The 57,540-nt window shown below is 50.9% G+C and carries 51 protein-coding genes, 1 tRNA gene and 1 pseudogene; 34 read left to right on the forward strand and 19 right to left on the reverse strand.

Annotation, left to right across the window (positions count from 1 at the left end; translation table 11 throughout):
* Positions 1–190: 190 nt before the first annotated feature.
* From AC1MKH_RS11875 to pcaH, 3 genes are all read right to left on the reverse strand, one after another.
* A complete protein-coding gene (locus AC1MKH_RS11875) occupies positions 191–1,114 on the reverse strand; it encodes a LysR substrate-binding domain-containing protein (RefSeq protein WP_276221405.1) in 924 nt (307 codons plus the stop codon).
* A gap of 178 nt (positions 1,115–1,292) precedes the next feature.
* Positions 1,293–1,913, reverse strand: coding sequence for a protocatechuate 3,4-dioxygenase subunit alpha (pcaG, locus tag AC1MKH_RS11880; protein WP_015964529.1), 621 nt, complete (start codon positions 1,911–1,913; stop codon positions 1,293–1,295).
* Positions 1,910–2,650, reverse strand: coding sequence for a protocatechuate 3,4-dioxygenase subunit beta (gene pcaH / locus AC1MKH_RS11885; protein WP_276221401.1), 741 nt, complete (start codon positions 2,648–2,650; stop codon positions 1,910–1,912). Before pcaH ends, pcaG begins: the two co-directional genes overlap by 4 nt.
* A 218-nt stretch (positions 2,651–2,868) precedes the next feature.
* Between pcaH and hglS the strand changes: the two genes are divergently transcribed.
* The 5 genes from hglS to rimL all read left to right on the forward strand — a co-directional run bounded on the left by hglS (position 2,869) and on the right by rimL (position 9,318).
* Complete coding sequence (gene hglS, locus AC1MKH_RS11890) at positions 2,869–4,212, forward strand: 2-oxoadipate dioxygenase/decarboxylase HglS (RefSeq protein WP_276221399.1); 1,344 nt, start codon at positions 2,869–2,871, stop codon at positions 4,210–4,212.
* 40 nt (positions 4,213–4,252) lie between these two features.
* Positions 4,253–5,761, forward strand: a complete 1,509-nt coding sequence (locus AC1MKH_RS11895) for a carboxylesterase/lipase family protein (protein ID WP_276221398.1) — start codon at positions 4,253–4,255, stop codon at positions 5,759–5,761.
* Between the two features lie 147 nt (positions 5,762–5,908).
* Positions 5,909–6,859, forward strand: coding sequence for a GlxA family transcriptional regulator (locus AC1MKH_RS11900; protein WP_327621878.1), 951 nt, complete (start codon positions 5,909–5,911; stop codon positions 6,857–6,859).
* Between the two features lie 183 nt (positions 6,860–7,042).
* Entirely contained in the window at positions 7,043–8,698 is a 1,656-nt protein-coding gene (locus AC1MKH_RS11905; RefSeq protein ID WP_276221394.1) for a glucan biosynthesis protein D, read from the forward strand.
* A 68-nt stretch (positions 8,699–8,766) separates the two neighbouring features.
* Positions 8,767–9,318 (forward strand): 50S ribosomal protein L7/L12-serine acetyltransferase, encoded by a 552-nt coding sequence (gene rimL / locus AC1MKH_RS11910; protein ID WP_276221392.1) that lies wholly within the window; start codon positions 8,767–8,769, stop codon positions 9,316–9,318.
* Here the strand turns inward: rimL and ydcK are convergent.
* Positions 9,310–10,290 carry a YdcK family protein gene (gene ydcK / locus AC1MKH_RS11915; protein WP_276221390.1) on the reverse strand — a complete coding sequence of 327 codons (981 nt, stop codon included), beginning with the start codon at positions 10,288–10,290 and terminating at the stop codon, positions 9,310–9,312. The genes rimL and ydcK overlap by 9 nt on opposite strands.
* 112 nt (positions 10,291–10,402) lie before the next feature.
* Here ydcK and tehA point away from each other — a divergent pair, with 112 nt between their 5' ends.
* From tehA to AC1MKH_RS11930, 3 genes are all read left to right on the forward strand, one after another.
* Positions 10,403–11,401 carry a dicarboxylate transporter/tellurite-resistance protein TehA gene (tehA, locus tag AC1MKH_RS11920; protein ID WP_276221388.1) on the forward strand — a complete coding sequence of 333 codons (999 nt, stop codon included), beginning with the start codon at positions 10,403–10,405 and terminating at the stop codon, positions 11,399–11,401.
* Between the two features lie 2 nt (positions 11,402–11,403).
* Entirely contained in the window at positions 11,404–12,000 is a 597-nt protein-coding gene (gene tehB / locus AC1MKH_RS11925; protein ID WP_276221556.1) for a tellurite resistance methyltransferase TehB, read from the forward strand.
* 195 nt (positions 12,001–12,195) lie between these two features.
* The gene (locus AC1MKH_RS11930) at positions 12,196–12,864 is read left to right on the forward strand and encodes a DUF3313 domain-containing protein (protein WP_276221386.1); all 669 of its coding nucleotides are present in this window, start codon (positions 12,196–12,198) and stop codon (positions 12,862–12,864) included.
* 33 nt (positions 12,865–12,897) lie between these two features.
* Here the strand turns inward: AC1MKH_RS11930 and AC1MKH_RS11935 are convergent, their stop codons facing one another.
* On the reverse strand, positions 12,898–13,806 hold the full coding sequence (locus AC1MKH_RS11935) for a DMT family transporter (protein WP_276221384.1): 909 nt from the start codon (positions 13,804–13,806) through the stop codon (positions 12,898–12,900).
* A 182-nt stretch (positions 13,807–13,988) separates the two neighbouring features.
* On the opposite strand from AC1MKH_RS11935, the gene AC1MKH_RS11940 reads away from it, so the two are divergent.
* Complete coding sequence (locus AC1MKH_RS11940) at positions 13,989–14,864, forward strand: helix-turn-helix domain-containing protein (RefSeq protein WP_276221382.1); 876 nt, start codon at positions 13,989–13,991, stop codon at positions 14,862–14,864.
* Here the strand turns inward: AC1MKH_RS11940 and AC1MKH_RS11945 are convergent.
* Positions 14,841–16,007 carry a benzoate/H(+) symporter BenE family transporter gene (locus tag AC1MKH_RS11945; RefSeq protein WP_276221380.1) on the reverse strand — a complete coding sequence of 389 codons (1,167 nt, stop codon included), beginning with the start codon at positions 16,005–16,007 and terminating at the stop codon, positions 14,841–14,843. The two genes, AC1MKH_RS11940 and AC1MKH_RS11945, sit on opposite strands and share 24 nt — an antisense overlap.
* Before the next feature lie 135 nt (positions 16,008–16,142).
* On the opposite strand from AC1MKH_RS11945, the gene AC1MKH_RS11950 reads away from it, so the two are divergent.
* Both AC1MKH_RS11950 and AC1MKH_RS11955 read left to right on the forward strand, forming a co-directional pair.
* Positions 16,143–16,724, forward strand: a complete 582-nt coding sequence (locus tag AC1MKH_RS11950) for a helix-turn-helix domain-containing protein (protein WP_276221378.1) — start codon at positions 16,143–16,145, stop codon at positions 16,722–16,724.
* Between the two features lie 189 nt (positions 16,725–16,913).
* Positions 16,914–18,872: a peptidase U32 family protein gene (locus AC1MKH_RS11955; protein WP_276221554.1), complete on the forward strand. Its 1,959-nt coding sequence runs from the start codon at positions 16,914–16,916 to the stop codon at positions 18,870–18,872.
* Between the two features lie 50 nt (positions 18,873–18,922).
* On the opposite strand, the gene AC1MKH_RS11960 is transcribed toward AC1MKH_RS11955, so the two are convergent.
* From AC1MKH_RS11960 to AC1MKH_RS11970, 3 genes are read right to left on the reverse strand one after another with little or no spacing between them, the layout of a single operon-like run.
* Positions 18,923–19,048, reverse strand: a complete 126-nt coding sequence (locus AC1MKH_RS11960) for a DUF2474 domain-containing protein (RefSeq protein WP_149465111.1) — start codon at positions 19,046–19,048, stop codon at positions 18,923–18,925.
* Entirely contained in the window at positions 19,048–20,058 is a 1,011-nt protein-coding gene (gene cydB, locus AC1MKH_RS11965; RefSeq protein ID WP_276221375.1) for a cytochrome d ubiquinol oxidase subunit II, read from the reverse strand. The genes AC1MKH_RS11960 and cydB overlap by 1 nt, the downstream gene beginning before the upstream one ends.
* Positions 20,058–21,455 (reverse strand): cytochrome ubiquinol oxidase subunit I, encoded by a 1,398-nt coding sequence (locus tag AC1MKH_RS11970; protein WP_276221373.1) that lies wholly within the window; start codon positions 21,453–21,455, stop codon positions 20,058–20,060. Before AC1MKH_RS11970 ends, cydB begins: the two co-directional genes overlap by 1 nt.
* Positions 21,456–21,704: 249 nt before the next feature.
* On the opposite strand from AC1MKH_RS11970, the gene AC1MKH_RS11975 reads away from it, so the two are divergent.
* Positions 21,705–21,780 (forward strand) — tRNA-Glu (locus tag AC1MKH_RS11975).
* A gap of 10 nt (positions 21,781–21,790) precedes the next feature.
* On the opposite strand, the gene rcnR is transcribed toward AC1MKH_RS11975, so the two are convergent.
* Positions 21,791–22,063: a Ni(II)/Co(II)-binding transcriptional repressor RcnR gene (gene rcnR, locus AC1MKH_RS11980; RefSeq protein WP_231827328.1), complete on the reverse strand. Its 273-nt coding sequence runs from the start codon at positions 22,061–22,063 to the stop codon at positions 21,791–21,793.
* A 123-nt stretch (positions 22,064–22,186) separates the two neighbouring features.
* Between rcnR and AC1MKH_RS11985 the strand changes: the two genes are divergently transcribed.
* A complete protein-coding gene (locus AC1MKH_RS11985; RefSeq protein ID WP_327621877.1) occupies positions 22,187–23,080 on the forward strand; it encodes a nickel/cobalt efflux protein RcnA in 894 nt (297 codons plus the stop codon).
* A gap of 458 nt (positions 23,081–23,538) precedes the next feature.
* Here the strand turns inward: AC1MKH_RS11985 and AC1MKH_RS11990 are convergent, their stop codons facing one another.
* Positions 23,539–23,736: an ECs_2282 family putative zinc-binding protein gene (locus AC1MKH_RS11990; RefSeq protein ID WP_276221367.1), complete on the reverse strand. Its 198-nt coding sequence runs from the start codon at positions 23,734–23,736 to the stop codon at positions 23,539–23,541.
* Positions 23,737–24,064: 328 nt separating this feature from the next.
* Between AC1MKH_RS11990 and AC1MKH_RS11995 the strand changes: the two genes are divergently transcribed.
* The 6 genes from AC1MKH_RS11995 to patD all read left to right on the forward strand — a co-directional run bounded on the left by AC1MKH_RS11995 (position 24,065) and on the right by patD (position 31,112).
* Positions 24,065–25,477 carry an aminotransferase-like domain-containing protein gene (locus AC1MKH_RS11995; protein ID WP_276221365.1) on the forward strand — a complete coding sequence of 471 codons (1,413 nt, stop codon included), beginning with the start codon at positions 24,065–24,067 and terminating at the stop codon, positions 25,475–25,477.
* 273 nt (positions 25,478–25,750) lie between these two features.
* Positions 25,751–26,896, forward strand: a complete 1,146-nt coding sequence (gene ydcS / locus AC1MKH_RS12000; RefSeq protein WP_276221364.1) for a putative ABC transporter substrate-binding protein YdcS — start codon at positions 25,751–25,753, stop codon at positions 26,894–26,896.
* A gap of 17 nt (positions 26,897–26,913) precedes the next feature.
* Positions 26,914–27,927: an ABC transporter ATP-binding protein gene (locus AC1MKH_RS12005; protein WP_276221362.1), complete on the forward strand. Its 1,014-nt coding sequence runs from the start codon at positions 26,914–26,916 to the stop codon at positions 27,925–27,927.
* A complete protein-coding gene (locus tag AC1MKH_RS12010; RefSeq protein ID WP_276221360.1) occupies positions 27,928–28,869 on the forward strand; it encodes an ABC transporter permease in 942 nt (313 codons plus the stop codon).
* Positions 28,859–29,665 carry an ABC transporter permease gene (locus AC1MKH_RS12015; protein ID WP_276221357.1) on the forward strand — a complete coding sequence of 269 codons (807 nt, stop codon included), beginning with the start codon at positions 28,859–28,861 and terminating at the stop codon, positions 29,663–29,665. Before AC1MKH_RS12010 ends, AC1MKH_RS12015 begins: the two co-directional genes overlap by 11 nt.
* A gap of 22 nt (positions 29,666–29,687) precedes the next feature.
* Entirely contained in the window at positions 29,688–31,112 is a 1,425-nt protein-coding gene (gene patD, locus AC1MKH_RS12020; protein ID WP_276221355.1) for an aminobutyraldehyde dehydrogenase, read from the forward strand.
* A 108-nt stretch (positions 31,113–31,220) separates the two neighbouring features.
* On the opposite strand, the gene AC1MKH_RS12025 is transcribed toward patD, so the two are convergent.
* Together AC1MKH_RS12025 and AC1MKH_RS12030 are read right to left on the reverse strand one after the other, a co-directional pair.
* Positions 31,221–31,454 (reverse strand): hypothetical protein, encoded by a 234-nt coding sequence (locus AC1MKH_RS12025; RefSeq protein WP_276221353.1) that lies wholly within the window; start codon positions 31,452–31,454, stop codon positions 31,221–31,223.
* Positions 31,455–31,643: 189 nt separating this feature from the next.
* The gene (locus AC1MKH_RS12030; RefSeq protein WP_276221351.1) at positions 31,644–32,003 is read right to left on the reverse strand and encodes a DUF4156 domain-containing protein; all 360 of its coding nucleotides are present in this window, start codon (positions 32,001–32,003) and stop codon (positions 31,644–31,646) included.
* Between the two features lie 208 nt (positions 32,004–32,211).
* Here AC1MKH_RS12030 and AC1MKH_RS12035 point away from each other — a divergent pair, with 208 nt between their 5' ends.
* Positions 32,212–32,424, forward strand: a complete 213-nt coding sequence (locus AC1MKH_RS12035; protein WP_149465146.1) for a hypothetical protein — start codon at positions 32,212–32,214, stop codon at positions 32,422–32,424.
* Between the two features lie 75 nt (positions 32,425–32,499).
* Here AC1MKH_RS12035 and AC1MKH_RS12040 read toward each other — a convergent pair whose 3' ends face one another.
* Positions 32,500–32,661 carry a hypothetical protein gene (locus AC1MKH_RS12040; RefSeq protein ID WP_276221348.1) on the reverse strand — a complete coding sequence of 54 codons (162 nt, stop codon included), beginning with the start codon at positions 32,659–32,661 and terminating at the stop codon, positions 32,500–32,502.
* 647 nt (positions 32,662–33,308) lie between these two features.
* Between AC1MKH_RS12040 and AC1MKH_RS12045 the strand changes: the two genes are divergently transcribed.
* Entirely contained in the window at positions 33,309–34,595 is a 1,287-nt protein-coding gene (locus AC1MKH_RS12045; RefSeq protein ID WP_276221346.1) for a citrate synthase, read from the forward strand.
* Between the two features lie 44 nt (positions 34,596–34,639).
* Here AC1MKH_RS12045 and AC1MKH_RS12050 read toward each other — a convergent pair whose 3' ends face one another.
* Positions 34,640–36,622 (reverse strand): alkyl/aryl-sulfatase, encoded by a 1,983-nt coding sequence (locus AC1MKH_RS12050; protein WP_276221344.1) that lies wholly within the window; start codon positions 36,620–36,622, stop codon positions 34,640–34,642.
* A 188-nt stretch (positions 36,623–36,810) separates the two neighbouring features.
* The gene (locus tag AC1MKH_RS12055; RefSeq protein ID WP_276221342.1) at positions 36,811–38,004 is read right to left on the reverse strand and encodes an OmpP1/FadL family transporter; all 1,194 of its coding nucleotides are present in this window, start codon (positions 38,002–38,004) and stop codon (positions 36,811–36,813) included.
* A gap of 235 nt (positions 38,005–38,239) precedes the next feature.
* Between AC1MKH_RS12055 and AC1MKH_RS12060 the strand changes: the two genes are divergently transcribed.
* A complete protein-coding gene (locus tag AC1MKH_RS12060) occupies positions 38,240–38,869 on the forward strand; it encodes a helix-turn-helix domain-containing protein (RefSeq protein ID WP_276221340.1) in 630 nt (209 codons plus the stop codon).
* 147 nt (positions 38,870–39,016) lie between these two features.
* Positions 39,017–40,060 (forward strand): porin OmpA, encoded by a 1,044-nt coding sequence (ompA, locus tag AC1MKH_RS12065; RefSeq protein WP_276221338.1) that lies wholly within the window; start codon positions 39,017–39,019, stop codon positions 40,058–40,060.
* Between the two features lie 71 nt (positions 40,061–40,131).
* Here ompA and AC1MKH_RS12070 read toward each other — a convergent pair whose 3' ends face one another.
* Positions 40,132–42,108, reverse strand: coding sequence for an alkyl/aryl-sulfatase (locus AC1MKH_RS12070; RefSeq protein WP_276221335.1), 1,977 nt, complete (start codon positions 42,106–42,108; stop codon positions 40,132–40,134).
* A gap of 325 nt (positions 42,109–42,433) precedes the next feature.
* Between AC1MKH_RS12070 and AC1MKH_RS12075 the strand changes: the two genes are divergently transcribed.
* From AC1MKH_RS12075 to AC1MKH_RS12120, 10 genes and pseudogenes are all read left to right on the forward strand, one after another.
* Positions 42,434–44,047, forward strand: a complete 1,614-nt coding sequence (locus AC1MKH_RS12075; RefSeq protein ID WP_276221333.1) for a mechanosensitive ion channel family protein — start codon at positions 42,434–42,436, stop codon at positions 44,045–44,047.
* A 118-nt stretch (positions 44,048–44,165) separates the two neighbouring features.
* On the forward strand, positions 44,166–44,582 hold the full coding sequence (gene umuD, locus AC1MKH_RS12080) for a translesion error-prone DNA polymerase V autoproteolytic subunit (RefSeq protein ID WP_276221331.1): 417 nt from the start codon (positions 44,166–44,168) through the stop codon (positions 44,580–44,582).
* A gap of 2 nt (positions 44,583–44,584) precedes the next feature.
* Positions 44,585–44,809, forward strand: a pseudogene (locus tag AC1MKH_RS12085) (Y-family DNA polymerase); the annotation flags it as partial.
* 80 nt (positions 44,810–44,889) lie between these two features.
* Positions 44,890–45,867: a tyrosine-type recombinase/integrase gene (locus tag AC1MKH_RS12090; RefSeq protein ID WP_232018053.1), complete on the forward strand. Its 978-nt coding sequence runs from the start codon at positions 44,890–44,892 to the stop codon at positions 45,865–45,867.
* Positions 45,868–45,885: 18 nt separating this feature from the next.
* A complete protein-coding gene (locus AC1MKH_RS12095; protein ID WP_126065258.1) occupies positions 45,886–48,018 on the forward strand; it encodes a tyrosine-type recombinase/integrase in 2,133 nt (710 codons plus the stop codon).
* Positions 48,019–48,157: 139 nt separating this feature from the next.
* Complete coding sequence (locus AC1MKH_RS12100; RefSeq protein ID WP_126065259.1) at positions 48,158–49,201, forward strand: nucleotidyltransferase domain-containing protein; 1,044 nt, start codon at positions 48,158–48,160, stop codon at positions 49,199–49,201.
* Positions 49,198–50,931 carry a ThiF family adenylyltransferase gene (locus AC1MKH_RS12105; protein ID WP_126065260.1) on the forward strand — a complete coding sequence of 578 codons (1,734 nt, stop codon included), beginning with the start codon at positions 49,198–49,200 and terminating at the stop codon, positions 50,929–50,931. Before AC1MKH_RS12100 ends, AC1MKH_RS12105 begins: the two co-directional genes overlap by 4 nt.
* Positions 50,924–51,394 (forward strand): Mov34/MPN/PAD-1 family protein, encoded by a 471-nt coding sequence (locus AC1MKH_RS12110; protein WP_126065261.1) that lies wholly within the window; start codon positions 50,924–50,926, stop codon positions 51,392–51,394. The genes AC1MKH_RS12105 and AC1MKH_RS12110 overlap by 8 nt, the downstream gene beginning before the upstream one ends.
* Before the next feature lie 9 nt (positions 51,395–51,403).
* Positions 51,404–52,471: an SAVED domain-containing protein gene (locus AC1MKH_RS12115; RefSeq protein ID WP_126065262.1), complete on the forward strand. Its 1,068-nt coding sequence runs from the start codon at positions 51,404–51,406 to the stop codon at positions 52,469–52,471.
* Positions 52,472–52,971: 500 nt separating this feature from the next.
* Positions 52,972–54,765, forward strand: coding sequence for an ATP-dependent nuclease (locus AC1MKH_RS12120; protein WP_126065263.1), 1,794 nt, complete (start codon positions 52,972–52,974; stop codon positions 54,763–54,765).
* Between the two features lie 203 nt (positions 54,766–54,968).
* On the opposite strand, the gene AC1MKH_RS12125 is transcribed toward AC1MKH_RS12120, so the two are convergent.
* Positions 54,969–55,157: a hypothetical protein gene (locus AC1MKH_RS12125; protein WP_126065264.1), complete on the reverse strand. Its 189-nt coding sequence runs from the start codon at positions 55,155–55,157 to the stop codon at positions 54,969–54,971.
* A gap of 277 nt (positions 55,158–55,434) precedes the next feature.
* Here AC1MKH_RS12125 and AC1MKH_RS12130 point away from each other — a divergent pair.
* Positions 55,435–56,603 (forward strand): IS3 family transposase gene (locus AC1MKH_RS12130; RefSeq protein ID WP_488451776.1). Its coding sequence is split into 2 segments (ribosomal slippage): positions 55,435–55,684 and positions 55,684–56,603, totalling 1,170 coding nucleotides; the frame shifts between segments, so codons are not numbered across the junction.
* A 149-nt stretch (positions 56,604–56,752) separates the two neighbouring features.
* Here the strand turns inward: AC1MKH_RS12130 and AC1MKH_RS12135 are convergent.
* Complete coding sequence (locus AC1MKH_RS12135; protein WP_126065266.1) at positions 56,753–57,442, reverse strand: Fic family protein; 690 nt, start codon at positions 57,440–57,442, stop codon at positions 56,753–56,755.
* Between the last annotated feature and the right edge of the window lie 98 nt (positions 57,443–57,540).

The following is a 57,540-nucleotide window of genomic DNA, read 5'->3' on the forward strand; positions in this document are numbered from 1 at the left end:
TTCGTGTTCATCCGATACTCATATGGATTACGAATGAACCATTTGGTTAATGTGTGGCTATAATAGATCTGTTAAATCGCATTGCGCAATTGTTAATAAATGATTTCGCATTAATTGATCTATGGTGACGGGATCTGAGGTGAAGCGGTAGCCACCCTCTCCATGACGGAGAGGGCCGGAATGCGGAAGGTTAACCTGGCATTGATTTGCGAATGGCTGCCAGCAGCGTCTGCGCGCCGCTGGAAATAGGACTGTCTACGCGCGTCAACACGCCAATAGGCTCGCCCTGACCCTGAGTCGCGATGGGAAGCGAGGTTAACGCACCGCGTCGCAGGTCGTCTCTGACCGCACCGGACGGCACAAACCAGACGTAGTTGTAATCCACGGTTAACTGGCGGGAGAGCGAAGCCGACAGTGTTTCAATGCAGCCCGCAGGCATTTTACAGCCCTGACTTTGCAGCAGCGTTTCCGCATTTTGTCGGGGAACGGTCCCTTTCGGAGAGACAACAACAGGCCACTCCATCACGCGGCTTAGTGTAATATTTTCATGCAGAAGAGGATGGTCCGGGCGCACCACTAGTTTGAGCGATTCCAGAAACAGCAGCTCATAGGTTAAGCCGGTCATCAGTTCCGGGTCTGACATGCGGCCAATACCAAAATCAATATCCCCGGATTTCAGCGCCGCCAGCAGCATGGTGTTATTCATGGTCGCGACCTGCAACGTGACATCATGCTGTTGCTGATGAAACTGACCCAGCACCATCGGTAGTATCCCCAGCGCAGCAGTAGGCAGCGCGCCGATTCGGACGACATCATGATGGCTGCCTTCTTTGCGGGTTAACGCCTGGCCGGCAGTATTTAGCGCATCCAGAACTTTCACCGCGTGGGTAAGAAACTGCTCGCCGACAAGCGTCAGCTGTGCGCCAAGACGCCCACGTTCGAATAAGCGGGTACCGGTCAGTTGCTCCAGTTCATTAAGCGTTTTGGATAACGCAGGCTGGCTGAGATTAAGGGTTTCAGCCGCACGCCCCAGAGTTCCTTGTTGGGCGACGGCAACGAAAGTGTGCAGGTGGCGCAGACGAATGCGCTGACTAAAGAGAGCATTTTTTTCCATACGCGATGTTAAGAACAGATCGATAAGAGTGACAAGTAATACTGTTTAAATTTGATAACCTGATAGCAAATTATTATTAACATTTGATCTAATTGAGTTACAAGAAATTTCTGACACAGCGCAGGGATTGATGGGAAAAGAAAGCCCGGCAAACGCAGCGATGCCGGGCACAGGGGGATTAAAGATCGAAAAAGACGGTTTCCTTATCACCCTGTAGATAGATATCAAAACGGTACACGGTCTCATTACCGCGCGTCTCTTTTTGGGCGATGAGCGTCTGGCGGCGAACTTCCCACTCAATCAGATTCAGTACCGGATCGGTCTGATTTGCGGCCTGTTCATCGGCAAAGTACATCCGCGTATTGAGGCCTATATTGATGCCGCGCGCGGCTATCCACAGATTAACGTGCGGTGCCATCATGCGACCATCGCGACCCACTACCGGGCCGGGTTTGATGGTTTCGAAGCGCCAGATGCCGCTATCAAAATCAGAGCAGGCGCGACCCCAGCCACGGAAATCGGCATCCAGCGCTTTGCCTTCCTGTCTGTCTGCCGGGTGGTTATAGCGCCCGTTGGCGTTCGCCTGCCAAATCTCCAGCAGGACATCGCGCACCGGCGTGCCTGAACCATCCAGTACACGCCCTTCAATGGTAATGCGCTCGCCCTGAGTATGGCTATTGACCAGTACCGGGCCGAAATTTTTTTCGAAAATATGGAACCCGGCGGCATCAGGCGCGAGGCCGATGTGAACATATGGGCCCGCCGTTTGTGAGGCAGTTTCCTGTAAATACTCTTTCATCGCGCAGCCCCCTGAGTGCGGTTTTCAAACAGTGTTGCACGTTGCCCGCGCAGTACCAGATCAAAGCGATATGCCAGACAATCCAGCGGAATCGCGGCATGTGTATCCAGCTCGGCGATCAGCGTGCGGATGGCATCATCGTTATTGATGGTTTTGACGATAGGGCACTGTTTGATCAGCGTGTCGCCTTCGAAATACATCTGCGTCACCAGACGTTGTGCAAAGGCATCGCCTGATAGCGAAAAGTGAATATGCGAAGGACGCCAGTCGCTCGCCTGATTGCGCCACGGATACGGGCCTGGCTTGATGGTACGGAAGAAGTAGTAGCCATTTTCATCCGTCAGCACGCGGCCGCAGCCGCCAAAATTGGGGTCGATGGGCGCCAGATACTGATCTTTTTTATGGCGATAGCGGCCGCCGGCGTTGGCCTGCCAGACTTCAACCAGCGTGTTTTTCATCGGGCGGCCAAACCCATCGCGCACATAACCGTGAACGATGATGCGTTCGCCAATCGGCAGGCCGTCTTTGGCATAGTTCAGGATCAAATCATTATCCTGAGGCCCCAGATCGTCGCTGGAAAAAACCGGGCCGGTGATTTCTGACAGTGAGTTTTGCAGGGAGATAAGCGCATTACGCGGCGAGCGCAGCACGCTGGTTTTGTAGCCCGGCGCAAACGCGGGCGGGTGACTGCTATAGTCGCGATGGATAACTTCTTGCGGTGACCATTTCGTGCTCATAAGGTGGCTCCGTGTAGGGTGTTGTTTTTGTCGCCACAATGAGTGTGTGTAAATTCAATGTTAATTTAAAGTGAATTTAAGGTGTTTATTTAATAACCTCAGGTTATACCTCTCCGTTTCGCTTACAGCGTCATGCCGATCACACTTTCCAAATTCTTGCCACGCAGTGTCACGAGCTTTTCTACACTCCAGAATATATTCACTGGAGGCATGACATCATGGCGCAAAGCATCACGGCAGATGAGATTCGGGAAGATTTTTCGCAGGCGATGTCGGCAATGTATCAGCAGGAAGTGCCGCAGTACGGCACATTGCTGGAGCTGGTTGCAGACGTGAATCTGGCGGTACTGGAAAATAACACGCGCCTGCATGAACAAATGGTGAATGCGGATGAACTGGCTCGGCTTAACGTTGAGCGTCATGGGGCGATTCGCGTCGGCACGGCTGAGGAGCTGTCGATGCTGCGGCGCATGTTCGCCATTATGGGGATGTACCCGGTTAGCTATTACGATCTCTCTCAGGCGGGCGTGCCGGTACACTCCACAGCCTTTCGTCCGGTAGATGATGCGGCGTTGTCGCGCAATCCATTTCGTGTGTTTACCTCGCTCTTACGCCTTGAATTAATTGACGATCCCGCGCTCAGGCAGCGTGCTGCTGAGATTTTACAGCAGCGTGATATTTTTACCCCGCGTTGCCGCGAACTGATTGCGCTCCATGAAGATCGGGGCGAGTTTACGGCGTCGCAGGCGCAGGATTTTGTCCAGCAAGCGCTGGAAACCTTTCGCTGGCATCAGTCGGCGACGGTCGATCGCGAAACCTATCAGGCGCTGCATCAGCAGCATCGGTTAATTGCCGATGTTGTCTGTTTCCCCGGTTGTCACATCAACCATCTCACGCCGCGCACGCTGGATATCGACCGTGTACAGGCGCTGATGGCGGAATACGGAATTGAACCAAAAGCGGTGATTGAAGGCCCGCCGCGCCGTGATGTTCCGTTGTTATTGCGTCAGACCAGTTTTAAGGCGCTGGAAGAGCCAGTGAAATTTGCCGGTGACGGGCAGGGAACGCATACCGCGCGGTTCGGTGAAATTGAGCAGCGGGGCATCGCGTTAACGCAAAAAGGGCGGGCGCTGTATGACAAATTGCTCAATGAGGCGGGTGTCGGTAGCGATAACCTGACCCATCAACTGCATTTACAGGATGTGTTCAAGGCGTTCCCGGATAGCGAATTTCTGCTCCGTCAGCAGGGGCTCGCCTGGTTTCGTTATCGTCTGACGCCCGCCGGGGAAGCACATCGTCAGGCATTTCATCCTGGCGACGATCCGCAGCCGTTAATTGAGCGCGGTTGGGTGATTGCGCAGCCAATTATTTATGAAGATTTCCTGCCGGTCAGCGCGGCGGGGATTTTTCAGTCCAACCTTGGAAACGGCAATTCGACGCGGCATCACGGAAACGCCAGCCGTGATGCCTTTGAACAGGCGCTGGGCTGCCCGGTGCTGGATGAATTTACGCTCTACGAGCAGGCGGAAGCGCGCAGCAAACGGCGTTGCGGTCTGCTCTGAAACAGGTAATCTTGAGGGAGATTGATAAAGGACGGAATCGATGCAAAACCCCTCAACGCCGCTGGCGGAAACCCGCCAGGGCACACTTCTTGGCCTCGTTGATGAGAATATCCACCTCTGGCGAGGCATTCCCTTCGCGCAACCGCCCGTCGGTGCTTTGCGCTGGCGTGCGCCGCAGCCCGTTCAACCGTGGAGTGGCGTGCGTCAGGCCGATACTTTCTCTGCTTCCTGCTGGCAGAATATCGACTACTGCCGTGAACTGGGCGGTGGCGATCCGGGGCGCTTCTCGGAAGATTGTCTCTATCTGAATGTCTGGTCGCCAGCCGCGCGTTCAGCTCCTTTACCCGTGATGGTGTGGCTGCACGGTGGCGGGTACACCATTGGTGCGGGCGGTCTGCCGCCGTACGACGGCAAAGCGCTGGCGCAGCGAGATGTGGTGGTGGTGACGGTTAACTATCGGCTCGGGCATTTGGGCTTTTTTGCTCATCCTGCCCTTGAAGGAGAAGACGACGAGCCGTTGAATAACTTTGCCCTGATGGATCAAATCGCCGCGCTACGCTGGGTTCAGCAGAACATCGCGGCATTTGGTGGTGACAGCGATAATGTCACGTTATTTGGCGAGTCTGCGGGCGCGCGCAGCGTGCTGTCACTCATGGCATCGCCGAAAGCGGCGGGGCTGTTTCACAAAGCGGTGATCCAGAGTGGCTATACGCTTCCCGATACCCCACGCGAAAAGGCGCTGGAGAAGGGCGTGCAGCTGGCGGCGCACTTTGGCCTGGAGAATGCCAGCGCGGACCAGCTACGTGCGATCCCGCCGGAAAAGTTCTGGCCGCTCGAAGCACCGCTCAATATTGGCCCAACGCCCATCGCCGGAGACGCGGTGCTACCACAGCCCATGCTGGACGTCTTTTTTGCCGGGAAACAGCATGCGATGCCGGTGTTGATTGGTTCGAACAGCGACGAAGCCAGCGTGATGGCGGTGTTTGGTGTTGATCTTGCCGGTGAGATAGAAAAACTCAGGCGAACCCGGCGTCTGGGGCTGGGGCTCATTAAACTGCTCTATCCGGGTGTGAAGGGCGATGAAGAACTCGGGCGTCAGGTGTGCCGGGATATGGCCTTTACCACGCTGGGCTATGTGGTGATGCAGGCTCAACAGCGGGTGAATCAACCCTGCTGGCGCTACTGGTTTGATTATGTGGCCGAAGCGGAACACGCGACTTACGCCAACGGCGCGTGGCATGGCAACGAAGTTCCTTACGTTTTTGATACTCTGACGCTGGCAGAACCTGCCCGATTTTACGTCAATGAGCGAGACAGAGCCTTTGCGGCACAGGTGGCCGCTTATTGGGTGAATTTTGCACATCATGCCAGTGCCACCTGCACTGTACTCAATGGCCCCACTCGCTGGCCCGCATCGGTCCAGGGCCGCGATCGGCTACTGCGAATTGGCCTGAATAAGCACGCAGGTTTTAAAGTGGAGAACCGTTTTATGCGTGCGCGGCTGGCGTTGTTTAAGCGGGTGATGAAGCATCATGTGACGCTGGATTGAGCGTTGTATTGACCTTACGGTCTGTAAGAGGCACTCTACATGTGTCTGGCATATAGAGGGCCTCGGGTTGATTGAAAAATCACTCGGGGCTTTTCTCTATCTGCCCTCCTGCAAATGCCAGGACAGATAGCCTTAAAGGAGTTGTTTATGTCAGCGCCGTTGGTGGCTGTAATCGCCACCGAAGGGTTCAGCCCGTTTCACCTCTCCGTACCGGAGATTATTTTTAGCCAAATCCTGCCGGGTGATGCGTTATTTCGTTATGTGGTTTGCGCCGAAAATCCGGGGATAATCCCCTCGAAATCGGGCATGTCAGTATCCGTTGAACACGGGCTCGACACCCTGAATGATGCCGACATTGTTATTATCCCATTCTGGGCACATCCCGAAGAAAAACCCTCCGTTGCGCTGCTCAACGCCTTGCTGGCAGCCCGCCTGCGAGGCGCGAATATTGTCGGGCTTTGTCTTGGGACGTATGTGCTTGCCTACGCCGGGCTTCTGGATAACCACCGGGCCGCGACTCACTGGGAGTTTGAAGCGGATTTTACGGCACGTTTCCCCTGCATACAGCTCGATACCAACTCGCTCTACGTGGATGACGACCATCTGATCACCTCCGCCGGCACGGCTGCCGGGATCGATTGCTGCCTCTATGTGCTGCGTAAATATTATGGCAGCGCCGTTGCCAATAAAGTCGCCCGCCGCATGGTGATCCCCCCGTATCGTGAGGGGGGTCAGGCCCAGTTTATTGAATGTGCCGTGCCGAAAAACACCAAAGATAGCCGAATTAATGCTTTGCTGGATTACCTGCGCGGCCATCTTGATAAACCACACGATGTTGACTCGCTGGCGAATTTCGTTTCGATGGCGCGGCGTACCTTTACCCGCAACTTCACCCGAGCAACGGGCGTATCGCCGGTGGAATGGTTGCAGGTTGAACGTCTGCGCTACAGCCAGACGTTGCTGGAATCAACGGACCATAGCGTGGAAATGATCGCCAGTTTGTCAGGGTTTAACTCGCCGGTTTCTTATCGTCAGGGATTTAAACAACGGTTTGGCGTGAGCCCGAGTGAGTGGCGCAAGATGTTTCGTGGTAAATAACGTTTTTTATACACAAATTTACACCTTATTCAGTCTCTTCCCCTCGACAGAATCTTTTTGCGCCAGTCAGAACAATTTATCGCGCCAACAATTGGATTATTAATCAATTTTGTCTAGAGTGGTCGGACTTAACGACGTAACCGTTTACCGCATTCTTCTCTTAAAAAGGACGCTTTCTCAGGCATGAACCGCAGACACTTTCTTAAATCATCAATGGCTGTTGCCGCCGTGTGCGGGACATCCGGTGTAGCCTCCCTTTTTTCTCAGGCTGCGTTAGCGCAGGAGTCGGATATTGCGGACGGCCAGACCCGTCGTTTCGACTTTTCCGTGCTGCAGTCTATGGCACACGATCTCTCCCGTCAGCCATGGGGCGGCGCGCCGCGTCCGTTGCCGGAGACGCTGGCGAACATGACGCCGCAGGCCTACAACAGCATTCAATATGATGCCGCACATTCTCTGTGGAACAACGTTGACGATCGCCAGTTAGACATCCAGTTCTTCCACGTGGGGATGGGGTTCCGCCGTCGCGTGCGGATGTTCTCCGTGGATGCCGCGACGCAGCAGGCGCGCGAAGTGCATTTCCGTCCGGAACTGTTTAAATACACCGACACGGGCGTTGATACCAAACAGCTGGAAGGGCAGACCGACCTCGGATTTGCCGGGTTCCGCGCGTTCAAAGCGCCGGAGCTGGCGCGTCGCGATATCGTTTCTTTCCTTGGCGCGAGCTACTTCCGCGCAGTCGACAGTACTTATCAGTACGGTTTGTCCGCCCGAGGGCTTGCGGTGGATACCTACACCGACAGTCTGGAAGAGTTCCCGGACTTCACCTCGTTCTGGTTTGAAACGGTGAAACCCGGGGCAACCGTCTTTACGGTTTACGCGCTGCTCGACAGCCCAAGCGTGACCGGCGCGTATAAGTTCATCATCAACTGTGCGGAAAGCCAGGTGATAATGGACGTCGAAAATCATATCTACGCGCGTAAAGACATCAAACAGCTGGGTATCGCCCCGATGACCAGTATGTTCAGCTGTGGCAATAATGAACGCCGCGTCTGCGACACCATCCACCCGCAAATTCATGACTCCGATCGTCTGGCAATGTGGCTGGGTAACGGTGAGTGGATTTGCCGTCCGCTGAATAACCCGCAGAAACTGCAATTCAACGCTTATCAGGACAAAAACCCGAAAGGCTTTGGCTTGTTGCAACTGGATCGCGATTTCACGCACTATCAGGACATCATGGGTTGGTACAACAAGCGCCCGAGCCTGTGGGTTGAGCCGCGTAATCAGTGGGGCAAAGGAGCCGTCAGCTTGATGGAAATCCCGACCACCGGTGAAACGCTGGATAACATTGTTTGCTTCTGGCAGCCGGAAAAACCGGTGAAAGCGGGCGATACGCTCAATTTCAGCTACCGTCTTTACTGGAGCGCGATGCCGCCGGTGCGTTCACCGCTGGCCCGCGTGATGGCGACCCGTACCGGTATGGGCAGTTTCCCGGAAGGCTGGGCACCGGGCGAGCATTACCCGGAAAAATGGTCACGTCGTTTTGCTATCGATTTCGTTGGCGGCGATTTGAAAGCGGCCGCACCGAAGGGTATCGAGCCGGTCATTACGCTCTCCAGCGGGGAAGCCAAACAAATTGAGATCCTCTACGTGGAACCGTTCGACGGCTACCGCATTCTCTTTGACTGGTATCCGACCTCCGATTCAACCGACCCGGTTGATATGCGTATGTTCCTGCGCTGTCAGGGTGATGCCATCAGTGAAACCTGGTTGTATCAGTATTTCCCGCCCGCGCCGGATAAACGTCAGTACGTTGATGACCGCGTGATGAAGTAATCGAGCAAACTGTAACCTGTAGGCCGGATAAGCGAAGCGCCATCCGGCTTTTTTATTGAGGAAACACCATGCCTTCGCAGGAGATTATCCCGGTTAGCCCTACGTTGAGCCTCCACGCGGTTGATGAAAGCCACGTACCGGCGCTGCACCAGTTGGTTATCAAAAACAGAGACTGGCTTTCTGCGTCAATGAACTGGCCGCTGTTGGTCACCCGCGAGCAGGACACGCGCCAGCATGTGCTGGGCAATATGATGCTGCATCAGCGCGGCATCGTGAAAATGTTCATGATTTTCGAGCGTGACACGCTGGTGGGGGTACTGTCGTTTAATCAGATTGAACCGACCAACAAGACCGGTTATATCGGTTACTGGCTGGATGAGTCTGAGCAAGGCAAAGGCATTCTTTCCGCCTCGTTGCAGGCGTTTATTGACTACTTTGTACAACGCGGCGAAGTCCGACGCTTCGTCATTAAATGCCGCGTGGATAACGCGCGCAGCAATCAGGTTGCCTTACGTAACGGGTTTAGCCTCGAAGGCTGTCTGAAGCAGGCGGAATTTCTCAACGGCGTTTATTACGATCAAAATATCTACGCACGGATTATCGACAACGCGTCAAAGTGATCCTAACAGCGGCGTGCGCGTAATACGCTGCTCGCCGCGGATCACCGCGCGTCCGCGCAAATGAATAACGTCATCACCAAAGGCTTCGACAACGGCATCACCTTCAATCTCAACATGATGCTCGATCACCACATCGCCGCGAATACGGGCATGCCCGTAAATCAATACGTTATCGTCGAGCAGAATTGGGCCGCCCTGAAGCCAGGCGTGACCGCCGACGCGCACGTGATGTTTCAACAGGCAATTGCCTTCAATGACCGCATTTTCAGCCACCTGCGAGCTGTATCGCAGGGTGGGGATGGCGTCTTCACCGGCCCCGGCTACCACCCGTGCGTTGCCATACACTTTCGCGCAGTCGCAGACCCAGACGTCATTTTCTTCGTTGCCTTCCAGCAGGGCACGTTCGAAAATCTCCGCCCGATGTTCAACAAAAGCATGATTCACAATCGCTTCACCATAAATTTGTGCCTGGTGAACAATTCGCGAGCGGCTCACCGTCGCGTGGTCGTAAATCTGAAGCACTTGATCGTTATCAGGCGTCAACCCCTGGGCGGCAATCACCTGGCTATGGTGTAAAACGCGCGCGTTGCCAAACAGGTGACAATATCCGCGAACGGTGGATGCCTGCACGGTGACGTTGTCACTTATCAGGGCGTAATGACTGATTTTACTGCAATCGATCCAGGCCTCTCCGCGGATATGCGCATGATGGCTGACTTCGCAAGGCTGCGTCAGGCGAGCGTTTCCTTCGATATGCGCGCCTGCAAATACCACGCTGTTTTCATCGTAGATCCAACAGTCGCCTTGCTGACTGAGCGCATTTTCGTCGTCTACCCAACCGCCCGCGCTGCCTGCGGTGACATCGGCAAAGTCACGCAGGGCGATGATTTGCCGCACCACAACGTTGCGTTTATCGCCATTTTGCGTAAACGAGTGTGTGCGGGTCTGTTCGCTAAGGCGGTATTTTTTCATCGGTTATTCTCATTGCTTCGCACTAAGATAAACGTAGCAAATATTGCAGGTAGCGGGCATTTAAAGATTACTTTAAAATGCATCTTCAAAATTAGTTGATAATATAAACAGAATGAAGAATTCGAAGTGTGAGAGCAAGGTGTTGAATTTACCCGCTGGCTATTTTGGCATGGTGTTGGGGACCATCGGGATGGGGTTTGCCTGGCGCTACGCCAGCACGATTTGGCCGGTGAGCCGGGCGATTGGCGACGGTCTGGTGATTCTGGCCATCGTTATGTGGAGCCTGCTGGCACTGGCGTTTATCAGCCGGGCGATACGCTTTCCGCATAGCGTCATTGACGAAATGCGGCATCCGATTGCCAGCAGCTTTGTCAGCCTGTTTCCGGCGACAACGATGCTGGTGTCAATTGGCGTTACGCCGTGGGACAGACCGATTGCGCTGGTGTTGTTTGCCGTGGGGGTCACGCTGCAACTGGGTTATGCCGCCTGGCAAACGGCGGGGCTGTGGCGCGGAGAACATCCCGAAGGCGCCACCACGCCGGGGCTCTATTTACCGACCGTGGCGAATAACTTTATCAGCACCATGGCCTGCGGCGCGCTGGGTTTTAACGACGCCGGGCTGGCGTTTCTGGGGGCGGGCGTAATTTCATGGATCACGCTCGAACCGGCAATCGTTCAGCGCTTGCGTAGCGGCGGCGAATTGCCGATGCCGCTGCGTACTTCACTGGGGATTCAACTTGCCCCGGCGCTGGTGGCCTGTAGCGCATGGCTGAGCGTCAACGGCGGGCATGCTGATGTCTTCGCCAAAATGCTGTTTGGTTATGGCCTGCTGCAACTGCTGTTTATGCTGCGCCTGATGCCCTGGTATCTGCGTCAGGCTTTTAATGCGTCGTTCTGGAGCTTCTCGTTTGGTATCTCCGCGCTTGCCACGACGGCGCTGCATTTGGGCCATGCCAGTGGCGTCGGTTTCTACCATCACCTGGCGTTGCCGATGTTTATCTTTACCAATTTTATTATTGGCCTGTTATTGATACGCACGCTGGTGTTACTGCTTCAGGGGAAACTGCTGGTCCGTGTTGACCGTTCTGTCTTAGAGAAAAGTAAGGATTGATGATGACGATTCGTGATGAAAACTACTTTAGCGAAAAATATGGCCTGACCCGCACGCATTCCGAGGTGCTGGAGGCGGCGAAAGTGATTACGCCTGGCAAAACGTTGGATCTCGGCTGCGGTAACGGGCGTAACGCGCTCTACCTTGCCGCAAACGGTTTTGACGTTACGGCATGGGATAAGAATCCGGCAAGCATCAATAACCTGGAATCCATCCGCCGTGAAGAAGGGCTGGAGAATTTACAATCGGCAATTAAGGATCTCAATGCACTGAGCTTTGAAGGGGAGTACGACTTTATTCTTTCGACCGTAGTGATGATGTTCCTGCAACCGGAAACGATTCCTGGTTTGATTGCGAATATGCAGCGTTGTACGCAGCCCGGCGGATATAACCTGATTGTCGCAGCGATGGATACTGAAGACTATCCTTGTACCGTAGGTTTCCCTTTTGCGTTTAAAACGGATGAGCTACGTCACTACTATGCAGGCTGGAACTTACTTAAATATAACGAGAATCCAGGTGAACTGCACCGTACTGATGCCAATGGCAATCGCATTAAACTGCGTTTTGCCACAATGCTGGCGCAAAAAACGGCATAACGGCTAAAAGTCCCACTATTCCCTTTTTCTTATCATAAATTACCGGCTAAAAATTACGCCGGTAATTTTTTATTCGCCTGCTAACTAATTATTTTTTTTCTATAAATTGCGAGCGACAACCATTTTTGCAACAACAGGCAGTTCATTCCTTTGCTACAACTCTTTTGAAATCGTACCTCTATCAGGATTAAACCCATGCGTACTCATACGTTCTTCAAAGTTGCGGCCCTTGCCGGTGTTATTGCTCTGTCTGGTTGTGCGTCGAAAGTCGCGGAACCTACGCAGTATTCCGGCTTTTTAAAAGATTATTCGAATCTGCAGGAAACTACCTCCGCAACGGGCAAACCGACCCTGCGTTGGGTGGATCCTAATTACAATCCTAAAAATTATGACAGCATTGTTTATAACCCTGTGGTCTATTATCCGACGCCGAAACCGAGCACCCAGATTGGCCAAAAAGCGCTGGATGATATTCGTACTTACACCGATCAACAGATTAAACAGGCTGTCTCACAGCATAAAAAAATCGTTGCCACCCCAGGGCCACGTAGCCTGATCTTCCGTGGTGCAATTACCGCCGTCGATTCGAGTAATGAAGGGCTCCAGTTCTACGAAGTGGTGCCAATTGCGTTAGTGGTTGCCGGTACCCAAATGGCGACCGGTCACCGTACGATGGATACCCATCTTTTCTTCGAGGGTGAGTTGATCGATGCGGCAACCAATAAACCGGTGGTGAAAGTAGTGCGTAAAGGCGAAGGGAAAGATCTCAACAATGAGAATACCCCGATGACGCTGCAAACCCTGAAAAAGACCATCGACGATATGGCGGTGGATGCCGTTAAATTCGACCCGGCAATGAAATAATCGAAAATCGGGTGGCCCAGGCCACCCGATTTTTTACGCCTGTTTCATTTTCAGCCGCGTCTTTAAAAGCCCCGCAGGCACCCGCGCAAACATCACCAGATTCCCGACTAAAATCAGCACCAGCCCGATAATGGCGTTGGCATGCCACTGATAGCCTTCGTACAACGTCGAGAGCGTCAGCGCGACCAGCGGAAACAGTAACGTGCTGTACGCCGCGTTGCTGGCACCGATTCTGCCTACCAGGGTGAAGTAGGCGCCAAAGGCAATCACCGAGCCAAAAATAGCCAGGTAGAACAGGGCACCCAGATAGCTCGTGGTCCACTGCGGCGTAAAGTTATCGCCGCGTAGCAGAGCGATTGCCCCAATGATCAGCGTGCCGTAGAGCATCGCCCAGCTATTGGTGGTCAGCGTTTCCAGCCCGCGTCGCTGGTGGCGGATACTGAGCATATTGCCCAGCGAGAAGCCGTAGGTGCCAAGGGCACTCAACAGGATCCCCGGTAGCATCGTGCTACTCAGCCCGGATACCTGAAGATCGTCCCAGAACAGGGTGATAATCCCGACCAGTCCCAGCAGTGCGGCAAGGTAAAAGCGTCCTGGCGGCGTCTGGCGAAAAAAAAGAAAACTGTTGATGGCGTTAAAGAGTACCGCCATCGAGAAAATCACCGATTCCAGCCCGGTGTTAATCCAGCTTGCGGCGGTGTAAAAACACCAGAAGTTAAAGCCGAACACACAACAACCCTGCAAGATGCAAAAAAGATGGTCGCGTAAGGCGAGGCGACGCAGACGGCGAGCCAGGAGCAGAATCGTCAGCATGGTGACGCTGGCAATTGCGAAGCGCCAGAAGATAGACACGGTAGCCGGTACCGGGCCTTGTTGTAAAAAAATGGCGATCCACGTCGTGCCCCAGATGGCGACAACCAGTATGTAGAGCAGTGCGTTCATGCGCGTTCCTCAATAACCCTGAAAAGCGCAGTTTGACGCGTCTTGCTGGGTGGCGCTTGCAGCGCCTTGCCACTGACTTGCAAATTCTTGCGGATTTTTTGTGAGCAAAGTCGAACAACTCTGGCAATCATGGGCGTCGCTACATAGACTAGCTCTATGAATCATCGTGATACAGACCGCTAATGACACATTCCTACGCTACTCTGGAACGCCTGCAAAGTCAGAACGCCGTGCTGCGTGATACGGTTGTGCTTAATTCAGGTATCCAGCTTGCGGCCTGGTATAATAATTGTGACACTGTCACCGTTGAAAGCGATCATCATACGCTGAGTCTTTATGTAGCGGATGGCTATGAAAGCTATCAGAAAACGCCGCACGGATGGAAAAATGGCGGCGGCCCGGACCGCTTCTGCCTGATGCCGCAGGCGTGTGAATCAACGTGGGATATTCGCGGCGACCTCTCTTTCGTGCATCTCTATTGCACTGACCATCATCTGAAACAGATTGGCGAGCAGATCTGGGACCGAAGCCCGACGGCTATTCAGCTTGAGGAAAAATCCTTTGCCGATGACGCTAAAATCACCGCGCTTTATCGTCAGTTTCTGCTGAGCTGCGACTGGCAGCAACCTGCAAGCCAGCTGACTTTGAGCAGCGCCAGTACACTGCTGCTGACACATCTTATCCAGAATTACGCCTCCGTTCAGTGGCGGCTGCCTGTTGTGACGGGCGGCCTCGCGCCAACCGTGCTGCGCAATGTGCTGGCGTGGATTGACGACAACCTGTCGCAACCGCTGACGCTTGCGGACCTGGCCGCACAGGCCGCACTCAGCGAATATCATTTTGCGCGTATGTTTCGTCAGTCAACCGGTCTTGCGCCGCACCAGTATGTGATGCAACGACGGATGGATCATGCCGAACAACTGGTGCGCACGACCGCGTTACCGCTGACCGACATCGCGCTGGCCTGCGGGTTTAGCTCGGCCAGCCACTTCAGTAATCGCTTTAAACGCGTGCAGGGCGTTACGCCATCGCAGCTACGCGCGGCGCACCTGCGATAGCAGCGCATAACTTGCGCCACCCAGTATTAACCCCCAGAAAGCCGAGCCGACTCCGGCGAGCGAAAGCCCGCTGGCGGTGACCAAAAAAGTGACCATTGCCGCGTCACGTTCATTCACCTGGTGCAGTGCCTGATACAGACTACCGCTTAGCGTTCCCAGCAACGCCAGCCCTGCCAGCATTTCAATCCAGGCGGCGGGAAGTGATGCCATCAACGCCGTGATTGACCCGCCAAATAGGCCGGCCAACAGATAAAATACGCCGGCAGCGGCAGCGGCACGCCAGCGTTGCGCGGCTTGTGGATGCGCGTCCGGGCTTTGGCAAATAGCCGCGGTAATCGCGGCGATACAGACGGAGTAAACGCCGAACGGCGCGAACAGCAACGCCAGCCCCCCGGTAAATACGATCAGCGGGGAGGCGGGAATGTGATAGCCCGAAGCCTGCAATGTGGCGAATCCCGGCGCGTTCTGTGAGGCCATGGTGACCAGAAAAAAGGGGACTCCGACGCTTAGCAGCAGCGCGGGAGAAAAATGTGGCGGGATAAATTCAGGCGCAACGAGGGTGAAAGTGAGCGTATTGCGCTGCACCTCGCCACCCAGCCAGGCCACCAGACTACCGACTATCAGGGCTGCCACTACTGCATAACGTGGCGCGAAGACTTTACAGAGAAGCCAGGCAAGCAGCATGCTACCGCAGAGGACAAGGTGATTTTGCAGGCTGGAAAACGCCTGTAACCCGAAGCGCAGTAAGATCCCCGCCAGCATTGCCGCCGCCAGCGAATGTGGAACCCATTTCATTAACCGGGCAAATAACCCGGTCACGCCGCACAATACAATCAGCGCGTTTGCGAAGATAAAAATCCCCACCGCCTCGTTGAGCGTTGCACCCTGTAAGCCACCCACCAGTAGCGCTGCGCCTGGCGTTGACCAGGCCGTTAAGATTGGCGCTTTTTTCCAGAGCGTCAGCGCCAGCGTGCTGCTCCCCATTGCCAGCCCTAACGCCGTCATCCAGCCGGCAATTTGCGTGGCGTTTGCCCCCGCAGCGGCAGCGGCCTGCCAGATGATTGCGGCTGAGCTGGCGTAGCCCACCAGCACCGCGACGAACCCCGCCATCAGCGTTGGGAAGGGGCAAAAACGAGTGAACATACTGACCTCTTGTGCGTTATAGCGTCCAAAAGAACTGTAGCATTGGGCGTTATAACGCACAAGCAGTGATGATTAGCACAGGCTGTTCAGTAAACCTTTGATATAATAAAGCCGTTTCTGCACTGGAGAGGTGATATGAATATTGCACAACATCTGTCAGCCACGCTGAGATCGCTGCGCCAGCAACGCGAGTGGAGTCTGTCGCGGCTGGCGGAAGAGACCGGCGTGTCCAAAGCGATGCTGGGGCAAATCGAGCGTAATGAATCCAGCCCGACGGTGGCGACGTTGTGGAAAATTGCCACTGGCTTGAATGTACCGTTTTCAGTTTTTATCACTCCACCGCAGGTTGAGGTGCCCGGCGCGTTTGATCCACAGCAGCAGGCGATGGTTGTTACGCCGGTTTTTCCGTGGGACCCGGAACTGTGCTTTGACCACTTTTCCATCGTGCTGGCCCCCGGCGCGTTAAGCGAATCGACGCCGCATGAAAAGGGCGTCATTGAGCACGTCGTGGCCATCAGCGGCACGCTCGATATGCGCGTGGCGGGTGTGTGGCGCAGCCTGACGCCAGGGGAAGGGTTACGTTTTGCCGGTGACGAAGCGCATGCTTATCGCAACAGCAGCGACCAGCCCGCGCATTTTCATTCGTTGATTCACTACCCAAAAGAAAAAACCGCAAGCGAGCTTGCGGTGCGTCATAGAGACAGTAATCATCAATAACGTGACGAGGAAATCCGGAATACGCACTCACTGTAATCGGCCCGGTGTGCGCGCGGAAATAGTTAATTCTTCAATACTTTGCCGGAAATGAGAAATTGACCGCGCAGACGTGGTGGAAAAGTGTTTGGTCTGCGCCAGGATCTGACTACAATAGCCGCCATTTTGACCCCAACGGATAACAACGACAGTATGCGCCTGCAAAACCATCATCTTGAATTACTGAGCCCGGCCCGAGATACGGCGATTGCCCGCGAAGCCATTCTTCACGGTGCGGACGCGGTTTATATCGGTGGACCTGGCTTTGGTGCTCGCCATAATGCCAGCAACAGCCTGAGTGATATTGCCGAACTGGTGCCTTTCGCCCACCGCTACGGTGCGAAGATTTTTATCACGCTTAATACCATTCTTCATGATGATGAGCTGGAGCCCGCGCAGAAGCTGATTACCGATCTCTACGAGACCGGCGTTGATGCATTGATTGTGCAGGATATGGGCATATTGCAGCTGGATATCCCGCCCATTGAGCTGCATGCCAGTACGCAGTGCGATATCCGCAGCGTTGAGAAAGCGAAATTCCTTTCTGACGTAGGCTTCAGTCAGATCGTGCTGGCGCGCGAGCTGAACCTGCAACAGATTCAGGCAATTCATGAAAGCACCGACGCGACCATCGAATTCTTTATTCATGGCGCGCTGTGTGTGGCCTATTCCGGCCAGTGCAATATTTCTCACGCCCAGACCGGGCGCAGCGCTAACCGTGGTGATTGCTCACAGGCCTGCCGTCTGCCTTATACCCTGAAGGACGATCAGGGGCGCGTAGTGGCGTTCGAAAAACATTTGCTGTCGATGAAAGATAACGATCAAACCGCCAACCTTGGCGCGTTGATTGATGCGGGTGTCCGCTCCTTCAAAATTGAAGGGCGATACAAAGACATGAGCTATGTGAAAAATATCACCGCCCATTATCGCCAGATGCTCGATGCGATTATTGAAGAACGCGGCGACCTGGCGCGCGCTTCTGCGGGGCGTACGGAACATTTCTTTATTCCGTCTACTGATAAAACATTCCATCGCGGCAGCACGGACTATTTCGTTAACGCGCGTAAAGGTGACATCGGTGCCTTTGATTCGCCGAAGTTCGTAGGTCTACCGGTCGGTGAAGTGCTGAAAGTCAGCAAAGATCACCTGGATGTAGAAGTGACCGAACCGTTAGCCAATGGCGATGGCCTGAACGTGCTGATTAAACGCGAAGTGGTGGGCTTCCGTGCGAATACGGTCGAGAAAACCGGTGAAAACCGTTATCGCGTTTGGCCAAATGAAATGCCTGCCGATCTGTATAAGGTGCGCCCAAATCACGTCCTTAACCGTAACCTTGACCATAACTGGCAGCAGGCGTTGCTGAAAACTTCCAGCGAACGCCGCATCGGCGTGGACGTTGAACTGTCGGGCTGGCAGGAGCAACTGGTGTTAACCATGACCAGCGAAGATGGCGTCAGCGTCACCCATACGCTGGATGGCGAATTTGCCCCGGCCAACAATGCGGAAAAAGCGCTGAGCCAGTTGCAGGACGGTATCGCTAAGCTGGGCCAGACCTGTTATTACCCGCGCCGCACCGACGTGCAGTTAGCGGAAGCGTTGTTTGTCCCAAACAGTGTGCTGAACCAGTTGCGTCGCGAAACCGTAGAAATGCTGGAAACGGCGCGTCTGGCGGCGTATCAACGCGGCAGCCGTAAACCGGTCAGTACGCCAGCGCCGGTCTATCCGGAAACGCATCTTAGTTTCCTGGCAAACGTCTACAACCACAAAGCGCGTGAATTCTATCAGACCTTTGGTGTGAAGCTTATCGATGCGGCGTATGAAGCGCATGAAGAGAAGGGCGATGTGCCGGTAATGATCACCAAACACTGCCTGCGTTTTGCCTTTAATCTGTGCCCGAAACAGGCCAAAGGGTCAATCAAGAGCTGGCGCGCTACGCCGATGCAACTGGTTCACGGTGATGAAGTGTTGACGCTGAAGTTTGATTGTCGCCCGTGTGAGATGCATGTCGTCGGGAAAATCAAGAATCACATCCTGAAGATGCCGCTGCCGGGAAGCGTGGTCGGATCGGTCAGCCCGGATGAACTGCTGAAGACGTTGCCTAAGCGTAAGTAAAAGCTAACCCCTCTCCGATATGGAGAGGGGACCGATAGTGTCTCGTATCGTCAGGATTTAAATCCGGCGGCGGTCATCATTAAACGAAATAAATATCCTACCACCGCCAGTGTTAACACGCTTCCGCCCCAGATTGCGACCAGCCAGAATAGCCGCTGAAGCCATGATTTTTGCATCAGTGATACCCCTCACCATGTTGGACTTTTCCGCGGAAGACGTAGTAGCTCCAGAAGGTATAAACCAGAATAATGGGAATAATCAACAGGGCACCAATCAGCATAAAGCCCTGACTTTGCGTCGGCGCAGCCGCCTGCCACAGGGTGATATCGGGCGGAATAATATGCGGCCAGATGCTGATCCCCAGTCCACTAAAACCGAGGAAAATCAGTACCAGCGTCAAGACAAACGGCTGTGCATGGCATTCCGGGTGGGCCAGCGCACGCCAGGTGACCAGGCTGACGGCCATCACCAACACGGGAACCGGTAACAGGAACCACAGATTTGGTAGCGTAAACCAGCGCTGCGCAATGGCTGGGTGCGCCAGCGGCGTCCACGCGCTAATCACCGCAATCACCGCCAACAGTGCCAGCAAAAGCCCACGCGCGTGGCGGCGCATAATACGTTGCAATGGATCTTCACTTTTCATGACCAGCCAGGTTGCGCCCAGCAAGGCGTAGGCCACGACCAGTCCCAATCCACAGAACAGCGTAAACGGCGTCAGCCAGTCGAACGGGCCACCGGCGAATGTCCGGTTAACCACCGGAAAACCGTTCAGCACCGCGCCGACCACCACGCCCTGGCTGAACGTCGCCACAATAGAGCCGCCCAGAAAGGCTTTATCCCAGAAAGGGCGATGTGATGGCGTCGCGTTAAAGCGAAATTCAAACGCCACGCCGCGAAAGATCAGGCCGATCAGCATCAACGATAATGGGATAGTCAGCGCGTCAATGATCACCGCATAGGCCAGCGGAAACGCACCAAACAGCGCCGCCCCGCCCAACACCAGCCAGGTTTCGTTGCCGTCCCACACCGGGGCGACGCTGTTTACCATCACGTCACGGTCGGCGGCGTTACGGGTGAACGGGAACAAAATACCGATCCCCAAATCAAAGCCATCCATCACGATATACATCAGGGTGGCGAAGACGATAATCACAAACCAGATAATAGAGAGGTCGACGCCCATCAGTGCTGCTCCTGTGAATGCGTAGGGGTAATTGCGGCGGAAAGAGGACGCGCAGGCGTACCCTCAGCGGGTGGGGTGAAATCCTGCGGCCCTTTGCGGATCAGGCGCACCATGTAGCTGTATCCGACGCCGAAGACCGAGCTGTAAACCACAAAAAAAGCCAGCAGACTGATACTCATATGCAAATCACCGTGCGCGGAAACCGCATCCGCCGTGCGCTGTAGACCATAAACGACCCACGGCTGACGCCCCACTTCAGTGGTAACCCATCCGGCCAGAATGGCGATTAAGCCAGATGGCCCCATCAGCAACGCAAACCATAAGAAGGGGCGCGAAACATAGAGTCGTTGTTTTTTCCGCAGCCACAGCGCGGCCACGCCTAACAGCAGCATCAGCATGCCAAGACCGGCCATAATGCGAAATGACCAGAAGACGATGGTGGAATTAGGGCGATCCTCTTTGGCAAACTCCTTCAGCGCCGGGACCTGTTTGTCGAGGCTATGGGTGAGGATCAGGCTTCCCAGCGCGGGGATCTCGAGGCCGTAGCGGGTGCGCTCCTGCTCCATATCGGGCCAGCCAAACAGCAACAGCGGCGTAGGCTCACCCGGCGGATTTTCCCAGTGACCTTCAATGGCGGCGATTTTTGCCGGCTGGTGTTTCAGCGTATTCAGACCGTGCATATCACCAATCATGGCCTGAATGGGCGCGACGATAAGCGTCATCCACAGGGCCATCGAAAACATGGTGCGGATAGCGGGGGTGTTATTACCGCGCAGCAGATGCCAGGCCGCAGATGCGCCGACAAACAGGGCGCTGCTCAGGAAAGCCGCCACCGTCATATGTAACAGGCGATAGGGGAATGAAGGGTTGAAGACCACCGCGAACCAGTCAACCGGTACGACCTGACCGTTGACGATCTCGAATCCCTGCGGTGTTTGCATCCAGCTGTTTGACGCGAGGATCCAGAATGTCGAGATAAGCGTACCCAGCGCCACCATACAGGTGGCGAAGAAGTGTAACCCCGGCCCGACTTTATTCCAGCCAAAGAGCATTACGCCGAGGAAGCCTGCTTCGAGGAAAAAGGCGGTCAATACTTCATAGGTCAGCAGCGGGCCGGTAATGCTGCCTGCAAATTGTGAGAATCCGCTCCAGTTGGTACCAAACTGATAGGCCATTACCAGCCCGGAAACGACGCCCATCCCAAAGTTAACGGCAAAAATCTTCGACCAGAAATGGTAGAGCGAACGCCAGACCGGCTGACGGGTTTTGAGCCATAACCCTTCGAGCACCGCCAGATAGCTGGCAAGCCCGATGGTGATGGCGGGAAAGATAATGTGAAAGGAGACGGTGAAGGCGAACTGTATTCGCGCCAGGTGAAACGCATCAAGACCAAACATGCAAAACTCCGCATCAATTTTTGTTCGGTCAAATTGTAAGGTGCGTAACAATCCTGTGACATGTACAGCAAAGCAATGTTTTTAGATAACAGTTGCGTTAACTGTTATACATCCGGGGGAGGATCGTCGTGCGAATGACTGAGCGAAATGTAAGGAAAGTTAAGCTTTTTCGGTTCCGGATTTTTGTTTAACTTTCATTGAAGTAGAGGGGATTACTCTGCCGCTCGTTGTCCAGCATGACAGTACAATCCGCCATTAGCTCAACTGGAAGAGCAGACGATTTTCGATTGGAAGGGACGGGGTTCGAGGCCTCGATGGCGGTCCACATTTCCGGGTTACTTGATATAGGAATCCAGTACCTTCAGCACCACTTCAAGATCTTCTTCACGCTTCAATTCTTCGCCCTGATGAACGATATGTTCCGTCAGATGGCCTTTAATGACTTCGCGCATTAAACCATTCACCGCACCACGGATCGCTGCGATTTGCTGTAACACGGCGGCACATTCATGAGGCTCATCGAGCATTTTTTTGAGCGCCACCACCTGCCCCTGAATCTTGCTGGCACGGGCTTTAAGCTTCTGTTTATCTCGAATAGTATGCGACATGCTGATATCTCTCTGACTTAAAATCGATGTTGATTATAGCATTAGCATTCTACTGGGGGGTAGTATTCGGTACTGGGGGGGAGTAGAATTCGACACGTCCATCTCTAGCCAATAATTATTATCATGAACGAATTCACAACACTTCTTCAGCAAGGAAATGCCTGGTTTTTCATTCCGAGTGCCATTTTGCTTGGCGCGCTTCACGGGCTGGAGCCGGGGCATTCGAAAACGATGATGGCGGCTTTTATCATCGCCATTAAAGGCACGGTAAGACAGGCGGCAATGTTGGGGCTGGCGGCGACGCTTTCCCATACCATGGTGGTCTGGTTGATTGCTTTTGGCGGGATGTATATCAGCAATAAGTTTACCGCAGAATCGGCGGAACCGTGGCTGCAACTGGCTTCTGCTGTCATTATTCTGTCGACTGCTTTCTGGATGTTCTGGCGGACCTGGCGCGGTGAGAAAAACTGGTTAGTGCAGATGCAAGAAGAGGGGCACCATCCTCACGACCACGACCACGACCACGACCACGACCACGACCACGACCACGACCACGACCACGACCACGACCATCATCACGACGACCACCACCACTCACATGCCGAGTTTGCCGGGCTGGATGTGAACTCCCGGGAGTATCAGGATGCTCATGCCCTGGCGCATGCCTCGGATATTAAGCGTCGGTTCAGCGGTAAAGAGGTGACTAACTGGCAAATTCTGCTGTTCGGTCTGACGGGTGGGTTGATTCCATGCCCGGCCGCAATCACCGTACTGCTTATTTGTATTCAGCTTAAGGCGGTGACGCTGGGGGCAACCCTGGTGGTTTGTTTCAGTATCGGGCTGGCGTTGACACTGGTCACCGTGGGGGTTGGGGCGGCAGTCAGCGTTCGACAGGTCGCCAAACGCTGGCGCGGTTTTGATACCCTGGCCCGCCGCGCGCCTTATTTCTCCAGCGCACTGATTGGCGCTGTTGGGTTATATATGGCGATACACGGCTACCTTGGTGTGATGAATTAACAAAATTGCTGCATTGCGGCGTCACGGGAAATGTACGATTGGGTTTTTACTTAACATTTTGCAATCTTTTTCCTGTGACGCATAGCGCGATTGCCAGAATTAGCAGTTCCGTTTTTACTGCATCCTGTCATATAATTTGCGCCGGTTAACCGACGTGCCATTTTCTTCGTCGGCTAATAAAACCCTTTTCTGATAATTACACATTTTCTTTTGCTGATTTTTTAACCACCCGCAGTGGGCAGTAAGAGTATAAAGAAGTCTGGCTGATATGATCGTTGAATATACATCTTTAATGCACCTAATGATCGCCGCAGGTCAGGGCGTTTTTTTAGGTTTTATTAGCTTTATGTGTGTGCTGCTTATGTTATTGACTCGCAGTAAGAAAACCGCTCCCTCGTTATTCCGTGGGCCAATCAAGAAAAGACATACATACTGGCGCTAAGCGTCGGCACTGACGTTCATCCGTGGCAGTGCAGGGCGTTGCGCAGCAGGTCTGCGGCGGCTTTACGCGCCTGGTTGATCACATCTTCAGGCGTGTACGCGCGGCCGCATTGTTGGCAGCAACAGTTGCTTATCTCTTCTGGCGTGTAAATGACCGTGCCCGGTTTAAATATGGGTTCTTCGCAACCCGGGCATAAATAGGTGTGATCCTGCATAACGCTCCTTAACGCCATATTACCGTCCTCTATAATTCATATCTCATCCGCGCAACTTTTCCAGTCAAGATTTCATTCTTTGCTGATTCTTAATACTTTTTACAAATCCGTACGCTTTAACACAGTGTTATTGTTACTGCGGTAATTGACCATTCCCCATGATGGGTAGTCGTCGAATACCCTCATGATTATTGTTCATTGCGTTTATGTCTAATACGTACTTCAGAAAAAACGCACTTTCGGACTATTCATAACAGTTACGCAAAAATGAAGTTTTTGTAAAACTGTTATAAGATGCAGGTTACTCAATCGTAAATCGGACAAAGCGATGAAAAAATACCAGCGGCTTGCGCAACAGATGACGGATCAGATAGAGAACGGCGTCTGGCAACCCGGCGACAAGCTACCGTCGCTGCGTGAGCAGGTGGTGAACAGTGGCATGAGTTTTATGACCGTGAGCCACGCTTATCAGTTGCTGGAAAGCCAGGGGCGAATCATCGCCCGCCCGCAGTCGGGCTATTACGTTGCGCCGCGTGCGGTGGTGCAACGTCCCAGCCGCCCGCCCGCGCAGGTGATGCGTGATGAAGCCGTTGATATCAACACCTACATTTTTGAAGTACTACAGGCCAGTCGCGATGCGTCTGTGTTGCCGTTTGCCTCGGCGTTTCCTGACCCACGGCTGTTTCCACTGCCGCAGTTAAACCGCTCGCTGGCGCAGGTAAGCAAAACCGCGACGGCGATGAGCGTGATTGAAAACCTGCCGCCGGGCAATGATGAACTGCGTCACGCTATCGCCCGGCGTTACGCGTTGCAGGGCATAACGGTTTCTCCCGATGAGATAGTGATCACCGCCGGAGCGCTCGAAGCGCTGAATCTGAGCCTGCAGGCGGTGACCGAGCCGGGTGATTGGGTGATCGTTGAAAACCCCTGTTTCTACGGTGCGTTGCAGGCGCTGGAGCGATTGAAACTGAAAGCGCTCTCAGTGGCGACGGATGTGAAAGAAGGTATCGATCTCGACGCGCTGGCGCAGGCGCTGCAAAATTATCCGGTGAAAGCCTGCTGGCTGATGACCAATAGCCAGAATCCGCTGGGTTTCACGCTGTCTCCGGAGAAGAAAGCGCAGCTTGTGGTGTTGCTGACGGCGCACAATGTGACGCTGATAGAAGATGATGTGTACAGCGAGCTCTACTTTGGCCGCGATAAACCCCTTCCTGCGAAGGCGTGGGATCGCGACGATATGACGCTGCACTGTAGCTCTTTTTCCAAGTGTCTGGTGCCGGGCTTCCGGATTGGCTGGGTGGCCGCAGGCAAGCACGCCCGGCGGATTCAGCATTTGCAGTTGATGAGCACGCTCTCAACCAGTTCGCCGATGCAGATGGCGCTGGTGGATTATCTTGCCACCAAACGTTACGACGCGCATTTGCGGCGTCTGCGCCGCCAACTGGCTGAGCGTAAGCAGCTGGCGTGGCAGGCATTGCTGCGTCATCTGCCGCCGGAAGTCAAAATTCATCATAACGACAGTGGCTATTTCCTATGGCTGGAGTTGCCCGCCGGAGTTGATGCCGGCGTGCTCAGCGCGATGGCGCTTGAACATCACATCAGCATTGCACCGGGCAAAATGTTTTCCACCACCGATAACTGGGCGTCTTTTTTCCGTTTTAATACCGCGTGGGGCTGGGGAGAGCGGGAAGATCGCGCAGTGGAAATACTCGGTAAACTCATTCGCCAGCTTCTGAATTAATTTTCGTTATGTTTGAACAATGACCGTGGGTTATTTTATTCCGCTGCGGTCATAGGAAATTCGCATAGCCACACCACGCCCTAACTCCTTGTCTATAATCCATATTCTAAGCAGGTCATCCTTTCAGATACGCGGAATGCGTACTTTGTCACAACCTGCACAAATTTCTTCGCGTGCCCGCGAGGCCTTGAGTTACGCCATCTATTTTTAGTGAGGGAGATATTTTTACGGCACGGCTGCCGCTCAATTTCATTGTGACAGGAGTAAATCTTTATGAGCAAGAAATTTGCCTGCAGCAGCCTGTGCGCGCTCGGGATGACTATCGCTATGGCGCACGCCGCCGAACCGCCTAAATCACTCGATAAAGGAGAAGGGCGTTTGGATATTATCGCCTGGCCGGGTTACATCGAACGGGGCGAAACGGATAAACAGTACGATTGGGTGAGCCAGTTTGAAAAAGAGAGCGGCTGCAAAATTAACGTTAAAACCGCCGCGACGTCAGATGAAATGGTGAGCCTGATGGCGAAGGGCGGCTATGACCTTGTCACCGCGTCCGGTGACGCCTCGCTGCGCCTGATTATGGGCAAGCGCGTGCAGCCGATTAATCCTGAACTGATCGCTAACTGGAAAACCCTCGACCCGCGTCTGGAAAAAGGCGCCTGGTTTAACGTCGGTGGCAAAGTATACGGTACGCCGTATCAGTGGGGGCCAAACCTGCTGATGTATAACACCAAAATATTCCCGACGCCGCCGGATTCCTGGAACGTTGTCTTTGTGAAACAGAATCTGTCGGATGGCAAATCCAACCAGGGCCGCGTTCAGGCCTACGATGGCCCGATTTATATCGCCGATGCCGCGTTGTTCGTGAAAGCCACGCAACCGGCGCTGGGTATTGACGATCCTTATCAACTGACCGAAGAACAGTATCAAGCGGTGCTGAAAGTACTGCGCGATCAGCATGGGTTAATCCACCGCTACTGGCACGATACAACCGTCCAGATGAGCGACTTTAAAAACGAAGGCGTGGTGGCGTCCAGCGCGTGGCCGTATCAGGCTAACGGCCTGAAGGGCGAAGGCCAGCCGATTGCCACTGTCTTCCCGAAAGAAGGCGTCACCGGCTGGGCGGATACCACCATGCTGCATGCCGAGGCGAAACATCCGGTTTGTGCGTACAAGTGGATGAACTGGTCGTTGACGCCAAAAGTTCAGGGTGACGTGGCGGCCTGGTTTGGCTCGCTGCCGGTGGTAGCAGAAGGCTGTAAAGCCAGCCCGCTGCTGGGCGACAAAGGCTGTGAAACTAACGGCTATAACTTCTTCGACAAAATCGCATTCTGGAAAACGCCGGTGGCGGAAGGCGGGAAATATGTGCCTTACAGCCGCTGGACGCAGGATTATATCGCCATTATGGGTGGTCGCTGATCGCCCGGGAGTGAAACATGACGTACGCAGTAGAGTTTCATGATGTCTCCCGTCTGTATGGTGAGGTTCGTGCGGTGGATGGCGTCAGTATTGCCATCCACGACGGGGAGTTCTTTTCGATGCTGGGGCCATCGGGCTCCGGTAAAACCACCTGCCTGCGGCTGATTGCCGGTTTTGAACAGCTTTCAGGCGGGACAATTTCCATTTTTGGCCGTCAGGCCAGCGAGCTCCCGCCGTGGGAGCGTGATGTGAATACGGTGTTCCAGGATTACGCGCTGTTTCCGCATATGTCGATTCTCGATAATGTGGCTTATGGGCTGATGGTGAAAGGCGTCGGGAAAAAAGAGCGTCATGCGCGTGCACGGCAGGCGCTGGATCAGGTCGCGCTCGGGTTTGCGCACACGCGTAAACCGTCACAGCTTTCCGGCGGGCAGCGTCAACGTGTGGCAATCGCGCGTGCGCTGGTCAATCAGCCGCGCGTTCTGCTGCTGGACGAACCGCTGGGCGCGCTGGATCTTAAACTGCGTGAACAGATGCAGGTTGAGTTGAAAAAGCTGCAACAGGAACTTGGGATCACCTTTATTTTTGTCACCCACGATCAGGGCGAAGCGCTGTCGATGTCCGATCGGGTCGCGGTGTTCAATAACGGTCGCATTGAGCAGGTGGACACGCCGCGTGAACTCTATTTGCGCCCACGCACGCCGTTTGTCGCCGGGTTTGTCGGCACTTCGAACGTCTTTGATTCGGCCCTGGCGACAACACTTTGCGCAATGAGCGGCGACTGGTCGCTGCGCCCGGAACATATTCGCCTGAATACGCCAGGAGAAATTCAGGCCCGCGGTGTGGTGCAGTCGGTACAGTATCAGGGGGCCGCCACGCGTTTTGAACTGCTGCTTGAAGGTGGCGGAAAACTGCTGGTCAGTGAAGCCAACGTCTCCACGGGCCTTACCCCCGGCGGGCCGCAAACCGGACAGACGGTGCTGGCATCGTGGGCACGCGACGCGATGGTGCCGCTGGATGGAGGGAGGTAAATGGAGATGAGTATCGGCAAATCCAGCCCTTCAGCCGGTTCTGCGCGGCTTTCCGGTTTGTTCTGGCGTAAGCCCGCGCTGGGGCTCTTTTTATTGTTGCTGGGGCCGTTGATGTGGTTCGGCGTCGTTTACTTTGGTTCGCTGCTGACGCTGTTGTGGCAGGGGTTCTATACCTTCGACGATTTCACCATGTCGGTAACGCCGGACCTCACGCTGGCGAACCTTTGGGCGCTGCTTAACCCCGCCAACTACGACATCATTCTGCGGACGCTCACCATGGCCATCGCGGTGACGATTGCCAGCGCCATTCTGGCATTTCCGATGGCGTGGTACATGGCACGCTACACCTCGGGCAAGATGAAGGCGTTTTTCTACATCGCGGTGATGTTACCGATGTGGGCCAGCTATATCGTTAAGGCGTACGCCTGGACGCTACTGTTGGCGAAAGATGGCGTGGCGCAGTGGTTTCTCAACCATATGGGGCTCGGCAGTGTGTTAAGCGCAATTTTGACCGTGCCTGGCGTCGGCGGAAATACGCTATCCACCTCCGGGCTGGGGCGTTTTCTTGTGTTCGTCTATATCTGGCTGCCCTTTATGATCCTGCCGATTCAGGCGGCGCTGGAGCGTCTTCCGCCGTCGTTGATGCAGGCTTCCGCCGATTTGGGCGCACACCCGCGCCAGACGTTTCGCTATGTGGTATTGCCGCTGGCGATCCCCGGCGTGGCGGCAGGCTCCATCTTTACCTTTTCACTGACGCTCGGCGACTTTATCGTGCCGCAGTTGGTGGGGCCGCCGGGCTATTTTATCGGCAACATGGTCTATTCCCAGCAGGGAGCGATTGGCAATATGCCAATGGCCGCTGCGTTTACGCTGGTCCCCATCGTGCTGATTGCGCTTTATCTGGCGTTTGTGAAACGCCTGGGAGCCTTCGATGCACTCTAATCGCGCACCGTTGTTCGTTCGTATCGCGGCCTGGGGCGGCGTGATATTTCTTCACTTCCCGCTGCTGATTATCGCTATCTACGCCTTCAACACCGAGGACGCCGCGTTTAGCTTCCCGCCGCAAGGGCTGACGCTACGCTGGTTTAGTGAAGCCGCCGGGCGCAGCGATATTCTTGAGGCGGTGACACTGTCACTTAAAATTGCCTCGTTATCGACGGCTATTGCGCTGGTTCTGGGGACGCTGGCCGCCGCCGCGCTCTGGCGCAGTGAGTTTTTTGGCAAAAACGCGATTTCGTTGCTGCTGCTGTTGCCAATTGCTTTGCCGGGCATCGTGACGGGCCTGGCGCTGCTTAGCGCCTTCAAAACGGTGTGGCTTGAACCCGGTCTGCTGACGATAGTGATAGGGCACGCCACGTTTTGCGTGGTGGTGGTATTCAATAATGTGATTGCGCGTTTTCGCCGGACCTCATGGAGCCTGGTCGAGGCATCGATGGATCTCGGGGCCAGCGGTTGGCAAACCTTCCGCTATGTCGTTCTGCCGAATCTGGGATCCGCACTGCTGGCGGGCGGAATGCTGGCTTTCGCGCTGTCGTTTGATGAAATCATCGTGACGACCTTTACTGCAGGCCATGAGCGCACGTTGCCGCTGTGGTTGTTAAATCAGCTGGGCAGGCCGCGTGATGTTCCGGTCACCAATGTTGTGGCGCTTCTGGTGATGATGATTACAGCAATACCGATTTTAGGGGCATGGTGGCTGACTCGTGATGATGAGACAGCTGCCAGCGGTGGTAAATAACTCAATCAGACAGGATACAGCGATGCAACATAACTTATTGATTAATGGCGAGCTGGTAGCGGGTGAAGGTGAGACGCAGCCCGTGTACAACCCGGCAACGGGCGCGGTATTGCTGGAGATAGCCGAGGCGTCTCCTCAGCAGGTGAACGCAGCCGTAGAGGCGGCCGACCGTGCCTTCGTCGAGTGGGGGCAAACCACGCCGAAGCACCGCGCGGAATGCCTGCTAAAGCTGGCGGATACCATCGAAGCGCATGCCCAAACGCTGGCAAAACTGGAGTCATTAAACTGCGGTAAACCATTACACTGTGTGCTGAATGATGAGCTTCCGGCCATTGTTGATGTCTTCCGCTTCTTTGCCGGTGCGGCGCGTTGTCTCAATGGCCTGGCGGCGGGAGAGTATCTGGAAGGGCACACGTCCATGATCCGGCGCGATCCGGTAGGCGTTGTCGCCTCTATCGCCCCGTGGAACTATCCGCTGATGATGGCGGCCTGGAAGCTGGCCCCGGCGCTGGCGGCGGGCAACTGCGTGGTGATCAAACCGTCTGAAATCACGCCGCTGACCGCGCTGGCGCTGGCCGAACTGGCGAAAGATATCTTCCCGGCGGGCGTGTTGAACGTGCTGTTTGGCCGAGGCAAAACCGTCGGCGACCCGCTGACCGGACACCCTAAAGTTCGTATGGTGTCGCTGACCGGTTCAATCGCCACCGGGGAGCACATCATTGCGCATACCGCATCCTCGGTAAAACGTACGCATATGGAGCTGGGCGGGAAAGCGCCGGTGATCGTCTTTGATGATGCGGATATTGATGCCGTGGTTGAGGGCGTGCGCACCTTTGGTTTCTACAATGCCGGGCAGGATTGTACCGCCGCCTGTCGCATTTATGCGCAGAAAGGGGTCTATGAGCGGTTAGTTGAAAAACTCGGCGCGGCAGTGGCCAGCCTGAAAATCGGCGATCCGAATGATGAGCGTACTGAACTGGGGCCACTGAGTTCGATTGCCCATCTTGAACGTGTTAGCGCGGCGGTAGACAAAGCGAAAGCGCTGCCGCACGTCAAGGTGATCACCGGTGGTCATAAGGCTGAGAGTAAAGGTTATTACTTCCTGCCGACGCTGCTGGCGGGCGCGCAGCAGCAGGACGACATTGTACAGCGTGAAGTCTTCGGTCCGGTGGTGAGTGTGACCGCATTTGATGACGAAGCGCAGGTGCTGGCGTGGGCGAACGACTCACAGTATGGGCTGGCGTCTTCCGTGTGGACGCAGGATGTTGGCCGCGCACATCGCGTCAGCGCGCGGTTGCAATATGGCTGCACATGGGTCAATACCCACTTTATGCTGGTAAGTGAAATGCCGCACGGAGGGCAGAAACTGTCGGGATACGGCAAGGATATGTCGCTGTACGGGCTGGAAGATTATACGGTCGTGCGGCATGTGATGGTGAAACATTAAAATTCGCTAAGTGGCTGTATTGTATGCAGCCACTTCTTCGCTGTTTTCCGGCGGAAACTCGACACCGTCCAGGAATATCACTTCTGTTCGAGATAAAGACAGTTCACTTTAGCTGTTAAGGTAGGGCAGACATGCCGCAACGTCCTGAGGATGCTCGAAACTCTTAAGCCAGTCTCTGGCGTTGGCAATTGATTGTATCCTGTCATTAGTCACGCAGCCCATTTCCATCCGCGATAGCTGTGTAATGAGCGAATTAATGCTTATCTCTTTCTCGCTAAGAGCAAGAGCGAGCGCAGCTTCTCCAATAACAACCTGGCCTTTTTCGTCGTGTTGAATAGACAATTATCAATCCTCCATTTCACGTTGATGAAAACCTCAGTATTAACTCTAGATTAACTTTTTTATGTCGAATTTATTATGGGAATTTTCTTTGTGGTCAGAATGATAAAATTGCTGATGCCGGAAGGGGTATTATTGTTATTTAATTTTTAAATCTGGAATGAGTGAAAGGCCCGGTTATGGGCCTGATATTTACTCGGGGCAGCGATAAACATTGCCTGATAACGTGACATTGGTCTGTTCGGAAGAACCCGTACCGCCATAAGCGCCGCCGGTTTGGCCCGCTCTTTGCGTGATGAGCGCGACCACATTCCCGCCCATATTGGCCGCTTTATTTTTCAGATCATTACGCGCGCCAGTCTCAAGATTGCTGTTTGATGTCCAGCCGCCGGTAAAGAAATTGCCCTGGCTTCCGGTGATATCGCCAAGGAACTTACATTCGCGACCCGGTTCGTTATTCGTGACTCTTACGTGCGCGGCATTGCTCTGGACACTATTTGCGCTGCACCCGGCCAGGCTGATGACAAATAGCGCTATCATTTTCTTCTTCATTACTCATTATCCAGTTGCGATTTTTCCGATACAGGCTAATCGAGTTTTTGTGAATAATCAATGTGAGCAATTAATATAGTTAATGAATGTGGGATGAACAGACCTGAATTAATGTGACATATTTTGTTTCTCTTGGTGATTATTCTCATGCTGGATATTTGCATCCTGAGGGCTACGCTTAGAAAGGTATCCTGAATCGGGAGGGGGTATGTTAACTCACTCTGAAGCGAAACGCTGGGCAGCGGTGATGCTCAAATCAGCCTTGTGTGATGGTATGCAGACAGAAGAGATATCGCGGCAGGTGCATCTGGTATGCGACCATCATGGCAAAGAGTGCCTTGAGGAACTTATTGAGGAAATCTTGAAAGAGGCGGGACGACTCGGGCCAAAACACAGCTCTGGTGAATTAGTGCATCACTAACAAAGCTGGCATACACCGCCTTCGGGCGGTGTATTTTGCAATCTCCAGAACGATTGGGCTGGGCAATCACATTGATTAACGACCGCCCGGGCCACCATGACCATTGCCTGGTCCGCCTGAATGTTGGCCACCATGCCCGCCAGGACCACCGTGTCCAGCCGGTCCCCACCATGGTGCGCAACCGCTGACGGTTGCCGTCGCCAGAATAATGGCAAAGATCATCGCAAATTTTTTCATAACGCTTCCTGATACATTCTTCAATTGAACGCGGCATGTATAACACAGGTCTATATATCAGGATCGCAACGAGCGGTAATCTTCACAGAATCTCCCTGATTGTTGGTTCTTCAACCGTTTCTTCAGTGGTGAAAGCCAGGATTAACGCCAATGAACAGTACGGCAGGTCCGCTTTCAGACTGCGGGAGTAGAGAGAAGAAGAGGTAATATTGCGTCGGGTGCTTGAGGCTATCTGTCTCAGGCAAATATCAAAAGGCAGATAGAGAAAAGCCCCAGACTACATTCAACGTCCGGCAAGACGTTAAACATTAATCTGAGGCGATATCTACATGCGACACATAAAGATTAGCCTCTTACAGACCCTCGGGTCAAGGAGAAGCAGGCTATGAAACGGCAGCGTTCGGGCTTAATTGCCCTGGTTATCCCCGCCAATCTCATGTGCTGGCTGGTATCTTCAATGCACCCTTTTTCTTTGAATTTTTGAATGCGCAGCCATAAACAACCTCCGTTTTTTATTCATCGCACGTTTTATCGTTGTTTTAGCCGTTTACATCAAAGAATCGCCCCATCGCTCTGGTTATGTTGGTTTTTCTGCCTGAAATATTACCTCAGGTTATGGCTTTGTATTGCACAGGGGACACTTACCGATGGGTGCTAAACCACTAACGCTTTCTTTGGACGGGCAGGAGCCTGTGATACTGGACCGCGTGTCAGCAACGCTTGGGCACGATGGTATGGATATCCGGGCGCTGAATCAGTCTGGCTTATGCGGCTTTGATCCCGGTTTTTCTAACACAGCGGGCTGTCAGTCAGCGATTTCCTATATCGATACGGAAAAAAGCATTCTGCTACACCGTGGTTATCCGATTGAGCAACTGGCCAGTCAGTGCGACTTTCTGGAAGTGGCTTACATTTTGCTGGAAGGCCACGCACCGGACGAATCCCGTTATCAGGCCTTCCGACAAAACATTACGCGGCACACGCTGGTGCATGAGCAGATGTCAAAGATGTGCAGCGGTTTTCGTCGCGACTCGCATCCGATGGCGCTGATGTGCGCCATGGTGGGGGCGCTGGCGGCGTTCTATCACGATGTGCTGGATGTGGAAAATCCCGAACACCGGGCGCTGGCGGCTACGCGATTACTGTCTAAAATGCCGACGCTTGCGGCAATGAGCTATAAATTTACCATCGAACAACCCGCGCAATATCCGCGTAACGATCTCTCCTATGCGGGCAATTTCCTGCACATGCTGTTTGCGATTCCAGCGGAAAAATATCAGCTTAATCCGGTGATTGAACAGGCGATGAACCAGATTCTGGTACTGCACGCCGATCATGGCCAGTGCGCATCGACCACGACGGTTCGCGCGGCGGGGTCATCGGGTGCGAATCTGTTCGCCTGCGTGGCGGCAGGGCTGGCCTCGTTGTGGGGCCCGATGCACGGTGGTGCGAATGAAGCCAGCATGCGCATGCTGGAAGAGATTGAAACGGTCGATCAGGTACCGGCGTTCCTTCGCAATGCGAAGCGGGACCCGCAGGCGTTTCGCCGTTTGGGATTTGGTAACTCGCGTTACCGCAATCTTGATCCTCGCGCGGCGATCCTGCGCGATACCTGTCATCGTGTGCTGAAGGAGCAGGGGATGTCCGACAGTCTGCTACAGGTTGCGATGGCGCTCGAAGAAGTGGCGTTGACCGATCCCTGGTTTGTTGAAAATGGACTGTCGCCGAGCGTGGATTTCTACACTGCGGTGATCCTGAAAGCGATGGGCCTGCCATCTTCCATGTTTGTGGTGGTGGCCGCGGTAGGCCGTACGCTGGGTTGGGTGGCACACTGGAACGAGATGCATCAGTCCCCGCTGACTATCTACCGTCCGCGCCAGATTTATACCGGCGAAACGCAACGGGATTATGTCTCCCGCCGCAGTAGTAAATAGCCGTAAAACGCCTTCTGCCAGGCAATGGCAGAAGGCGTTCGATTTTATGGCGTCACAATATTGAACCAGAACTCGAATTTATCCATATAACTTAGCATCTGATCGAGTTTTGCACTGTCTCCTGAAATTTTCACTTCCCCCCTTGTCTGGGCTTGCTTCAGCGTCTCTTCTTGCAGAATAATTTTATTCAGCGTCGTGCGATTCAGTGCAATCGTCGCATCCGCATTATCTGCCTGTACGTTTGCTGTATGATTCAGCACCCCGTTTTCAAGCTCCAGTTTATATTTACCGCCATCGTTTCCTAAATCGACATTGAAAATGGCTTTCGCATTGGCGGCTTTTTCACCATTAATGTGTACCGCGAGATAATCAAAGAACATCTCCGGAGACATTGCCCGTACCGTATCCGGGCTGGCGGTATTTGGCGTTGGGCCTTTCACTACGCCATTACGCAATTCCTGCGCGCCGGTGAGGTAGAAGTTACGCCACGGGCCTGATTCGGCCTGATAACCCAGTTGCTCCAGGGCATCCGCTTCCAGATGACGGGCCGCCTGATTATCTGGGTTGGCAAAGACTATTTTGCTGGTGACCTGTGCAACCCAGCGATAATTACCCTGCGCATAATCGGCTTTCGCTTTCTGCATAATCGCATCGGCACCGCCCATATACTCAACAAACTTTTTCGCCGAGGCTTCAGGCGGTAATTCATCAAGGGTTGCCGGGTTGCCATCAAACCAGCCAAGATAAAATACATAGGTGGCTTTCACATCGTGGCTAACGGAACCGTAATAGCCACGGCTCGCCCATGAACTGGCTAACCCGGAAGGGAGTTTAAAGTTATCGGCAATTTCATCACGCGTTAGCCCTTTATTTGCCATGCGTAATGTCTGGTCATTGATATAACGGTACATATCGCGCTGGCTTTTCATCAGATTGACGACGTTATTATTCCCCCATGTTGGCCAGTGATGCTGCGCGATGATAATCTCAGCATCACCGCCCCAGCGGTTGATAACATCATTAATATATTTTGACCAGGCCAGAGGATCGCGAATTTTGGCACCGCGTAAAGAGTAGGTATTATGCAGGGTATGGGTGACATCCTCCGCAGCTTCAATCATTTTTTTCTCTTTTACGTACCACAACATCTCAGAGGGCGCTTCAGAACCGGGAGCCATCATAAAATCATAGGTCAGGCCGTCAATATTCTCCTGTTGTCCGGTTTCGGTAATATAGTTTGTTGGCTCAATCAGCGTAACTGTACCGGCTGATGTCGTGGTGCCTAATCCTGCGCCAACCTGACCTTTAACGTCCGGTTTCAGAAGATTACCGTACATATAGCTGGCCCTGCGGCTCATGGCATTCCCGGCCATAATGTTTTCGGATACGGCTTCTTTCATAAACCCGGCTGGCGCATAGATTTTAACCTTTCCGCTGGCAACATCAGCTTCGTTAACGACGCCTCTTACACCGCCATAATGATCAACGTGGCTATGGGTAAATATCACCGCAACCACCGGCTTTTTGCCCCGATTTTTATAGTAAAGATCCATCCCGACTTTCGCTGTTTCTGCCGAAACGAGAGGATCGATAACGGTAATCCCGGTTTTACCCTCAATAATGGTCATATTCGAGAGATCAAGATTACGAATTTGATACACGCCATCGGTGACGTTAAACAGACCACCAATATTAATTAACTGGGCCTGGCGCCAGAGGCTGGGGTTGACCGTGTCAGGCGCTTTGGCTCCCTCTTTGATGAAATTATATTGCTGTGGATCCCATATGACATTTCCTTTGTCACCGGTTATGACATTTGACGGTAATGCAGCAATGAAGCCTTTATGCGCGTTGGAAAAATCTGTGGCATCAGAGAAGGGCAATTGATTGTAAAGTGCTTCATTTGCGCTTTTGGTGTGTTCAGTGGCCGCTTTAGTATTTTCCTGTGCCATGGCAGAAAAGGAAAATAGTGATGTTGATAGCAGGCTGGTTAAAACCATATAGCCTGTAATTTTATTGAGTTTCATATATCCTCAATGAGTGGTTTTATTTGAGAAAATAATAATGATTACTATGCCTTCGTGTCATTGAAAGTCAGTAACCACCTGAGTATGTGAGTGAGTTTATTGGCTTAAGATATTCAATAGCCATAAGGATATCACTGTCGAGAAATACGGTATAACGTTAGATTGTTTAAAATTAAATGTTCTACCGTTTAAAAGGTATAGCTGTAGTTAGCACTTAAAAATAAAATTGCTGGATGCGCAAATTCACCTTTGATGGCGGGCGTAGAGACTTTTGCCGATTCCATTTTTAAGTACTCCACTGCAACACCAATGTTACTGTTTGGCGTAATTTGATATTGCCCGCCGAAACCCCATCGCCAGGCCTGCCCTGAGGGCATGGTTAATGCCGTATCGCCTTGTGTGCGATAAAAGCTGCTGTCCCACGCGACACCGGTATTCAGTCGCCATTTTTCGTTCGGCCTGTATTGCACGCCTAATGCGGTATGCCAGGTATCCTTTAGTCGATTATTATGCTCAATCGGGCGGCCATTTACGGCTATTTGATTCGTGTCGTAGGCACTCCAGTCCTGCCAGCCAAGATTACCCATTACGGACCATTGTTTATTAACATCATGTACCAGACTAAACATAACCTGCTGCGGAGCATTAACCTGTGCAGAAATGGGCAATGTATAGTTGGGGATATTACCGGCCTGTGGCAGTCGAGCGGTCGCATTAACTGAAAAATGATAGTCTGTTTTGCTTTGCCACGTTAGCCCCACACGAGTCTGTTTATTGATGTCGAACAGCATGCCAAGCCGGTAGTTCATCGCCCAGTCGTGGTCTGTCTGTTTTTCGTCCCGGCCATTAACCTGACGCGTGAGGGAAAGGTAGCCGTAATTAATGTCCGGCGCCAGACCAACAGAGAGACGATCGTTCACTTTCCAGGCCACCGCAGGGCTAATGGTCAGCCCGAGTAATGTACTTTTACTGATTAACCGCGATCCCGCCCAATTGCCGAAATCCAGGCCCAGACCATAATTGCCGTACATACCTATTCCGACGGTGACATCGTTATTTATTCTTTGCGTATATAACGCACTGGCTCCTGGAAACCATCCGATAATATTGCCCGGGCTTTTTCCCTGTAGCCCGGCATCGTTGTCCATTCTGTAATTTGCATCGCCATAGAGCGTCTGTAAGCCGCCGGTAACCATACGATCGGGTAATCGTGTCATTCCTGCGGGGTTAGTGGCGAGCGTTGAGGCATCCTGCGCACGGGCCGCTTGCCCGGCGGAAGCTAAGCCAGTATCTTCAGTGGCTATCTCATAAAGATATAATCCTGCGGCGTGCGTAGGGCAGATAACGGCTATGCAGGTTAATAATAGAATGTTTTTTTTCATCGTATTTTGCTGCCTGAAAATTTCGTCAGTGTGTTGTGACGGGTGTGGGGAATGGCGGGTATCACAAAAAGATTTACATCAGTATAAGTTGAACACGGATTTGAAGGTGAACCGAATTTGTTTAAATATAAATTCTGCCTGCCTTCAGCAGCGTAAGTGATAATGCCATTTTTAGTGCATTGCACTGAGATAGCGGTAAGCTATACTCCAGTCATTATTATTATCAGGAATCATAATGAATATATTGTCTCCCGTTCGACCAGAGGCCAGCATACAACGCTTGACGGCAGCCCTGGCTCCTGTCGCTGAAAGCGTAAGAATTCCGCCACGCAAGCGTATGACATGGACGCATAAAGGCAAGCAACAACTCTATATTTTTATGGAGGGTGAGCTCTCTATATTGCGGGCGTCAGATGGTTTGCTGATTGTTACCGTCTATGATCCGCATCTTTTTGGCATCGCAGAAATGATCCAACCGGTTCGTGGACATATTTTCCGGGTTGAAACCGAATCGACAATGTTGCGCGTCGATGCAACAAAGGCTACCGAGATTTTTACTAAAGAAGGTCTGTGGGCGGACGTCGCGGCATTACTTTCCTACCATACGGCATATCTTTTTTATCGGGACGCGCTAGTGGTGCAGCAGCGAACATACTCTGTCATCCGCAGCCATTTACTGGAGATGATTCTGTTACCCGATGCCACGCGGATGCGCACCTCTATCCTTGAGTATATTCAGGACCGTACGCTCTTATCGCGCAGTAGCATTTTGAACGTTATTTCTGCATTGAGCAAAGGCGAATATATCTCATTTAAAAGAGGTGGTTATCTGATGGCGATTAATAATCTCCCGGAAAATTTTTGACAGCCTGCATCTCTTAATGAGCAGGCTTGTCGTGCCATTGTCCAAAAATAAATAACAAATAGATTATCAGAGTGAGTGTTTGGATTTATTGTGAGCGCACTTAAACAGATACAGCGTTAATTTAAGCAAGCTCATAACGGGATATATATGAAAAAGACTCTCATTACTCTGATTATTGCCAATGCGTTTACGGCCTCAACGGCTTTTGCAGCGGCGGATGCGGGCACCTGGTACGGTGGTACTAAATTTGGTTGGTCACACTATTTTGATTCTCATACCAGTCAGGGGCAAGTTGATAACGCGCACAATAGCGATCAATTTGATTTTGATCGCGATAACGTGGGCGGTGGTGTCTTTACCGGTTATCAGATTACACCGTGGTTAGCGGTCGAAGGGGGATATGATTATCTGGGGAATATGCAAATTCAGGGTAATCATGGTGCGTCTGGCGCGAAAATGAAAAGTCAGGGCTTACAAATGTCGCTTAAAGCCAGTTATGGGCTAACCAATAAATGGGATATTTATGGCCGGGCAGGGGCGATGGGGTATCGTGCAGAGTCTGATATCGGTGGGCATAATCGCTTTGAAACGGGAGTCAGACCGCTTGCGGCTGTCGGTACGGAATATGCGTTTAATAAAAATTGGGCAGGGCGCTTAGAATATCAATGGGTCAGTAATGTCGGGAATGCTAATCAGATTGGCGTGAGCAGCGATGTCAGTTCGGTAACGGCAGGCATTTCATACCGTTTTGGTCAGCATGATGATGAGCCTGTTGTTAATACGCCGGTTGACGCACCGTTGCCTGCGCCTGAACCGCAGCAGTTTAATCTCAAATCAGATGTGCTGTTTGGCTACGACTCAGCCCAGCTTTCTGCGCAAGGGAAAGCCGCAATCAACCAGCTTTATCATGCACCAGGCTTACAGCCAACCAACAATAAAACAACGGTAGTGATTGGTTATAGCGATCGTATTGGCAGCGCAGATTACAACCAGCAATTATCAGCTCGTCGTGCCCAGGCCGTTGCTGATGAACTGATCGCCGAGGGATTCCCGGCACAAAATATCACTGCTGAAGGGCGAGGTGAAAGTGAACCGGTAAGCGGAAATCGCTGTGACGGGCAGTCGGGTAATCAACTGATTACCTGTTTGTCTGCGGATCGCCGGGTGGTCATTAATATTGCCGAAAAATAATTATCGCCAATGTTAATTCCTGTCTGAAATGACAAAGCGCCCCGGTGATCGTGTCACCGGGGCGCTATCGGTTATGGTGTCACAATATTGAACCAGAACTCGAATTTATCCATATAGCCCAGCATTTCATCCAGTTTGGCACCGTTACCTGAGAGTTTGACTTCCCCTTTATCTTCAGCCTGTTTAAGCGTCTCTTCTTTCAGGATGATCTTATTCAGGGTCGCACGATCGAGGGTCAGGGTGGCGTCAGCATCTTTCGCTTCGGCATTGGCGGTGTGGTTCAGCACACCGTTTTCGAGCTCCAGCTTATATTTGCCGCCGTCATTGCCAAGGTCGATATTAAATACCGATTTTGCATTACCGGCTTTCTCGCCGTTGATGTGTACCGCCAGATAATCAAAGAACATTTCTGGTGTCATCGCGCGAACGGTATCCGGGCTGGCGGTATTCGGCGTCGGTCCCTTCACCACGCCGTTACGCAGCTCTTGCGCGCCAGTCAGATAGAAGTTACGCCACGGGCCGGATTCGGCCTGATACCCCAGTTGCTCCAGCGCATCCGCTTCGAGGTTTTTAGCGTCCTGATTATTCGGATCGGCAAAGACTACTTTACTGACAACCTGTGCCACCCAGCGGTAATTCCCCTGGTCAAAGTCAGTTTTGGCTTTTTGCAGAATGGCATCCGCGCCACCCATATATTCCACAAATTTCTTCGCGGCTTCTTCCGGCGGCAGTTCGTCAAGCGTAGCCGGATTGCCGTCAAACCAGCCGAGATAGAGCACGTAAGTGGCTTTAACGTCATGGCTCACCGAACCGTAGTAACCGCGGTTCGCCCAGGTATGGGCCAGTGAATCCGGCAGCTTAAAGTTGGCGGCGATTTCATCACGGGTCAGGCCTTCGTTAGCCATACGTAAGGTCTGGTCGTTGATATAACGATACAGGTCACGCTGGCTTTTCAGCAACTTAACCACGTTATCATTGCCCCAGGTCGGCCAGTGGTGCTGGGCCATCAGGATTTCGGCTTTATCGCCCCAGCGGACGATCGCTTCGTTGATATATTTTGACCACGGCAGCGGCTCACGAATTTTCGCCCCGCGCAGGGAGTAGGTGTTATGCAGCGTGTGGGTCACATCTTCCGCGGATTCGATGAGTTTTTTCTCTTCGATATACCACAGCATTTCAGAAGGGGCTTCAGATCCGGGCGCCAGCATGAAGTCGTAGGTTAACCCGTCGATGACCTCTTTTTGCCCGTCTTTTTCAATGATATTGGTCGGGGCAATCAGGGTGACGGTGCCCGCTGAGGTCGTGGTGCCCAGCCCCGCGCCGACCTGGCCTTTGGCATCGGGTTTCAGCAGGTTGCCGTACATATAGCTGGCGCGTCGGCTCATGACGTTACCCGCCATGATGTTCTCGGCCACGGCGGCCTCCATAAAACCGGCGGGCGCATAAATTTTGACTTTCCCGGACTTCACATCGGCCTCATCAACCACACCGCGTACACCGCCATAGTGGTCCACATGGCTGTGCGTATAGATAACCGCGACGACCGGTTTTTGTCCCCGGTTTTTGAAATAGAGATCCATACCGACTTTCGCCGTTTCAGCCGAAACCAGCGGATCGACGACGGTAACACCCTCTTTGCCCTCGATAATGGTCATGTTAGAGAGGTCAAGGTTGCGGATTTGATATACGCCGTCAGTGACCTCAAACAGACCGCTGATATTGATAAGTTGAGACTGGCGCCACAGGCTTGGGTTAACGGTATCCGGGGATTTTTCCCCTTCTTTGATGAACGCGTACTGTTGTGGGTTCCAGATAACGTTCCCTTGTTCACCTTTGATAACGTCTTGTGGCAGTGCGGCGATAAAGCCTTTGTGGGCGTCGGTAAAATCGGTGTTATCGGAGAAGGGCAGTTGGTTGTAGAGCTGGTCGTTAGCGTTCTTCGTGGACGAGGTCGCGTCCTTTTGGCTGACATCGGCATAGGCCGGAATAATGAACGTGGATAATAAGCCAGCCAGGGCCAATCCTCTGGCTATCGGTTTCAATCTCATTGCAAGCCTCACTCTTTTAATGACTCAGCAGCAGTCGATGAAAGGTCAGAAAATGTATCTTTAGAAAAATCTTAAATAAAATTTAACTCACTGTTTACATTAGACAAGGTGGCTGGAATAACAAGGAAGTTGGCGAATAACGTTTATTTTTTTGTTAATTGTTTGTTTTTTAATCGTATTTTTTATCGATTTTCGATTTCAACAAGATGTTCTATTCCTGAGGCTATTGCACGAGTGAGCGGCTGGTCTATGCTGAAAAAAGACGAACGGCCGGTGCGCTGGCTTTTTGAATTAAAACGATAATCCTCGCGTCCCGGTGGCAGATATGAAAAGGGTACTGCTCGCGGTATTACTTTGCTTTTTCCCCTCGCTGGTGTTTTTTTCTCATGCGGCGGAGCCCCGCCAGGAGCCGACGCAACAGGAACGCGCACGGACGGTCTATATCTTCCACCAACCCGTCGTCATGTTGCAGGCCAAATTTGGCCTCACCACGCCTGAAGAACGGGTGCTGCGCATCCATAATACGCTGCGAAACTTTACCCAGGCCGACGTTCAGTCGGCGTTAACGATCGTCCCTGTTGTGCGCTATAACCAGCAGGGGAGACTTATCGTGATGAACGGCAAGTCGGTAATGCTTCTGACGCAAGGCGATCTGGACGAAGGTGACGATCTCACGCTCGATCAGGCTGCACAGCGGGTGCTGGCGCGCATGGAAGCTCAACGCACGGCGCTGCGCGATCAGTATGACAGCGGCTGGCTGGCGCTGTCGGTAGTGAAAACGGTTGGCGGACTGCTGGGGTTGGTGGTGTTCTGGTATGGCGCTTATCGCTCATGGCGCGTAGTCAGACGCTATTACCGTCGGCGCATCATAGAGAATCGAAGCTGGCTCCCCCAGCGCTGGCGACGTTTTACCGGCGCTATCGAAACGCGGCTCTATGCGGTGTTGATGGTGATGTTAGGCATTGTTGCGTTGTATGCCTGGCTGCGCTGGGTATTCAGTTTGTTCCCCTGGACGCGCGTCTGGGGGGAATCATTGGGTGACTGGTCCGTACGCGTCGTGCGTGAGATTGCCCTGTCGATAGTCTCCGCCTTGCCGGGGCTATTGATCGTTCTGATCATCTTCGTGATTACCGCATTCATTCTGAAGTTGCTGAAAATGGTGCTTAATCAGGTTGAAGCAGGGCGGTTGCAGCTCCCTGGTATTCATCCAGAAACCGTCGGGGCGACCCGCAAACTGATATCGGTCGTGGTGTGGTTATTTGCACTTTCGGCGGCGTATCCCTTCCTGCCAGGGGCGAACTCGCTGGCCTTTAAGGGGATTAGCGTTTTCTTTGGGTTAATGCTCACGCTGGGCTCGGCGGGCGTGATGAACCACGCCATGAGCGGGTTAGTGCTGATTTATTCACGCGCATTACGCAAAGGCGATGTCATACGGGTGGCGGATAATGAAGGTCTGGTCAGTGAAATCGGTATGCTGGCGACAAAAATTATCACCCGTGAAAACTACGTTGTGACCGTTCCCAACGCGGTGGTGGTGAGTGGAAAAATCACTAACCTTAGTGCGCAGAGTGTGAATGGCGGTATCAATTTAACAGTGGGTGTGACGATCGGTTACGACACGCCCTGGCGTCAGGTTCATGCGATGCTGGAACTGGCGGCAAAACGGGCAAAAGGGATTGACCTGACGCTTGCGCCACTGGTGCGTCAGTTGAGCCTGATGGACTGGTATATTGCCTATGAACTTCAGGTGCGATTGCAGCCGGGTCAGTCGCTGGCCACCGCCCGAAACGAACTGTTTAGCAATATTCAGGATGTCTTTAACGAATTCAACGTACAGATAATGTCGCCAAACTTTGTGATGCAGCCTGAGGGGGCGGTGATGGTTGCCAAAGAGAACTGGTACACGCCGCCTGCTGCTCCGCCTGAGGGCAGCAAATAGCGGGCAAATTAAATTCCTCTACACTTCAACGCGTTTTTCTTTCTCCGTGAAAAGTGGCTTGATTCATTCCTGAAATTCATAATACTGTATATAAATACAGTATAAGGTGTTTACGGTCATGATGTACAAACTTGCAGAACAACGCGAGAGCGTAATTACGCCTCTTTTCAGTGACTTAGTGCCATGCGGCTTTCCCAGCCCGGCACGCGATTACGTTGAGCGGGGAATCGATCTCAACGAATTTATGGTGGCGCACCCCAGTGCGACCTATTTTGTCCGCGCCACGGGCGATTCTATGATCGACGCGGGCATCGGCAATGGTGATTTGCTGGTGGTTGACAGCGCGAGAACCGCCAGACACGGCGATATAATTATCGCCGCTATCGATGGCGAATTTACCGTCAAGCGCCTGCAACTGCGCCCGATAATCCAGCTGGTTCCCTGCAACCCGGCCTATGCGCCTATCCGCATTAACGAAGATATGCCGCTGGATATTTTTGGCGTGGTGACGTTTATCGTGAAAGCGGCCTGCTGACCATGTTTGCGCTGGTGGATGTGAACAGTTTTTATGCCTCCTGCGAAACGGTGTTCAGGCCGGATCTCAAAGGCAAACCGGTGGTGGTGCTGTCGAATAACGACGGCTGCGTCATTGCCCGTAGCGCAGAGGCGAAGTCACTGGTGGCAATGGGAGAACCCTATTTTAAACAGAAGGAGCAGTTTCGCCGTCACGGCGTGGTGGCGTTTAGCAGCAATTATGAACTTTAGTAAGTTAAGTGGAATGCAACACCTGATTGGGCCATTTGAACTAAACTGCACCTGTTTCTCTGTCAAAAGAGGTCAACATGATGGTCAGCAATCCACTTTTTACTGCCAGTATGCATCTTGTTGAGCAATGGCTCGGACTTCTGACTGACCTGGGTCGGGCTGAAGCAACGACTAAAGCCTACCGAGGAGCACTGACACATTACTTACGCTACTGCGAAGCGGAATCAATTCCTCCTACATCAGCCCATTTTGAGGATTTTTCCGGTTATATTCGCCCACAATTACCAGGAATGGCGCATCCGGTATCCAGTTCCACACTCCAGTTGCGCATCTCTGCTATTCGGCTCTGGTACGATTATCTTTATTACCAAGAGCTTTGTGAAACCAGCCCTGTTCCTCGGGCGATGTTGCCTGGTCCAGTTTTCAGCGGACGTGGGCTTGTGCCTCGTATCACGCGCCTTCCACGTATTCCAGATGATCATGGCTGGTTTACTCTGCTGCAACAGGCTGCCACCGCAACGTTACGCGACCGGCTAATGCTAACTCTGGCTTACTATGGTGCATTAAGGCGAGCTGAAGTGACGGCACTTCGAGTTGACGATCTTGATTTAGGTCTTCGATTAATCCGTATTCGTGCTGAAACCACCAAGAATCATAGAGAGCGTATTGTCTGTTACAGTCCGGCGGTAGCACCTGTACTTGCAGCCCATTTGCAACACCTACGGCAAAGTGGTGTTTCTGGTGGCCCATTATTTCGTTCAATGTCAGATCGGAATTACGGCATGCCACTAAGCATCTGGAGTTGGAGTAAAACCGTCCGTAGTTGGGGGCTCAAATCCGGACTGCCTTATTTTTCAACTCATACATTCCGTCACCTGCGTCTGACTCATCTGGCGCGGGCTGGGTGGTCCTTGCATGAACTTGCAGCATATGCCGGACATCGAGATCCCAGAACTACTCAGATTTATTTACACCTGTCCGGGACAGAACTCGCTGCCAGGATGGCCGGTGCGGTTGCAGAGCTGGATCTGAAAATAGCCAGAATTGTATTTTGATGGTGTGAGGAGATTACTATGAAATCGGACACTGCGACCGAGATTTTCTGGCATCCATTTGATAAAACAGTATATAACCTTAAGACTTTTTTCTCTGAGGAAGAGCGCGCGGCTATCAGTACACCGCAACGCCGCTCTTCCTTTATAAACCAGGTACCCGTTCCACCACTGTTACAGCCATTTTTTGATATTGCCCAGAACATCGACATCCGCGAGGCGCTGACCAAGTGTACCCTTCAGGCAGTACTGGCCGAAATGGCTCGCAGAGATCAACCTTGTATCTGCTGGAGCGAAGAGGTCTGGGAAGGGTTGTATCAGAATTGGCGTATTAGTGGTCCACTTTTGGCCGCCTGGGCTTTCCATCTTGCCAATATACCTTTTCCACTGTACAGCAAGCGATTCCGACAGCCTGCACATTACGCCAAAGCTGCATTTGGAAAATGTTTTTTTCAACAGGAACTGGATCGCTTGTTGGAGGTTCTTGTGGCTCTCGGATATTCCCGTCGGACACAAGAGTTATTCCTCTCGGCAGTATTAGGGATGCTAATGCTGGAAAACGGCGATCCACGACTGGAGAGTTTTACAGAAGAGCTGCTCAAACGAGGCCAGCAGTATCGTACGGAAGGAATCGCCAGAGCTATAGGCAAGGTATCTCACGGACTGGCAGCTATGGGGATTTTGTCCCGTCCATTGCGTATGCGAGGTTACCTTGCATGGAAAGAAAAGCGGACTGATGGGATTGCTGCTGAGTGGGTCGGATGGTGTCAGCGCTGGCGGGAGACATCTGTAATGCGTCCCAAGACCCGCGAGACAAACTACAGTTTTATTTTGCGTATCGGGTTGTGGCTTGCCCGTGACTGTCCTGATATCCGCGAACCTGCTGACTGGACTATGAGTACCTGTGCTAGTTTCATCGCAGCACTGGGAAGAATAAATGTTGATGAGCTTTCTCTGGAGCCTGTGGAGACAAGGCGTGTGTCCGCTCGATCTGGTCAACCACTGATGAGCAATTCCCGGGCATCTTTTTTGTATGCTCTTCGGCGTTTTTTTGTTGATTACGAGCTTTGGGGCTGGGGGCGGCTAAAACTAAACCCGTACCGTCACCTTGCAACCCCCGATACACCATTGTTTAGCCGTGGAGTTAATCCCAGAGTAATTGACGACCCTGTGTGGCTTAAGCTGATCTGGGCCAGCCTGAATTTACGACCGGAGGATATGCTAACAGATAACCATTATCCGTTTGCCTTGCACCAGGCGATGGCGGTTATCTGGACTCATGCCGGATTACGCCAGAATGAATTATTACGATTGAGCACAGGCTGTGTGCATGAACAGACAGATGACATTGTACACGACGATGGCAATATTATCCCAGCCGGAACTTTATGCTACCTGGATGTTCCGGCTGGAAAAACGTCGAAGGCATTTGTCAAACCTGTCGCCGGTGTTGTGAAAAAATATGTGGATTTGTGGTTACAGGAACGCCCAGTCGAACAGGCTCCCTTAACAGATGAACGAACGGCTGAAAGGATCAATTATTTATTCCAATACAGGGGAAAAAAGGCAGGTGGTACATTATTGAATAATACGATCATCCCGATACTCTGTGCCCGGGCTGGGGTGCCGGTCGAAGACAGCCGTGGACGGATCACCAGCCACCGGGGAAGAGCTTCAGCGGTCACCGCACTGGCCAGCGTACCACAAGGGATGACCTTGCATGAGTTAATGGAGTGGTCCGGACATAGCTGCCCGCGATCAACCCTGCACTACATCCGCATTCGCCCAACACGGCTGGCGGCTTCTTTTGTGAAAGCGGACAAAATTTCCCATATGATCAGCGTGCTGATCGATCATGACAGTCAGGCACTAACGCCATCAGGGCCTGCTCTGTACTATGATTTAGGCGATTTGTATTGCACCAATCCGTTTTGGAGCAGTTGCCCACACAGAATGGCCTGCATTGGCTGTGATTTTAGCTTGCCGAAAAGCAGTTCCCAGGCACTGGCTCTTGAAAGTAAAGCCTCTATACGCCGGTATCTTGAGGAAGTCCCGCTAACTCCGGATGAGAAAGCAATTGCGGAAGGTGATATTGATAAGCTGACTGCATTCATTAAAAAAATGGCTAGTCAGCCACCACCTCAAAAAGACTAAACCTTAAGGGCTCCCTGCGTCACCAACACTAATTTTTATTGATGTAAATCAGAATTCGATTAAATTCTCATTTGGCCACTTGAAATCAAGCGAAGCGGCTCCATTTGTTGTTTAATTCACAACAAATGCGGGGGGCAATATGAGTCTTCAAAACAAATTTAAGAATTTTCACGATGCTATCAAGTTAGGAAGGAAGGACCTAGAGTACACGACGGCCCGCCTCAAGGACGATAGCATAACTGCCGATATCGTTGAACGATTCAAAGAAGATGGATATCCGGTTGTTGAGGATTTCATTCAAGGGTCTTTGGCGACCTTCACGGGTATCCGGGAAAAAGGCCAGGATTTCGATATTGATCGTGCAATAGTAATCGAAGCGGAGCTGGCCCCAGAAAACCCAATAACACCTAAGCTCGCTGTACTTGAAGTACTGGAAGGCCGGGGTTTTAAAAATGCTAAGATCAAAAAACCTTGTGTGACTGCTGATTACAAGGCTGATGACCTTCATATCGATATCCCAATTTACCGCAAGTACGATAACGGTCAATACGAACTGGCCGTTGGCAAGAAACATTCAGCTGATGATAACCGTGAGTGGGCCAGATCTGCGCCACGTGAACTTATCGACTGGGTGAATAATTACGACGCTAATGAAACTTATGGCTCGAATAAGCATGACCAGTTTCGACGTATTGTCAGATACCTCAAGCGCTGGAGAAATTTTACATTTGGCGATGATGTACGCCGTAAAGTCTACTCAATTGGTATAGCTGTCATGGTCAAGGAATCCTTCGTTTCCTCCATCAACGATGAAGGCTTCCCTGATGACCTCACTGCACTGAGAAAAACAATCAACCACATACTTAACTATCGTAGCTATTTCACTCAGGTTGACGTGGATAAATACAGTGTCAATGTTACGCTTCCAGTGAGCCCTTACAGAGATATTTTTCATAGCAGTAGTATCGTCACAGGAACACAGTTTCGCAACAAGCTGAGCGCACTGTTGAAAACCTTGGATAAGGTTGCTGATGAAGAGCAAGAGTCAAAACAGTGTGAGTTGCTACGAAATGCATTCGGTGAAGATTTTCCTGAGTGCGCTGAAACATCATCTGCATCGTCAAATGCTGTTAAAACTGTTTTCGCAACTGCCGGAGTAGTGGGGACATCGCAAGGCGCATGAATTATTCAGTCATCATGGCTCACTTGAATGAATGCGGATACAAGGTCTCCGCAATTCCATCAAAGACTGCAGAGGTCGGATTCTTAATCGTCGAACTGGAGATAAACGGTGTGCCAGTTACTCTTTGGCATATCGCTGTTCCTGAACTCTCGAAAATGCCCAGCTTTCTCCTAGCTGAGCCATCAACATTGCCCAGGCTTGCGCACACTGCGTTCTATCCTGGAAGCAAATTTGCAAGCATTTGTGTGAATGTTCCTGATGCTGTATCCGTGAATTTTGAGTGTCCTGAGCTAGCTTTCGAAGAATCGCTAAAACGCCATGTTTCTTTGTTAAGCCAAGCCTTAATCGATAATGAATGGAATACAAAGGAATTACTTCGGGAGTTTGAAGCTGGCTGGTTGAATATCGTTGAGCCCGGCATTACCCCCTTTCTCTGTTTAACTGAAAGCGAAACACCAGAAGAGTTGTGCGTTCTGAAGCCAAGTAAAGGCAGCGTAGGTCTGGGAAAATATCATTTAGGCTATGCTGAAGAGGCAGTCCCAGATAATATTTTTTCACCTATCAATCAGCTTCTAAAAAATCGTCAAGCTGCAAAAGGTAACGGATTCGTCATACCGTTGAGCGTGATAAAACCTTCTCCATGGAAAAAGGATGAACTTACTGACTGGTATCTAGATTTGCTATCAGATCTACCGACAAATGTTCAGACAAAATTAACTCAGAAATTTGCTCAAAAGCGTTCACATGAGTTTTGGCTAATCTTCAATGCCCAAACCCCCTCTGGAATCACATGGTTTGGAATCCATTTTTCCCAAAAAAACGCTGGCAAAGGTCGGAAAACATTGCCTTTCAAACATTCACATCTGGCCGAATGGGTGCTTGAACCCTTCATCGTGTTAACTTTTAATAAAGAAAGGATTATGCCCCGGAGTGGAGCGGAACAATCCCTTACTAGCAAAAAAGTTATGCTTGTTGGATGTGGTTCCGTAGGAGGAGATGTTGCAGATAAACTCGCTGCCTCTGGCGTTGGCCATATAGATTTATACGATCCAGAGACACTTTCACTGAACAATCTTTATCGCCACATTTTGCCACCTCAGTATGTCTCATACCATAAATCGAGTGCATTATGGCATAGCCTCACCAGCAAGTATCCATGGCTTGAGATTGGAAGTTACACTGGTAAGCTACTTGATTTGAGGCACCGTGATTTACTAATGAAGTATGATCTAATCATCATAGCGATAGGAGCACCGACCCAGGAACGGTTGTTTCATGATTATTTAATTAAAGAAAAAATTAATGTCCCAGTTATTAACACATGGGTTGAAGGGTATGGCATAGGGGGGCACGCCGTTCTGGCGATTCCTGGAACAAAAGGATGTTTACGTTGTGCATATGTTGACCCAACTGATTTTTCAAGAGGACTAGCTTCTAACTTGAATTTTTTGGCTCCGAATCAAGATTTGACTAAAAACCATGCTGGATGTGGCGATGCGTTCCTACCATATTCATACATAGCCTCAACTCAGACTGCTCTTATCACCGCTAATCTCGGAGTAAAATATCTTCTTAATAAAATTCGAGACTCATCCAGAGTAAGCTGGAAGGGGAGTTCTGAGGATGCGATAGCAAATGGATTCAAATTAAGTGGTAGGTATTACGCATTTACTCGTATATTAGAAGTGCTACCCTTGTTTAATGAAGAGTGTGATATCTGCAATGGATAATGCTGATGCTCTAATTGTCGATACTGAATATTTTAGTCTCCACATCTCAAAGAAAGTGATTGGGATCTGGCAGGGGTTTCGACAGTTTAAACCAATGGATCCCGAGGCATTTGGAGTGCTCGTTGGCGATAAAGAACTTGAGATTGAACGTTACGGATTAGTTGAAATCACGGTTCCACAGAAAGAAGATCGATGTTCAAGAATGAATTTTACTCTCAGAGATCCCGAACATCAGCGTATTGTTGATCGCTTGTATAATGACTCTGAAGGTCAATTGATTTACTTTGGTACGTGGCATACACATCCTGAAAAAAATCCCCATGCGTCATACATCGATATAAGGGACTGGAAACAATGTAGGTTACGAAATCCTGTACAAAGGCTTTTTTTTATAATAATTGGAACAGAGAAAAACGCGCTTTACTATTTTGAAGGTGAAAATATTTTGCGACAGGAATTCTGAGGAGGGGAAATGAACAATGCAACACTCATGTATCTGATAAAAATTATTTTTAGGCCGAAAGATCAATTGTCCCGACTGACGTTTGGGGTACTTAAAATTGGAATGGCGGGATTAGTTGGAGGATGGGGAGTAAATCTTGTTTTCTCCGAAGAATTTCTTAAGAAAAATGTTAATATTATCGATGGATTAACGTTTACTTATCAAAAATGCTCTGATCTTGCTCTCTTTTTTGGTGTGATTTTTCTGGTTGCTGGGTTTGGTCTTTGGGGAATTTGTGCTTACTTCGCTCTTCGAGATTTGAATAAGCGAGACATTGCTCTTATTCGTGCGTATGGGTTCGAAAATACGGATTCACAAGCTGCGGAGAAAATACTCTCTTCCAGAGAAAAAGCAAAAATATTAAATGTGGACTTTAAAGCATTTGATTCAAGGGACAAAAATAACAATTTATCCAATGCAGGTTTTATTCGGCAGATAATTCAAGAAAGAATATATCACACCGATGCGGCAATTGCTTATGTTGCTGCACTTGGCAGTGTGCCATATCTGTATATGGTTGGTAGCTTCATGACGGATGGGCACTTACCATTAAAGTTGTTTGATTTTGACCGGGATAAAAGAACTTTTCACCCTCTTGACGCACCGCCGACAAATGCAAAGTTAGTAAAATGCTACAGCGGTCAGAATATTCATGATAGTAAGTGTGCGCCATCAAATAATGGAAAGGTTATCGGTCTTGCAATTTCATTCACGATGGAAATTTTAGAAAAAGATCTTCCTGTTGAATTTATTGGCCATACTTTACATGTTCGACTGGATACAGGATTCCGATTTGATAATCTCCCTGCGGAGGACGAGCAAGAAAAAATAGTGAAGGAAATTAGCTATATTATCTCTGAATTAAAAAAACAGGCAGACGAAGTTCATCTTTTTGTCTCTGCACAAGCATCAGTAGTCGTTCGGCTTGGTACTCTTTACCAGGAAGGCTTGCATGGTGTTATAAATATTTGGCACTGGAACTCTATTGCTAACAAATATGAATGGTGTATAAAAGTGACTAGCAAGAACGTGAGTTAACGATTTATTCAACATTTATAGTTTTTTCAAATTGATAACTTTCTTATAATGCCCTGATATATGAAATTATAACTCAGGGCTAAATGTATATAACGCATGTGTTAAATGAACCCAACATCTACTTATAAGTCTTCAGTTGCTCCCCTTTCTTCTATCGTATCTGAACGGTTTGCGTATATCCTTTCCGAACATTGCTGGACAAAATCTATCACAACCTTTATGTTGTCTGAAAAAATATTGAAAATCATAACGTTCTAATCTTTTAGTTCAAAACTACTCGAAGTGGCTGTTGCGAAGAACGAGGGGCATTATTTTTAACGCGATGATTCAACATACCACAATCCCTCCGACAATTAAGGATTTGGCTTTTCGAGATCATTACGTTTTTTTGATGTGAGTCTCATTATTACTCTATTTTTAAAATTAAAATGACTAATTGTATGAACAATACAAATTCATCTTCAAACATTTTATTTTTATATAGCATATGGAAAATACTAATGCGATTACACACCCTTAAAATAAATGGTTTCAAAAGAATTCACAATGCTCAGGTCAAATTTGGTGACGCCACGTTTTTAATTGGTTCTAACAACGCAGGGAAAAGTTCAGTTTTAAAGGCCATTGAGTGGTTATTGTCTGATAAAAAAAGAATGACCTCAGACTGTTTTTGTTCCGAAGTTGATGCCGAAACTGGTGAAAACAAAATATCCTGTAAAGAAATCATACTTGAAGCTGAGTTCAGAAATGTTCCAGATGACGCTAAATCGTGGAGAGGATTTAAAGGAAGAGTTTTTTCTTATGATCCAACCGATAGTGGAGAAACTGGGAATAGCATTTTTTATAGAAAGAGCTATACATTGGGTGAAGATGTTTTAATTGAATTAAAATCACTCAAGAGAGAACTAAAGAAAGACTTTGAGAATCTTAAGAAGCCTCTGGAATTTATTGAAGCCGGAGTCGACGCTGCAATCATTACCGAACTATTCTCAGCTTTAGAAAAAAACATAAGTGGCAGTGAGAAGTCAAAACTCGAGCTCATAGATGATATTTGGGACGTAACAGAAGAAGAGATCTGGGACAAAAACCCAGGAGGCATAGGTGGCGTGGTACTTTCAAAACTACCAAGTTTTTTACTTATTCCCGCCGAATCAGGAGCTAATGAAATTGAAGATAAAACTGGAGTGCTTCAAAAAACGCTAAACGAACTATTTAAAGATGTTAGAGGAGGATCAGACAATTACAAGCGTGCCCAAGAATGTTTAAATGAACTTGCTAAAGAATTAAACCCTTCCGATGAAAAATCAGAATTTGGGATAATGATGGGTGAGCTAAACAAAGTTCTTTGCGGTGTATTCCCTGAGTCAAAAATCTATGCACTCGCCGATCTTTCCAATCCTGACACGGCATTGTCACCTACTTTCTCCATTGAAATGTCAAGTAATATACGAACTACAGTATCTAACCAAGGAACCGGTATGGTAAGGGCCGCTGTTTTTGGTCTGCTAAGATTCAGGCAGGAGTGGTTAAGAAAAAGAGGTGACGACGCAAGGAGTCTTATCATTGGCTTTGAGGAACCTGAAATATATCTTCATCCAAGTGCAGCCAATCAAATGAGAGATATTATCTATGAATTATCAGGCCTATCATCTCAAATAATTGCCACAACTCACTCCCCTTATCTCATCGATCTTTCTAGGAAACCAAGACAAGTATTGAATAGATTCCATTATGAATCCTCTCATACCTCAATCAACCCATTCTCTGTGACCGAAAAATACAAACAACTATCAAAAGATGACAAGAATTATGTAAAAATGATAATGAAATTAGATGATCATATGTCGCGTATATTTTTTACTAAAAAGGTTATAATAGTAGAGGGTGATACAGAGGAAATTGTTTTCAAGGAAGCGCTTCGGAGGGTGCCTGCACTTTCTAGAAATAAAATACTAACCAACACCGAATTAGTTAAAGCACGAGGAAAGGCTGCTATAATAGGATTAATAAAATATCTTTCTGCATTAGATGTTGACTTTATAGTTATTCACGATAGAGATCAGGGAGTTAAGGGGGCGGAAGTATTTAACCCACATATACTAGAAGCCGCTGGCGGCCATGAAAAAGTAATTGTTGTAGAGGAGTGTATTGAAGATCTTCTTGGCTATCCAGCTCCAACATCTGAGAAACCATTTAATGCCTATCAACAAACATTAGGATGGGGAGATGATTTTGATGGAATCCCTGATAAATTAAAAGAAGTTATGCAAAGAATTTATAATGCGTGGCTATAAAATAATTAAAGCATACAACTTAAGGGGTCTAATGATGGATCTGATAGTCAGATCCATCATTTTATAGAGCAGCCATCTAAATTATTAGTATAAAGATATACTAATAAAATTTTCAGACACAAGATCAGACGTCGCAATGCATAAATTAGAGGAGAATGAATGTTCAAGCAGACTATGCTCCGACAAATTTGCGCATGCGCAAATTACTTGAACTCAATTTTGTGACAGAATTTTGGTGATGCTGATTTTGAGTAAACCGACTTTACTGCTGGCTGATAACCTAACATACCTCTCGCAACCTTTACCGCTTGCTCTTCATAACGTTGGTGACTTCGCTTCTTCACATTGGCCGGTGATTCGATTTCAACCTTAGGATCTTTTTCAGCTTTCATTGGATACCTCTTCAGCTATTTTCTCCGTTCAGCTTTCAATTTTTGCTGATGCAAATCGTACATGTATTGGAGACGCATCCAGAACTCAGGTGTACCGCCCATTAAAGCTGCAATATGAACAGCCATCCCAGCGGTCAACGACAACTTCCCTTCAAGAAACTCTGCTGCAATCTGGGTTTCATTCACAAAGCTTTGAGCACTCTTCTGAAGTGGTTTACTGAATTTGGCCACCTGAACAGAGGTGATATGCTCATCTCAGAACAATACAGGTGTCCCAATGAAAAAAAGAAATTTCAGCGCAGAGTTTAAACGCGAATCCGCTCAACTGGTCCTTGATCAGAACTACACCGTTGCAGCTGCGGCCAGTGCTATGAATGTGGGTCTTTCGACAATGACGCGATGGGTAAAGCAGTTGCGGGATGAACGACAGGGCAAAATACCTAAAGCCTCCCCTATAACCCCGGAACAGATTGAAATACGTCAGCTGAAGAAAAAGCTACAACGCATTGAAATGGAAAACGACATATTAAAAAAGGCTACCGCGCTCTTGATGTCAGACTCCCTGAACAGTTCTCGTTAATCGGGAAACTCAGAGCGCAGTATCCTGTGGTCACACTCTGCCACGTGTTCGGGGTTCATCGCAGCAGCTACAAATACTGGGAAAAAAGCCCCGAAAAGCCAGACGGCAGGCGAGCGGTGTTACGCAGTCAGGTTCTGGAGCTGCATAACATCAGCCATGGCTCTGCTGGCGCAAGAAGTATAGCGATTATGGCAACCCTGAGAGGCTTCAGAATGGGACGCTGGCTTGCCGGCAGGCTCATGAAAGAACTGGGGCTGGTGAGTTGTCAGCAACCTACCCACCGGTATAAACGCGGTGGTCATGAACACATCGTTATCCCGAATCGTCTTGAGCGACAGTTCGCAGTGACAGAGCCTAATCAGGTGTGGTGCGGCGATGTGACGTATATCTGGACAGGCAAGCGTTGGGCTTACCTCGCTGTTGTTCTCGATCTGTTCGCAAGGAAACCGGTGGGCTGGGCAATGTCATTCTCACCAGACAGCAGGCTGACCATCAAAGCGCTGGAAATGGCGTGGGAAATTCGCGGTAAACCAGTCGGAGTGATGTTCCACAGTGACCAGGGTAGCCACTATACAAGTAGGCAGTTCCGGCAGTTACTGTGGCGTTGCCGGATCAGGCAGAGTATGAGCCGACGTGGAAACTGTTGGGACAACAGCCCGATGGAACGCTTCTTCAGAAGTCTGAAAAACGAGTGGGTGCCAGTGACAGGTTATATAAACTTTAGCGAAGCTGCTCATGCGATCACAGACTATATCGTCGGTTATTACAGCTCGCTAAGGCCGCATGACTATAACGGTGGGTTACCCCCAAACGAATCGGAAAACCGATACTGGAAAAACTCTAAAGCTGTGGCCAGTTTTAGTTGACCACTTCATTCCCCATATCAGCCAGATCACGTGCAATGATGACACCAGGATGAGATACTGTATATTGCCGCATTAGACATACCTCTTTCAAGATGAAGTGCAAGCCATTATTTCGCAATGAATAATGGATATATGATAACTAGTTTTGCTTATCGTTTGCAGCTCCATAAAAAGGCCAGCATTTCTGTAGCATCTTTATTGGCATAAAAGCGTCTAATTTTTTCATTAAACTCCTGAGAACGAAAAGCAGGAATACTGATGGGTTCGAATCCATTACTCATCAGCCAGCCATTCATCATGTAAAAACCAGTACGTTGATTCCCTTTAGAAAAGAACTGTTGAAACATACAAAATAGGAAAAAAATCATCGCAGCTTCGATAGGTGGCATTGTCAACATGAGTTGAAAATTTTCCATGAAAATTCTATTTAACTCAGACACTTCTGTGTTTTCCTGATGAATACAATGCACGCCCTCATCACGAAAAATACCCGGCTCAGGCGTTTCGTTACGTGTAATAATATTGTTTAGCAACGTGAGTGTTTCTTTGTCCAAACAGAAGCGACCAGACCTAATCAGTTTTAAAAGCTTTCTGCTACTATCAACCAGATTAGTTACCTGCTCAACATCTTTGACCTTATGACCACCAATCGTCACACCTCCAAGCAGAGTTTGAATATCGACAAACGTTAAGGGGTTATTTTCCAGTTTGGCAACATTCCAGATAAACTCCGCCATACGTTGGTTATAGATAGCTACAACACGGGCAACACTCCCGGCCTCTGAAGCTGGGAGCACATTGGCATCATAGTTGAAGCCGAGAGATGTAGTGACAATCATTGAACGGTTCCGTTGGTTCCAGAACCACCAGTCTATACTTCCTGCTTGCAAAACTAAATTTGCCCTTACTTCAACAAGATCACAATACGCGCTTATGA

The sequence above is a fragment of the Pseudocitrobacter sp. CD920760 genome, from assembly GCF_057782505.1.

Excerpts from the sequence above, each read along its gene's own strand:
- AC1MKH_RS11930 (WP_276221386.1), top strand. The coding sequence starts at position 12,196 with ATGCGTACTCATACGTTCTTCAAAGTTGCGGCCCTTGCCGGTGTTATT.
- AC1MKH_RS12040 (WP_276221348.1), bottom strand. The coding sequence starts at position 32,661 with ATGAAAAAATTTGCGATGATCTTTGCCATTATTCTGGCGACGGCAACC.
- AC1MKH_RS12095 (WP_126065258.1), top strand. The coding sequence starts at position 45,886 with ATGAAATCGGACACTGCGACCGAGATTTTCTGGCATCCATTTGATAAA.
- AC1MKH_RS12115 (WP_126065262.1), top strand. The coding sequence starts at position 51,404 with ATGAACAATGCAACACTCATGTATCTGATAAAAATTATTTTTAGGCCG.
- AC1MKH_RS12105 (WP_126065260.1), top strand. The coding sequence starts at position 49,198 with ATGAATTATTCAGTCATCATGGCTCACTTGAATGAATGCGGATACAAG.
- AC1MKH_RS11955 (WP_276221554.1), top strand. The coding sequence starts at position 16,914 with ATGCGCCTGCAAAACCATCATCTTGAATTACTGAGCCCGGCCCGAGAT.
- AC1MKH_RS11945 (WP_276221380.1), bottom strand. The coding sequence starts at position 16,007 with ATGTTCACTCGTTTTTGCCCCTTCCCAACGCTGATGGCGGGGTTCGTC.
- AC1MKH_RS12035 (WP_149465146.1), top strand. The coding sequence starts at position 32,212 with ATGTTAACTCACTCTGAAGCGAAACGCTGGGCAGCGGTGATGCTCAAA.
- pcaH (WP_276221401.1), bottom strand. The coding sequence starts at position 2,650 with ATGAGCACGAAATGGTCACCGCAAGAAGTTATCCATCGCGACTATAGC.
- AC1MKH_RS11940 (WP_276221382.1), top strand. The coding sequence starts at position 13,989 with ATGACACATTCCTACGCTACTCTGGAACGCCTGCAAAGTCAGAACGCC.
- AC1MKH_RS12060 (WP_276221340.1), top strand. The coding sequence starts at position 38,240 with ATGAATATATTGTCTCCCGTTCGACCAGAGGCCAGCATACAACGCTTG.
- patD (WP_276221355.1), top strand. The coding sequence starts at position 29,688 with ATGCAACATAACTTATTGATTAATGGCGAGCTGGTAGCGGGTGAAGGT.
- umuD (WP_276221331.1), top strand. The coding sequence starts at position 44,166 with ATGATGTACAAACTTGCAGAACAACGCGAGAGCGTAATTACGCCTCTT.
- AC1MKH_RS12135 (WP_126065266.1), bottom strand. The coding sequence starts at position 57,442 with ATGATTGTCACTACATCTCTCGGCTTCAACTATGATGCCAATGTGCTC.
- AC1MKH_RS12005 (WP_276221362.1), top strand. The coding sequence starts at position 26,914 with ATGACGTACGCAGTAGAGTTTCATGATGTCTCCCGTCTGTATGGTGAG.
- AC1MKH_RS11995 (WP_276221365.1), top strand. The coding sequence starts at position 24,065 with ATGAAAAAATACCAGCGGCTTGCGCAACAGATGACGGATCAGATAGAG.
- AC1MKH_RS11875 (WP_276221405.1), bottom strand. The coding sequence starts at position 1,114 with ATGGAAAAAAATGCTCTCTTTAGTCAGCGCATTCGTCTGCGCCACCTG.
- rcnR (WP_231827328.1), bottom strand. The coding sequence starts at position 22,063 with ATGTCGCATACTATTCGAGATAAACAGAAGCTTAAAGCCCGTGCCAGC.
- AC1MKH_RS11905 (WP_276221394.1), top strand. The coding sequence starts at position 7,043 with ATGAACCGCAGACACTTTCTTAAATCATCAATGGCTGTTGCCGCCGTG.
- AC1MKH_RS12030 (WP_276221351.1), bottom strand. The coding sequence starts at position 32,003 with ATGAAGAAGAAAATGATAGCGCTATTTGTCATCAGCCTGGCCGGGTGC.
- AC1MKH_RS12125 (WP_126065264.1), bottom strand. The coding sequence starts at position 55,157 with ATGAAAGCTGAAAAAGATCCTAAGGTTGAAATCGAATCACCGGCCAAT.
- rimL (WP_276221392.1), top strand. The coding sequence starts at position 8,767 with ATGCCTTCGCAGGAGATTATCCCGGTTAGCCCTACGTTGAGCCTCCAC.
- AC1MKH_RS11895 (WP_276221398.1), top strand. The coding sequence starts at position 4,253 with ATGCAAAACCCCTCAACGCCGCTGGCGGAAACCCGCCAGGGCACACTT.
- AC1MKH_RS12090 (WP_232018053.1), top strand. The coding sequence starts at position 44,890 with ATGATGGTCAGCAATCCACTTTTTACTGCCAGTATGCATCTTGTTGAG.
- pcaG (WP_015964529.1), bottom strand. The coding sequence starts at position 1,913 with ATGAAAGAGTATTTACAGGAAACTGCCTCACAAACGGCGGGCCCATAT.
- AC1MKH_RS11935 (WP_276221384.1), bottom strand. The coding sequence starts at position 13,806 with ATGAACGCACTGCTCTACATACTGGTTGTCGCCATCTGGGGCACGACG.
- AC1MKH_RS12070 (WP_276221335.1), bottom strand. The coding sequence starts at position 42,108 with ATGAGATTGAAACCGATAGCCAGAGGATTGGCCCTGGCTGGCTTATTA.
- cydB (WP_276221375.1), bottom strand. The coding sequence starts at position 20,058 with ATGGGCGTCGACCTCTCTATTATCTGGTTTGTGATTATCGTCTTCGCC.
- AC1MKH_RS11970 (WP_276221373.1), bottom strand. The coding sequence starts at position 21,455 with ATGTTTGGTCTTGATGCGTTTCACCTGGCGCGAATACAGTTCGCCTTC.
- ydcS (WP_276221364.1), top strand. The coding sequence starts at position 25,751 with ATGAGCAAGAAATTTGCCTGCAGCAGCCTGTGCGCGCTCGGGATGACT.
- tehA (WP_276221388.1), top strand. The coding sequence starts at position 10,403 with ATGAAGAATTCGAAGTGTGAGAGCAAGGTGTTGAATTTACCCGCTGGC.
- AC1MKH_RS12045 (WP_276221346.1), top strand. The coding sequence starts at position 33,309 with ATGGGTGCTAAACCACTAACGCTTTCTTTGGACGGGCAGGAGCCTGTG.
- AC1MKH_RS11985 (WP_327621877.1), top strand. The coding sequence starts at position 22,187 with ATGAACGAATTCACAACACTTCTTCAGCAAGGAAATGCCTGGTTTTTC.
- ydcK (WP_276221390.1), bottom strand. The coding sequence starts at position 10,290 with ATGAAAAAATACCGCCTTAGCGAACAGACCCGCACACACTCGTTTACG.
- AC1MKH_RS12055 (WP_276221342.1), bottom strand. The coding sequence starts at position 38,004 with ATGAAAAAAAACATTCTATTATTAACCTGCATAGCCGTTATCTGCCCT.
- AC1MKH_RS12100 (WP_126065259.1), top strand. The coding sequence starts at position 48,158 with ATGAGTCTTCAAAACAAATTTAAGAATTTTCACGATGCTATCAAGTTA.
- AC1MKH_RS11900 (WP_327621878.1), top strand. The coding sequence starts at position 5,909 with ATGTCAGCGCCGTTGGTGGCTGTAATCGCCACCGAAGGGTTCAGCCCG.
- AC1MKH_RS12050 (WP_276221344.1), bottom strand. The coding sequence starts at position 36,622 with ATGAAACTCAATAAAATTACAGGCTATATGGTTTTAACCAGCCTGCTA.
- AC1MKH_RS12110 (WP_126065261.1), top strand. The coding sequence starts at position 50,924 with ATGGATAATGCTGATGCTCTAATTGTCGATACTGAATATTTTAGTCTC.
- hglS (WP_276221399.1), top strand. The coding sequence starts at position 2,869 with ATGGCGCAAAGCATCACGGCAGATGAGATTCGGGAAGATTTTTCGCAG.
- AC1MKH_RS11990 (WP_276221367.1), bottom strand. The coding sequence starts at position 23,736 with ATGCAGGATCACACCTATTTATGCCCGGGTTGCGAAGAACCCATATTT.
- AC1MKH_RS12075 (WP_276221333.1), top strand. The coding sequence starts at position 42,434 with ATGAAAAGGGTACTGCTCGCGGTATTACTTTGCTTTTTCCCCTCGCTG.
- AC1MKH_RS12120 (WP_126065263.1), top strand. The coding sequence starts at position 52,972 with ATGCGATTACACACCCTTAAAATAAATGGTTTCAAAAGAATTCACAAT.
- AC1MKH_RS11950 (WP_276221378.1), top strand. The coding sequence starts at position 16,143 with ATGAATATTGCACAACATCTGTCAGCCACGCTGAGATCGCTGCGCCAG.
- AC1MKH_RS11960 (WP_149465111.1), bottom strand. The coding sequence starts at position 19,048 with ATGCAAAAATCATGGCTTCAGCGGCTATTCTGGCTGGTCGCAATCTGG.
- ompA (WP_276221338.1), top strand. The coding sequence starts at position 39,017 with ATGAAAAAGACTCTCATTACTCTGATTATTGCCAATGCGTTTACGGCC.
- AC1MKH_RS12010 (WP_276221360.1), top strand. The coding sequence starts at position 27,928 with ATGGAGATGAGTATCGGCAAATCCAGCCCTTCAGCCGGTTCTGCGCGG.
- tehB (WP_276221556.1), top strand. The coding sequence starts at position 11,404 with ATGACGATTCGTGATGAAAACTACTTTAGCGAAAAATATGGCCTGACC.
- AC1MKH_RS12015 (WP_276221357.1), top strand. The coding sequence starts at position 28,859 with ATGCACTCTAATCGCGCACCGTTGTTCGTTCGTATCGCGGCCTGGGGC.